48 protein-coding genes and 1 riboswitch (1 of these 49 cut by a window edge) are annotated in these 56944 nt (G+C 73.5%); of the genes, 23 read left to right on the forward strand and 25 right to left on the reverse strand.

All coding sequences use genetic code 11. The features are described 5' to 3' along the window. Positions 1-49 precede the first annotated feature (49 nt). Both NHG27_RS13610 and hrpA read right to left on the reverse strand, forming a co-directional pair. A complete protein-coding gene (locus tag NHG27_RS13610) occupies positions 50-823 on the reverse strand; it encodes an SDR family oxidoreductase (RefSeq protein WP_193719846.1) in 774 nt (257 codons plus the stop codon). 293 nt (positions 824-1116) lie between these two features. Beyond that, entirely contained in the window at positions 1117-6036 is a 4920-nt protein-coding gene (gene hrpA / locus NHG27_RS13615; protein ID WP_497016639.1) for an ATP-dependent RNA helicase HrpA, read from the reverse strand. Between the two features lie 94 nt (positions 6037-6130). On the opposite strand from hrpA, the gene NHG27_RS13620 reads away from it, so the two are divergent. Further along, a complete protein-coding gene (locus NHG27_RS13620) occupies positions 6131-6991 on the forward strand; it encodes a DUF427 domain-containing protein (protein WP_497016640.1) in 861 nt (286 codons plus the stop codon). An 11-nt stretch (positions 6992-7002) separates the two neighbouring features. On the opposite strand, the gene NHG27_RS13625 is transcribed toward NHG27_RS13620, so the two are convergent. From NHG27_RS13625 to NHG27_RS13640, 4 genes are all read right to left on the reverse strand, one after another. Next, the gene (locus tag NHG27_RS13625) at positions 7003-7878 is read right to left on the reverse strand and encodes a hypothetical protein (protein ID WP_497016641.1); all 876 of its coding nucleotides are present in this window, start codon (positions 7876-7878) and stop codon (positions 7003-7005) included. 117 nt (positions 7879-7995) lie between these two features. Beyond that, positions 7996-8970, reverse strand: coding sequence for a cyclase family protein (locus NHG27_RS13630; RefSeq protein ID WP_497016642.1), 975 nt, complete (start codon positions 8968-8970; stop codon positions 7996-7998). 92 nt (positions 8971-9062) lie between these two features. Then, positions 9063-9365 (reverse strand): hypothetical protein, encoded by a 303-nt coding sequence (locus NHG27_RS13635; RefSeq protein ID WP_497016643.1) that lies wholly within the window; start codon positions 9363-9365, stop codon positions 9063-9065. 200 nt (positions 9366-9565) lie between these two features. Next, positions 9566-10042: a hypothetical protein gene (locus NHG27_RS13640; RefSeq protein WP_497016644.1), complete on the reverse strand. Its 477-nt coding sequence runs from the start codon at positions 10040-10042 to the stop codon at positions 9566-9568. A 182-nt stretch (positions 10043-10224) separates the two neighbouring features. On the opposite strand from NHG27_RS13640, the gene NHG27_RS13645 reads away from it, so the two are divergent. Continuing rightward, positions 10225-10842 carry a 1-acyl-sn-glycerol-3-phosphate acyltransferase gene (locus NHG27_RS13645; RefSeq protein ID WP_497016645.1) on the forward strand — a complete coding sequence of 206 codons (618 nt, stop codon included), beginning with the start codon at positions 10225-10227 and terminating at the stop codon, positions 10840-10842. A gap of 83 nt (positions 10843-10925) precedes the next feature. Here the strand turns inward: NHG27_RS13645 and NHG27_RS13650 are convergent, their stop codons facing one another. Then, positions 10926-12572 carry a bifunctional phosphatase PAP2/diacylglycerol kinase family protein gene (locus tag NHG27_RS13650; protein WP_497016646.1) on the reverse strand — a complete coding sequence of 549 codons (1647 nt, stop codon included), beginning with the start codon at positions 12570-12572 and terminating at the stop codon, positions 10926-10928. Positions 12573-12737: 165 nt separating this feature from the next. Between NHG27_RS13650 and NHG27_RS13655 the strand changes: the two genes are divergently transcribed. The 3 genes from NHG27_RS13655 (at position 12738) to NHG27_RS13665 (ending at position 14034) form a co-directional block, all read left to right on the forward strand. After that, entirely contained in the window at positions 12738-13406 is a 669-nt protein-coding gene (locus NHG27_RS13655; RefSeq protein WP_193719839.1) for a response regulator, read from the forward strand. A gap of 110 nt (positions 13407-13516) precedes the next feature. Next, on the forward strand, positions 13517-13720 hold the full coding sequence (locus NHG27_RS13660; RefSeq protein ID WP_497016647.1) for a ribbon-helix-helix domain-containing protein: 204 nt from the start codon (positions 13517-13519) through the stop codon (positions 13718-13720). Continuing rightward, positions 13717-14034 (forward strand): type II toxin-antitoxin system PemK/MazF family toxin, encoded by a 318-nt coding sequence (locus NHG27_RS13665; protein WP_497016648.1) that lies wholly within the window; start codon positions 13717-13719, stop codon positions 14032-14034. The genes NHG27_RS13660 and NHG27_RS13665 overlap by 4 nt, the downstream gene beginning before the upstream one ends. A gap of 38 nt (positions 14035-14072) precedes the next feature. On the opposite strand, the gene NHG27_RS13670 is transcribed toward NHG27_RS13665, so the two are convergent. From NHG27_RS13670 to NHG27_RS13685, 4 genes are all read right to left on the reverse strand, one after another. Continuing rightward, a complete protein-coding gene (locus NHG27_RS13670) occupies positions 14073-15284 on the reverse strand; it encodes a GAF domain-containing sensor histidine kinase (RefSeq protein ID WP_497016649.1) in 1212 nt (403 codons plus the stop codon). Between the two features lie 298 nt (positions 15285-15582). After that, the gene (locus NHG27_RS13675; RefSeq protein WP_497016650.1) at positions 15583-16179 is read right to left on the reverse strand and encodes a hypothetical protein; all 597 of its coding nucleotides are present in this window, start codon (positions 16177-16179) and stop codon (positions 15583-15585) included. Positions 16180-16358: 179 nt separating this feature from the next. Next, positions 16359-17633 (reverse strand): hypothetical protein, encoded by a 1275-nt coding sequence (locus tag NHG27_RS13680; RefSeq protein ID WP_497016651.1) that lies wholly within the window; start codon positions 17631-17633, stop codon positions 16359-16361. A gap of 60 nt (positions 17634-17693) precedes the next feature. After that, positions 17694-18224 carry a hypothetical protein gene (locus NHG27_RS13685; RefSeq protein WP_497016652.1) on the reverse strand — a complete coding sequence of 177 codons (531 nt, stop codon included), beginning with the start codon at positions 18222-18224 and terminating at the stop codon, positions 17694-17696. 319 nt (positions 18225-18543) lie between these two features. Between NHG27_RS13685 and NHG27_RS13690 the strand changes: the two genes are divergently transcribed. The 3 genes from NHG27_RS13690 to NHG27_RS13700 all read left to right on the forward strand — a co-directional run bounded on the left by NHG27_RS13690 (position 18544) and on the right by NHG27_RS13700 (position 22982). Next, on the forward strand, positions 18544-20451 hold the full coding sequence (locus NHG27_RS13690; RefSeq protein ID WP_497016653.1) for a M15 family metallopeptidase: 1908 nt from the start codon (positions 18544-18546) through the stop codon (positions 20449-20451). After that, entirely contained in the window at positions 20448-20954 is a 507-nt protein-coding gene (locus NHG27_RS13695; RefSeq protein WP_193719831.1) for a nucleoside deaminase, read from the forward strand. The genes NHG27_RS13690 and NHG27_RS13695 overlap by 4 nt, the downstream gene beginning before the upstream one ends. A 243-nt stretch (positions 20955-21197) precedes the next feature. Then, positions 21198-22982, forward strand: coding sequence for an ABC-F family ATP-binding cassette domain-containing protein (locus NHG27_RS13700; RefSeq protein WP_497016654.1), 1785 nt, complete (start codon positions 21198-21200; stop codon positions 22980-22982). A 25-nt stretch (positions 22983-23007) separates the two neighbouring features. Here the strand turns inward: NHG27_RS13700 and NHG27_RS13705 are convergent, their stop codons facing one another. Further along, positions 23008-24168, reverse strand: coding sequence for a PrsW family intramembrane metalloprotease (locus NHG27_RS13705; protein ID WP_497016655.1), 1161 nt, complete (start codon positions 24166-24168; stop codon positions 23008-23010). Further along, entirely contained in the window at positions 24165-24788 is a 624-nt protein-coding gene (locus NHG27_RS13710) for a hypothetical protein (RefSeq protein ID WP_497016656.1), read from the reverse strand. Before NHG27_RS13710 ends, NHG27_RS13705 begins: the two co-directional genes overlap by 4 nt. Before the next feature lie 166 nt (positions 24789-24954). Between NHG27_RS13710 and NHG27_RS13715 the strand changes: the two genes are divergently transcribed. From NHG27_RS13715 to NHG27_RS13735, 5 genes are all read left to right on the forward strand, one after another. Beyond that, on the forward strand, positions 24955-25449 hold the full coding sequence (locus NHG27_RS13715; RefSeq protein WP_497016657.1) for an aminoacyl-tRNA deacylase: 495 nt from the start codon (positions 24955-24957) through the stop codon (positions 25447-25449). A gap of 119 nt (positions 25450-25568) precedes the next feature. Further along, on the forward strand, positions 25569-25913 hold the full coding sequence (locus NHG27_RS13720) for an STAS domain-containing protein (protein ID WP_193719826.1): 345 nt from the start codon (positions 25569-25571) through the stop codon (positions 25911-25913). Positions 25914-25980: 67 nt separating this feature from the next. Further along, a complete protein-coding gene (locus tag NHG27_RS13725; protein ID WP_497016658.1) occupies positions 25981-27285 on the forward strand; it encodes an exonuclease SbcCD subunit D in 1305 nt (434 codons plus the stop codon). Then, positions 27285-30530, forward strand: coding sequence for an AAA family ATPase (locus NHG27_RS13730; protein ID WP_497016659.1), 3246 nt, complete (start codon positions 27285-27287; stop codon positions 30528-30530). Before NHG27_RS13725 ends, NHG27_RS13730 begins: the two co-directional genes overlap by 1 nt. Positions 30531-30636: 106 nt before the next feature. Next, entirely contained in the window at positions 30637-30795 is a 159-nt protein-coding gene (locus tag NHG27_RS13735) for a hypothetical protein (protein ID WP_497016660.1), read from the forward strand. Positions 30796-30813: 18 nt separating this feature from the next. Here the strand turns inward: NHG27_RS13735 and NHG27_RS13740 are convergent, their stop codons facing one another. From NHG27_RS13740 to NHG27_RS13755, 4 genes are all read right to left on the reverse strand, one after another. Beyond that, positions 30814-31590: a uracil-DNA glycosylase gene (locus tag NHG27_RS13740; protein WP_497016661.1), complete on the reverse strand. Its 777-nt coding sequence runs from the start codon at positions 31588-31590 to the stop codon at positions 30814-30816. A 19-nt stretch (positions 31591-31609) separates the two neighbouring features. Then, the gene (locus tag NHG27_RS13745; protein ID WP_497016662.1) at positions 31610-31981 is read right to left on the reverse strand and encodes a VOC family protein; all 372 of its coding nucleotides are present in this window, start codon (positions 31979-31981) and stop codon (positions 31610-31612) included. 83 nt (positions 31982-32064) lie between these two features. After that, complete coding sequence (locus tag NHG27_RS13750) at positions 32065-33306, reverse strand: multidrug effflux MFS transporter (protein ID WP_497016663.1); 1242 nt, start codon at positions 33304-33306, stop codon at positions 32065-32067. Between the two features lie 138 nt (positions 33307-33444). Then, a complete protein-coding gene (locus NHG27_RS13755; RefSeq protein WP_193719820.1) occupies positions 33445-34227 on the reverse strand; it encodes an LLM class F420-dependent oxidoreductase in 783 nt (260 codons plus the stop codon). Between the two features lie 125 nt (positions 34228-34352). Here NHG27_RS13755 and NHG27_RS13760 point away from each other — a divergent pair, with 125 nt between their 5' ends. Together NHG27_RS13760 and NHG27_RS13765 are read left to right on the forward strand one after the other, a co-directional pair. Continuing rightward, a complete protein-coding gene (locus NHG27_RS13760; RefSeq protein WP_193719819.1) occupies positions 34353-35039 on the forward strand; it encodes an LmeA family phospholipid-binding protein in 687 nt (228 codons plus the stop codon). Continuing rightward, a complete protein-coding gene (locus NHG27_RS13765; protein WP_497016664.1) occupies positions 35036-36208 on the forward strand; it encodes a winged helix DNA-binding domain-containing protein in 1173 nt (390 codons plus the stop codon). Before NHG27_RS13760 ends, NHG27_RS13765 begins: the two co-directional genes overlap by 4 nt. Positions 36209-36286: 78 nt before the next feature. On the opposite strand, the gene NHG27_RS13770 is transcribed toward NHG27_RS13765, so the two are convergent. After that, positions 36287-38230, reverse strand: a complete 1944-nt coding sequence (locus NHG27_RS13770; RefSeq protein ID WP_497016665.1) for an ABC transporter ATP-binding protein — start codon at positions 38228-38230, stop codon at positions 36287-36289. Next, entirely contained in the window at positions 38227-40245 is a 2019-nt protein-coding gene (locus NHG27_RS13775) for an ABC transporter ATP-binding protein (protein WP_497016666.1), read from the reverse strand. The genes NHG27_RS13770 and NHG27_RS13775 overlap by 4 nt, the downstream gene beginning before the upstream one ends. A 542-nt stretch (positions 40246-40787) precedes the next feature. Between NHG27_RS13775 and NHG27_RS13780 the strand changes: the two genes are divergently transcribed. The 5 genes from NHG27_RS13780 to NHG27_RS13800 all read left to right on the forward strand — a co-directional run bounded on the left by NHG27_RS13780 (position 40788) and on the right by NHG27_RS13800 (position 45636). After that, positions 40788-41717: an ABC transporter substrate-binding protein gene (locus tag NHG27_RS13780; protein WP_193719816.1), complete on the forward strand. Its 930-nt coding sequence runs from the start codon at positions 40788-40790 to the stop codon at positions 41715-41717. A gap of 264 nt (positions 41718-41981) precedes the next feature. Further along, positions 41982-42905 (forward strand): ABC transporter substrate-binding protein, encoded by a 924-nt coding sequence (locus tag NHG27_RS13785; protein WP_193719815.1) that lies wholly within the window; start codon positions 41982-41984, stop codon positions 42903-42905. A 29-nt stretch (positions 42906-42934) separates the two neighbouring features. Then, positions 42935-43978: an amino acid ABC transporter permease gene (locus tag NHG27_RS13790; protein ID WP_193719814.1), complete on the forward strand. Its 1044-nt coding sequence runs from the start codon at positions 42935-42937 to the stop codon at positions 43976-43978. Between the two features lie 92 nt (positions 43979-44070). Then, positions 44071-44835: an amino acid ABC transporter ATP-binding protein gene (locus NHG27_RS13795; RefSeq protein ID WP_193719859.1), complete on the forward strand. Its 765-nt coding sequence runs from the start codon at positions 44071-44073 to the stop codon at positions 44833-44835. A 285-nt stretch (positions 44836-45120) separates the two neighbouring features. Continuing rightward, a complete protein-coding gene (locus tag NHG27_RS13800; protein WP_193719813.1) occupies positions 45121-45636 on the forward strand; it encodes a VanZ family protein in 516 nt (171 codons plus the stop codon). Positions 45637-45693: 57 nt separating this feature from the next. On the opposite strand, the gene NHG27_RS13805 is transcribed toward NHG27_RS13800, so the two are convergent. Next, positions 45694-46743: a PDDEXK nuclease domain-containing protein gene (locus NHG27_RS13805; RefSeq protein ID WP_497016667.1), complete on the reverse strand. Its 1050-nt coding sequence runs from the start codon at positions 46741-46743 to the stop codon at positions 45694-45696. 458 nt (positions 46744-47201) lie between these two features. On the opposite strand from NHG27_RS13805, the gene NHG27_RS13810 reads away from it, so the two are divergent. Continuing rightward, on the forward strand, positions 47202-47729 hold the full coding sequence (locus NHG27_RS13810) for a TetR-like C-terminal domain-containing protein (RefSeq protein WP_321575367.1): 528 nt from the start codon (positions 47202-47204) through the stop codon (positions 47727-47729). Positions 47730-47871: 142 nt separating this feature from the next. Here the strand turns inward: NHG27_RS13810 and NHG27_RS13815 are convergent, their stop codons facing one another. Beyond that, positions 47872-48930, reverse strand: coding sequence for an excalibur calcium-binding domain-containing protein (locus tag NHG27_RS13815; protein WP_497016668.1), 1059 nt, complete (start codon positions 48928-48930; stop codon positions 47872-47874). A 251-nt stretch (positions 48931-49181) separates the two neighbouring features. On the opposite strand from NHG27_RS13815, the gene NHG27_RS13820 reads away from it, so the two are divergent. Beyond that, positions 49182-53093, forward strand: coding sequence for a TM0106 family RecB-like putative nuclease (locus NHG27_RS13820; RefSeq protein ID WP_497016669.1), 3912 nt, complete (start codon positions 49182-49184; stop codon positions 53091-53093). 52 nt (positions 53094-53145) lie between these two features. On the opposite strand, the gene NHG27_RS13825 is transcribed toward NHG27_RS13820, so the two are convergent. The 4 genes from NHG27_RS13825 to NHG27_RS13840 all read right to left on the reverse strand — a co-directional run bounded on the left by NHG27_RS13825 (position 53146) and on the right by NHG27_RS13840 (position 56032). Further along, on the reverse strand, positions 53146-54135 hold the full coding sequence (locus tag NHG27_RS13825) for a transglutaminase-like domain-containing protein (RefSeq protein ID WP_497016670.1): 990 nt from the start codon (positions 54133-54135) through the stop codon (positions 53146-53148). 135 nt (positions 54136-54270) lie between these two features. Further along, a complete protein-coding gene (locus NHG27_RS13830) occupies positions 54271-54975 on the reverse strand; it encodes a hypothetical protein (RefSeq protein WP_497016671.1) in 705 nt (234 codons plus the stop codon). Positions 54976-55107: 132 nt separating this feature from the next. Then, the gene (locus tag NHG27_RS13835; protein ID WP_497016672.1) at positions 55108-55479 is read right to left on the reverse strand and encodes a hypothetical protein; all 372 of its coding nucleotides are present in this window, start codon (positions 55477-55479) and stop codon (positions 55108-55110) included. 105 nt (positions 55480-55584) lie between these two features. Then, positions 55585-55697: riboswitch (SAM riboswitch) on the reverse strand. A 131-nt stretch (positions 55698-55828) separates the two neighbouring features. Next, complete coding sequence (locus tag NHG27_RS13840; RefSeq protein WP_030152390.1) at positions 55829-56032, reverse strand: cold-shock protein; 204 nt, start codon at positions 56030-56032, stop codon at positions 55829-55831. Between the two features lie 573 nt (positions 56033-56605). On the opposite strand from NHG27_RS13840, the gene NHG27_RS13845 reads away from it, so the two are divergent. Then, positions 56606-56944, forward strand: partial view of an aldo/keto reductase gene (locus NHG27_RS13845; protein ID WP_497016673.1) — the 5' portion only. 513 nt of this gene lie beyond the right edge of the window; only the first 339 of its 852 coding nucleotides appear in the window; it begins with the start codon at positions 56606-56608; the stop codon falls past the right edge of the window.

Here is a 56944-nt window from a genome sequence, read left to right on the forward strand (position 1 = left end):
TCACGCACGTGACGCCGTCGGGCCGCCTTCCCGAGGTGAGCCGGTCAGGTCACCAGACCCTGTCGCCCCGGAAGACCACGTCGGAGCCGCCGTCGACGAAGACGACCTGTCCGCACATGTGGCTGTTCTCCGGGGAGACGAGGAAGCGCAGGAGGTTCGCGGGGACCTCGGGGCCCATGATCCCGCCCAGGGGCATGGGGACCACGGACTCGACGGCCTTGGTCGACTCCTCGGTCGAGAGCATCTCCGCGGTCATGCCGGTCTGGACGATGCCCGGGCCGATCGCGTTGAGGGGGATGTTCGCCCCTGCCCAGTCGGCGGTGGGGGCGACGCGGCGCAGCCAGTGGGCGATCGCGGCCTTGCTGCTGCCGTAGATGATGTCGCCCGTCCCGGCGGCGGTGAGCTCGGCCGCGCGGGCGAGCGCGGCGGCCTCGTCGCCTGCGAGGGTCAGCTCGACGAGCTGGTCGTCGACGGGCAGGAGGCTCGCCATGGAGCAGGTCACGGCGGCGCGCGGGGCGTCCGAGCCGGCGAGCAGCGGGCGCAGGCCCTCGAGCGTCGCGAGGGCGCCGAAGTAGTTGACCGCGAGGGTCGCCGGGCTGCCGTTCGACAGGCCGGCGTTGGCGACGATAGCGTCGATCGTGCCGCCGCTGAGCTCGGTGACCTTCTCGACGAGGTCCGTGCGACCCGCGTCGGTCGTGAGGTCGACCGCGACGTCGGCGTCGCGCAGGTCCACGCCGATGACGCGGTGGCCGTCGGCCTCCAGCATGCCCTTGAGGGCCTTGCCGATGCCCGAGGCGGTTCCGGTGACGACGACGGTGCGCATGATGCCCTCCAGAGCAGCTAGTGCGGCCAGACCTTCCTGGCCGTTCCTCCTCAGCGTAGGCATCGAATCCCGGCCGTCCGGTCGAAAATGACCTCTGCCCGGAAGATCGTGACCAAGGTCCCACGGCTGCCGGGACCCGCGGCGGGCGGTTAGCACATGCGCGCCGGTGCGGGAGCCACGATCGCGTCACGTCCGGGGCGCGGCAGGGGTCCCGCACGGGTCGTGACAGCGCCGGTCCGGCCTCGTGACCGCCGGGTCCTCGCCACGCTTCGCCAGTGCCTGGCGAGACGCCTCTACCAGCCGCCCGGCGCGAGCACCTTCCGGATCCGCTTCTCGCTGACCGGCCCGTCGGTCCCGAGCTGCTGCGCGAACAGGGACACCCGGAACTCCTCGATGAGCCAGCGCGCCTCGTCGAGCTCGGCGAGGCGCGCAGGGTCGCCGGGGCCCGCCGCCCAGGCGGCGCGGGCCTTGCCGTACGCCTCCTCGACGTCGTGCACGCGCCAGGCGAGCTCGGCGTCCCGGTGCGGGTTGGTCGCGGCCTTCTCGATCCGGTACGACGCCGCCCGCAGGTAGCGGGTCAGGTGCGGCAGCCGGTGGGCCGGGGTCCGCGACACGAAGCCTGCGTAGACGAGGCCCGCGACCTGGTCGCGCACGTCCTGGAGCGTGCTGAGCAGCGCGAGGCTGTTGGCCGAGCGGATCTCGCCGTCCAGGTTCCGTGCGGCCGTGAGCGCGGCGACGACGTGCCCGACGATCTGGTGCACCTCGGCCTCGAGGTGACGCTTCACGAGGTCCCGCGCTGCCGTGTACGAGGCGGCGCTCCTGATCTGTACAGCGTCCGGCAGCGGCCCGTACTGGGAGGACTTGGCGCCGGAGGTCAGTGCCGTGACGGCCGCGAGCTGGAGGTCGGCGACGAGGTCCTCGGTGTTCCGGTACGGGCTCGCGGCCATGGTCAGGGACTGCGTCCCGGTCCAGCGGCTCGTGACGCGCGCCGTCTGGAGCGCGGTCTCGCCCAGCAGGAGGCGCCGGACACCGCGTGCGTGCTCGCGGTCCTGCGCCGACCGGTCGGCGAGCACGCGGAGCGCGACGCTGGGCCGGCCCTTGGCGTCGAGCTCCTCGACGAGCGCGGGGTACCCGCGCACGACCATGCCGCCTCCGGCGGGCGTCGACACGACCTCGGGCAGCACGCCGTCCGGGAGCCCCGTGGGCCACGTGGTGAGCCCGGTCGCCTCGGCGACGACGACGGAGGGAGCGCCGCCGTCGGGCGGACTCGTCTCACCAGTACCTTCCGAGCCCTCACCAGGTCGCCCTGCGGAAGGTGCTCCGGAAGCGGACGCGGTGAGGGGGGCGGAGGGATCGAAGGGCGTGGCGGGGCTGGCGGGAGCGGCGCGAGGGACGAGCGACGCGGATGGTAGCCCGAGGCCCTCCGCCCCCCTCACCGCTTCCCCAGCACCAGCCCCAGCACCAGCCCCAGCACCAGCCCCAGCCCCAGCAGCAGCCTCACGCAGCGCCGCGCCGACCGCCCCCTTGACGGTCGCCCGCACCGCCGCCTGCGCCTGGGGCGCGAGGCGTCGTTGGAGCGAGACGAGGTCCTTGGACTCGTCGAGCACGACCTCGCCGCCGCGGCGTTCCTCGATGACGCGGAAGGTCATGCGCAGGTGGGCGGGGAGGCGTTCGGTGCGGGCGTCGTCCCAGGCGTCGTCGGGGATGACGACGTCGCGCAGGGCGCGGACGGCTCGGGTGAACGCGACGTGGAAGGGCTCGGCCATGTCGCCTGCGCGGGTGATGTCCTCCCAGGCGGGGGTGTTCTCGCGGAGCCAGCCGACGACGTCGCGGGCGACGTCGGGGGCGGGGACGAGCTGGACGCGCACGGGCTTGGGCAGCGAGCGGATGGTCGCGGTCGCGAGCTCGTCGAGGAGGCCGGGGACCATCCAGTCGAACCCGTCGGGGACGACGCGGTTCAGGACGCTGATGGGGATGTGCACGGTCACGCCGTCGGCGTCGGTCCCGGGCTGGAACTGGTAGGTGAGGGGCAGCGTGAGGTCGCCCTGGACCCAGGTCTCGGGGAAGAGCGAGGTGTCGACGGACTCGGCGTCGGGCACGAGCTGTTCGAGCGTGAACGTGAGCAGGTCGGGGTCGCGACGCCTGGCGGACTTCCACCAGGTGTCGAAGTGGCGCGCGGACACGACGTCGTCGGGGATGCGTTCGTCGTAGAACGCGAAGAGGACGTCGTCGTCGACCACGAGGCCGCGCTGGCGCGATCGGGCCTCGAGCTCCTCGGCCTCCTCGAGCAGGCGGCGGTTCTCGTGGAAGAACTGGTGGTGCGTGGTCCACTCGCCCTGGACGAGGGCGTGGCGGATGAACATCTCGCGTGCGGCCTCGGGGTCGACCTTGCCGTAGAGGACGGTGCGGTCGGCGACGATGGGCACGCCGTAGAGGAGGACCTTCTCCTTGGCCTGCGCGGCGCCCTGCTTGGTGGACCAGTGCGGCTCGGAGTAGGTGCGCTTGACGAGGTGACCGGCGAGCTCCTCGGCCCACTCGGGCTGGATCTTGGCGACGTCGCGGCCCCACAGGCGGCTGGTCTCGACGAGCTCGCCCGCCATGACCCACACGGGCGGTTTCTTGGACAGGGGGGAGCCGGGGAAGATCGCGAACCGGGCGCCGCGCGCACCGAGGTACTCGTTGCGGGCCTGCTTCTTGGCCCGCTTCATGGCGAGCTCCTTCTGCGGGCCGCGCAGGTGCGCGACGGACGACGCCTTGACCTCGGTCGCCTCCTGCATGCCGATCTGCGAGAGCAGCCCGGCGAGGAGGGCCTGGTGGATGGTGTCGTCGTCCCACGTGAGGCGGCGTTCGACGGGTTGGTCGGTGGCCTCCGCGACCGTGGTGCCCGACGCCGGGGCGCCCTTCCCGGAGCCGGCGTCGCCCCGGGTGCGGGGCGTGTAGGACATGTCGATGCCGAGCGGCTTGCTCATCTCGCGGAGCTGCGCGACGACGTCCTGCCACTCGCGCACGCGCAGGAAGTTGATGTACTCGGCCTTGCACAGGCGCCGGAACGCCGACGACGACAGCTCGTGCTGCTGCTCGCGCACGTACTCCCAGAGGTTCAGGTACGTGAGGAAGTCGGAGCGGGGGTCGGCGAAGCGGGCGTGGAGCTGGTCGGCCTGGGCGCGGTACTCGGCGGGGCGTTCGCGCGGGTCCTGGATGGACATGACCGCAGCGATGATCGCGACCTCGCGAGCCACGCCGCGGCGCGAGCCCTCCCAGATCATGCGGGCCAGGCGCGGGTCCATGGGGAGCTGGGCGAGGACGCGCCCGATCTCGGTGAGGCGGGTGACGGTGCGCTCGTCCTCGGACACGGTCTCGAGCGCCCCGAGCTCGGTCAGGAGCTGCACGCCGTCGCGGATCGAGCGGGTGTCCGGGGGCTCGACGAACGGGAAGCGCGCGACGTCGTCGGGCGAGGAGACGACGCCCACCGAGATCATCTGCAGCAGGACCGACGCGAGCGACGTGCGCAGGATCTCCGGCTCGGTGAACTCGGGACGGGAGAGGAAGTCCTCCTCGGAGTACAGGCGGATCGCGATACCGTCCGCGACGCGCCCCGAGCGACCCGACCTCTGGTTGGCGCTGGCCTGCGCGATCGGCTCGATCGGCAGGCGTTGCACCTTGGTCGCCTTGGAGTAGCGCGAGATGCGGGCCGTGCCGGGGTCGACGACGTAATGGATGCCGGGGACCGTCAGCGACGTCTCGGCGACGTTGGTCGCGAGCACGACGCGGCGCGAGGAGTGCGCCTGGAACACGCGGTGCTGCTCGGCCGAGGACAGGCGCGCGTAGAGCGGCAGGATCTCGACGAAGTCGGGACGCTTGGCGTCGCGCGTGCGCTCGCCCAGGCGCGACTCGAGGGCGTCGGCCGTGTCGTGGATCTCGCGCTCGCCGGACAGGAACACCAGGACGTCGCCCGGTCCCTCGGCCATGAGCTCTTCGACCGCGTCGACGATGCCCGTGACGAGGTCCTTCTCCTGGGCGCCCTTCGCGGGGGAGCGCTTGGCCTTGCCCGACTCCGGGTCGACGTCGGGCGACAGCGGCCGGTACCGGATCTCCACGGGGTACGTGCGACCCGTGACCTCGATGACGGGAGCCGTCTCGGGGAGGTGAGCGGCGCCGTCGGGCACCTCGTCCGTGCCTGCCGACTCGGCCGCGGCCAGCTCGTCCGCCGTGAGCGGGGGCAGCGGGCCGCCCGGCGCGAAGTGCCGCGCGAACCTCTGCGAGTCGATCGTCGCCGACGTGATGATGACCTTGAGGTCGGGGCGCTGCGGCAGGAGCCGCGTCAGGTACCCGAGCAGGAAGTCGATGTTGAGCGACCGCTCGTGCGCCTCGTCGATGATGAGCGTGTCGTACGCGAGGAGCTGCGGGTCGCGCTGGATCTGCGCGAGCAGGATGCCGTCCGTCATGACCTTGACGAGGGTCTGGTCGCTCGACTGGTCCGTGAACCGGACCTGGTAGCCGACGATCTCGCCGAGGACGAGGGGCCGATCTCCCCTGAGCTCTTCGTTAATACGCTCCGCGACCGTGCGCGCCGCGATCCGTCGGGGTTGCGTGTGCCCGATCTGGCCCTTCCGACCCCGCCCGAGCTCGAGCGCGATCTTGGGGAGCTGCGTCGTCTTGCCCGAGCCCGTCTCGCCCGCGACGATCACGACCTGGTTCTCCGCGATGGCTCGTGCGATGTCCTCGCGCCGCGCCGAGACGGGCAGCTGCTCGGGATAGGTGATGGGCGGCACGACGACAGCGGCGCGCCGTTCGGCGGCCTTGGCGAGCCGGGCCGGGTCGACCTGCTGCGGGCGTCCGCCGCGGCGGTCGCCCCGCTTCGAGGAGCGCTGCTCCCGGCCCGACGGCGGACGCTCGCCCTTCGACGTCCTCTCACGTTCGGGTGCCGTCGCGCCCTGGGTGCGGGGCCGGTCCGTGCTCGGTGCGGAGCCCTCCGGGCGGTCGGTGGCGGGCGCCTTCTCGGCGGCGGCGTCCTGGTCGGTGACCTGGGACTTCGCCCGTCCCCGACCACCGCGTCGGCGGCGCTGCCCCGAGCGCTCCCGCTGCGCACCCCCGGGCTCGCGACCGGGCTCGCCGGCCCGCTTGCCGGAGGGGGCGCTCGCAGGGCCGTCCGCGGTCCTGGCCTGGGTCTCGTCCAGGGCGGGCCGTGCGGGGCCGTGCGGTTCGGTGCTCACGACCAACCATTCTCTCAAGGGGTCGCAACCTCAATTGACGCGGGGCGACCCGTGCGCGATTGCGGCCACCTTCCACCCGGCGCACCCTGGGATCATGGCCACGTCCTGGGTCGAGCGATGGCAGCTGGATCTCGATCAGCTGCGGTGGTACCCCGCGGCCCAGACGATCCGGGCGGCCCGCCGCGACGACCCGCGCGACGTCGTGCTCTCCTCGACCGCGGCGCGCCTCGTCTGGGAGCCCGGTCGGGTCCTTCCCGTGTACGCCGTGCCGGAGTCCGACGTGCGGGTGCCCCTCGTCGAGGGCGAGTTCAAGAACGGCTCGCACGAAGGCCTGATCCCGCACCCCTTGTTCTTCGACCGGCACACGTGCCCCGGCACCGAGCTGTGGCTCGACGGCGCGCCCGTCCCGGCGGACCCCCCGCCCGCCGGACCTCCCGGCACCGCGTGGCCCGCCCCGTTCTTCCGGCTCGACGACGAGGACCTCGCGGGGTACGTCGCGGTCGACTTCCAGGCGTTCGACTGGTTCGCCGAGGACCAGCCCCTGGCCGCGCACCCGCGCGACCCGTTCAAGCGGGTCGACGTCGTCCCCAGCTCGCGGCACGTCGTCGTGTCCCTCGACGGCGTGGTCCTCGCGGACAGCACGCGCCCCATGGCGCTGACCGAGACCTACCTGCCGTTGCGCTGGTACGTCCCGCGCGACGACGTGCACTGGGAGGCGCTGACGCCGAGCGACACGACGAGCGCGTGCGCGTACAAGGGCCTGGCCCGGTACTGGTCCACGGTGTCGGGGGACCCCGAGGGGGTGGACATCGGCTGGAGCTACGAGGACCCGCTGTCCGATGCCGTGCGGGTCCGCGACCACGTGGCGTTCTGGTGCGAGCTCACCGACCTCACGCTCGACGGCGTCGACGTCCCTCGACCCGAGAGCCTGTTCTTCCCGCGCGGGAGGCGTTGAGCCCGGGGCCCTCAGCCCACCCGGACGCTGAGCACGAGCTGCTCGCCCACCTCGAGCCGGACGTCCGAGAGCGTGACGCCGGGCGGCAGGGACGACGCGAGGTCGACGCGCTTGCCGTCGAGCTGGTCGAGCTTTCCGCGGACGGCCAGCAGGAGTGCGGCCACGACCGGGTTGCGGCTCGTCGCCCCCAGGTCGCTCAGCGTGAGGACCATGGCCTGGTCGATCGACGCGGTCGCCGTGATCTGGGCGCTCGCGGACAGGAACCCCTTGCGGATCTTCGCGGACGCCACGATCGACGCGGCGCGCGGTCCGCGTGACGCGAGGTCCACGTCGAGCGACGTGAGGGTGAACCCCTGGTCCGCGAGGGCCTTCGTCGCGAGCTCACGGACGGTGCTCACGAGCGCGTCACGGCTCGCCGCGGCGCGCAGGTGGCCGTTCACGGGGGCCTCGGTGCTCTGCCCGGACTCCTCGATCGAGAGCGACCCGTCGGCGCCCTCGACCCAGGTGAAGCGCAGGTCGCGGATCTCGACGTCGAGGTCGACCGCGACGCCCGCGACCGTGACGGGGTGCCCCTGGGCGCTGATCGCCCGGGCCACGGCCTGGTCGCGTGCGGTGACGTGCTCGACGGTCTCGGCAGGGTCGGGAGCGTCGGCGGGGGTCATCGCGCGGACGACGAGCCCGGTCACGTCGACGTCGATCCGCGCGACGTCCGGGCTGCCGGGGACGGTCTCGGCGTCGATGCGGACGCGGTCCAGGCCCGTGGCGTGGTCGCCCAGGTTCGTGGTCATGACCTCGCGCAGGCGGGCGGTCAGCGCGGGGCCGGTGTCCGGGCGCGGGGCGCGGCCGAACGGGAGGACGTCGTGGGCGGGGCGCAGCTCGTCGGACATGCGCCGAGCCTACGACGGGCATCGTGCCCCGTGGGAGGTGGGACGGGTGGTTGCGCACGAGACAGGTGCTCCGGGCACGGGCGCGACCACCCGTCTCGGGCGCGGCCACCCGTCTCGTCACGTCGTCCCCTCGGGGACCTCCGCGAACGCGCGCACGGGGAACGTCCCGAACCCCTCGACCTTGGGCGGCACGGCCGTGAACCGCGCCCCGCGCGGCGGCACCCCACCCAGGTTCGTCAGGTGCTCGACGACGTGGATCCCCGCCGCGAGGAGCAGCGAGTGGGCCGGGCGCGCGCCGCCGGACGTCGCCGGGTCGGTGTCGTCGATGTTCAACGAGTCGATCCCGACGAGCGCCACGCCCGCGTCCACGAGGTGCTGCGCACCGGCCTCGGTGAGGTACGGCGCCGGCTCGCCGTAGGCGGGCGTACCGAAGTGACGGTCCCACCCGGTCTGCAGCAGCACGGCGCTCCCGGCCAGCTCGCGGTCGAGGAAGACCTCGGCCCCGATCCCGCGCCGTCCGCCGCGGGACGGGTCGACGGCCTCGGTCAGCCGGAACACCTCGGCGGGCAGGCCGACGAGCGTCTCCAGGTCGAGGCCCGCGAGGTCGGTCCCGCCCTCGTACCGGTGGAAGGGGCTGTCGAGGTACGTCCCCGTGTTGCCGATCATGGTCAGCACGTCCATCGCGAACTGCGTGCCCGGCGCGTACCTCGCGACGGAGTCGGCCCGCGTGAGGAACGGGGTGATCGTGGGGGCGGGCAGGCCCGGGTACGTCACGAGCCCCTCGCGGAGCGTGTGGCTCAGGTCGACGAGCCCCGACGTGCGACCGGCCGGGGCGGCCCCGTCGCCGAGGACCGGCCCGGCGTCGGCCGCTCCCCGGCTCCCCACGTGGGGCTCCTCGACGATCGTCAGCGCCGTGATCTCGACCGAGCCGACCAGCGCGAGGCCCAGGTGCCGGACGAGGAGGAGAGCGACGTCGTCGGGCTGGAGGTCGCCCGACGGGACGTCGAGCCGGAAGCCCTCGGTGCGGAGGCTGCCGCCGTTGGCGAACGTCACGTGGGCGTCGAGGTGCGCGCGGTGCTGGGGCGTGGTCATCGTCGGAGTCTCGCACCGACGACGACCCGCCGGGAAGATGCGACGAGGCCGCCGCCCCGGACGGGGACGGCGGCCTCGTGGGCGTGCTGGGGTCAGTACGAGCTGACGTCACCCGTGGAGATGGCCGCGATGGCCACGAGGATCACGAAGACGACGTAGAGCGTGCCCACAGCCGTGAAGATGATGCTGAGGATCAGGCCCCACTTGGCGAGCTGGTTGTCGAACCCGGCCTCGCGGGACTTCTTGCGGGCGATCGCGCTGACGATGATGCCGGCGACCGAGACGACGAACGCCAGGATGAAACCGACGATGCCGAGCGTCTTGCCCGGGTCCTCGACGGGGGCGCCGTAGTACTGGGGAGCCGGGGCCTGCGGGGCGCCGTGGGGAGCGGTCATGGGGTTTCTCGTTTCTCTCGCGCGCCCAGGCCCGATCCGGGCCGGGGAGCGTGGGGATCGTGACGGTGGTCGCCACGGAGTGCGGTGCCCATTCTGGAGCAGATCGGGACGACTCGACAGGGAGATTCCGCCGTCAGCGGGTGAAAACCCGGCCCGGGTCCGCGCCCGGGCAGGTCCGCCCCGCTCCGAGGCACGCCCCGTCAGGACGCCGCGCGGCTCGTCTCGCCCCGCAGGCGGTCGATGGTGTCCTGGACGTGGCGCAGCGTCGGTCCGACGTCCGCGCCCTGGGCCACGGTCTTGTCGGCGACGTGGCGGACCTGGGCGGAGGCCGCGTCGAGCGCGACCTGGGCGTCGGTCAGGGCGACGGCTGCACGGCCGTCGCCGTACTCGTCGGCAGCGGCCTGTGCGAGTGCGGCGTTGGCCTCGTCGGTCGCGGCCTGGGCGTTCCCGACGGCGTCCTCGACCTCGGCGCGCAGGCCGGCGGGGAGGGACGCGAGCTGGGTGGCGGCCTTCTCGAGGTCCTCGCCGATCAGGTCGACCTGACACTGGGTGTCCTCGATGAGGCGGGAGACCTCGGCGGCCGTGGCGGTCGCGCTCAGCGGCAGCATCATCGCGAGGGCGAGGAAGCTGGCGGCGGCGAGCCGTGCGGCTGGTCGTGATGTCTTCGGCGACGTCATGCCGAGAAGTCTGCACGGCGAACCTGGGAAAAGACAGGGAGGACATGGACAGTTCGTGGAGATTTCGCCCACACTTCTCGAGCGGGCCGGCCGGCGTCCCGCGCGGCGGCAGGGCACCCCGTGAGCGCAGGTAGCGTTGCTGCCGTGCCCCACCCCGAACCCTGCGCCCCCGAGGCCGCCCGATGATCGTCCGTCGCGCCCTGGCGCGCGCCTACTGGGCCGTGAGCCGGTGGACCCTGCGCACCGAGCAGCCACCGACCGACCGTCCCGGCATCCTCATCGGCGCCCCGCACACGTCCAACTGGGACTTCGTGCTCATGCTCGCGATCTCCGCGAGCGTCGGCGTCAGGGTGCGCTGGCTCGGCAAGCACACCCTGTTCAAGGGCGTCATGGGGCCGTTCGCGCGAGCGCTCGGCGGGATCCCCGTGGACCGGAGCGACCCGAGCCGGGTCGTCGACGACATCGTGTCGCGGGTCCGTGCGGGCGAGGTGTTCTCGCTCGTCATCACGCCCGAGGGCACGCGCAGCAAGGGCGAGTACTGGAAGTCGGGGTTCTACCGGATCGCGCGGGAGACCGGCATGCCCGTGACCCTGGGGTACGTGGACCGCACGACCATGACCGCGGGCCTCGGCCCGACGCTCGAGCTCACGGGCGACGTGCGCGCCGACATGGACCTCGTCCGCGCGTTCTACGCCGACAAGGCCGGGTTCGACCCGGCGCGCCGCACCGAGCCGCGCCTGCGCGAGGAGGAACGCCCGGCGCCGGACGTGTCCGACGCGCCGGTCGACCCGACCGCCTGACGGGAGCGGCGGCGTCGGGCCCCGTCGTCACGGCCGCCCGACGACGCAGCGCACCCCGGTGCATCGGCGCGCCACCCGGGTGCTCACCCCGCCGCGGGGTCCGTGGGGGCGTAGACCCGCAGCGCTCCGCGCACCATGGTGAGCGTCGCGTCCGTGACCCGGTCGCCGTCGATCTCGAGCGTCTCGCCGTCGTGCGCGAGGATCACGGGATCGTGCGGTGCGCCGTCCCCGAGGCGCAGCACGAGGCCCGGGGCCGTCCAGGAGTCGACCGCCAGGTGGCGCCCGAGCGGCCGGACCCGCTGCGCGAGCGACGACGCGGCGCCACCCGCGACGGTCTCCAGGAACAGGCGCACCCGGCTGTACCGCTTCTCGGCGCGGCCCGTGCGGACGTCGAGCACGCCGTCGTCGAGCCGGACCCTCTCGACGGGCGCGAGGTTCTGCGGGACGTACCTGTTGACGCCCGCGAAGAACGACCAGTAGTGGCCGACCGCCCCGTCGACCGACACCCGCAGCGGGGCGGCCGAGCGCAGGACGCGCGAGGTGGCCCACACCGTCGCGGGCCACTTCCCGAGCCGCTTCTCGGCGCGCTCGCGCTGGGACACGAGCTCGGGGTAGATGCCGAGCGAGAACGTGTTGAGGACCGTCATCGGGTCGTGCCCCTCGACGCGGAGCTCGGCGACGTCGACGCTCACCCCGGTCCCGTCCCGGACCGCGGCGACCGTCGCCGACATCGAGGTGAGGTCGGCCGCCTTGGCGAAGTGGTTGAGCGTCCCGCCGGGGAGGACCACGAGGGGCAGACCGTGCTCACGGGCGGCCGCAGCGGCGGTCGCGACCGTCCCGTCGCCCCCGCTGATCCCGAGCGCGAGCGCGGGGCGTGCCCCGTCGCCACCGTCGGACCCGCCACCGCGCGCCGCCTCCTCGAACAGCGCGGGCAGGTCGTCGCCCTCGCGGAGGACGTGCACCCGGGCCTTCGGGAGGTCACGGCGGAGGACCTCGAGAGGGTCCTCCTTGAGGATCCGCCCGGACCCGGCCGACGTGTTGACGACCACGAACAGGCCCTCGCCGTCGGGGAGAGCGGGGACGTCCGCGGGCGGCCCGGCGGGCACGTCCGGTTCCGGACCGGGCGGCGACGGCACGAGCCACCGGCCCAGCACCGCGAGCCCGACACCCAGCGCCGCACCACCGATCACGTCCGAGAACCAGTGGGCGCCCACGTGCAGGCGCGAGTACATGACGGCTCCCGCGACCGGCGCGACGACCAGCCCGGCCGCCGGCCACTCCAGGGCGACTCCCGCCGCGAACGCCCCCGCGGTGGCCGAGTGCCCCGACGGGAAGGACGGCGTCGTGGGGTAGCGGCGCAGCCGACGCACGAGGGGCAGCGGCGCGGCCGAGGGGCGGTCGCCGCCGAACACCACCTTGCCGAGCAGGTTCGCGGCCGCGCTCGCGGCAGCGACGTTGCACAGTCCGCGCACCGCGGCCCGGCGCCCCCGCGCCCCGGTCGCGGCCAGTCCCGCGCCCAGCCCCATCCACAGGACGCTGTGGTTCGCGGCCGTCGTGAGCCGCACCAGGGCTGCGTCGGTGCGCGGCCCGAGCTGCCGCCGGTTCGTCCGGTCGTTCATGCGACGGTCGAGGCGAGCGTTCGCAGGGAAGGCCTCGTGCGGCTTGACGAGGCCCGTGAAGCGGGGCACGTGCGGGCGGTTCACGGACGGTTCGGTGGGAACGGGTGGCATCCCGCCACGGTAGGACGGTCCCGGCGCACCTGCCCACCCGCGCTCCCGGCCCGGGGCACCGTGCCGCGCCCGGGCGGCGCCGGCGCACCCGGGCGAGCGACGCCGTCGGGCGCGTGCGCGCCACCCGGCACCCCTGTTCTGACACAACTCCGATAAGTTCTCCCTATGGGCACCACCCCCCACCCGATCCGGGTCTTCCTGCTCGACGACCACGAGGTCGTCCGCCGCGGCGTCGCCGCCCTCCTCGAGGCCGAGGACGACATCACGGTCGTCGGCGAGGCGGGCACGGCCGCGTCCGCGCTGACGCGCATCCGTGCCGTCCGCCCCGACGTCGCTGTGCTCGACGTGCGCCTGCCCGACGGCTCGGGCGTCGAGGTCTGCCGCGACGTGCGCTCCGAGATGCCGGAGATCGGCTGCCTCATGCTCACGTCCTTCGCGGACGACGAGGCGCTGTTCCAGGCGGTCCTCGCGGGCGCGTCGGGCTACGTCCTCAAGCAGATCCACGGCTCCGACCTCGTGGGTGCCGTGCGGACCATCGCGGGCGGCGGCTCGCTGCTCGACCCGGTCAGCACCGCGCGCATCCTCGACCGTCTGCGCACGCCGCAGGCCAAGGAGGTCGACCGCCTCGAAGGACTGTCGCCGCAGGAGCGCCAGATCGTCGACCTCATCGGCGAGGGCATGACGAACCGGCAGATCGGCGAGCGCCTGTTCCTCGCGGAGAAGACCGTCAAGAACTACGTGTCGCACATCCTGTCGACGCTCGGTCTCCAGCGCCGCACGCAGGTCGCGGTCCTCGCGACCGAGATGCGCACCGAGGACCGCCCGCGCGGCTGAGCCGCACGTGCCGCAGGGCATCGCCCGACGGCGGGGCGTGCGCGGGCGCGCGGGTCACGCAGCGCTCGTGGGTGTTCGACAGATGTTCAACAGGCGCCTAGGGTAGAAGCATGTCGCAGAGCACCATCGGTTTCCGACCGACCGCCGAGGACCGTCGCCTCCTCGAGGAAATCGCCCGCAAGGGCATGTCCACGAGCGATGCCCTGCGCCGCGGCCTGCACCTCGTGGCCCACGAGCAGTGGCTCGACCAGGCCCGTGCCGACGCTGAGATGCTGCGTGGGGAGAACCTGAACGACGAGCCGGACGCCTGGTGATCCGCGGCGCCGTCTATCGGGTCGACCTCGGCGCTCCGCGAGGGCACGAACAGGGCGGTCGCCGGTACGGGCTCGTCCTCTCGCCCTCGGAGATGAGCTGGTCCGTGGCGACGATCGTGCCCACCTCGACCAGCGCCCGACCGGCGACGTTCCGTCCCGAGCTCGTGATCGACGGGCAGCAGACGCTGCTCCTCGTCGACCAGATCCGGACCGTGGACACCGCCTACCTCGTAGGAGATCCCGTCGACTACCTCAACCACGACGAGCTCACGACGGTGGAGCAGGCCGTCATCCACTACCTCGGACTGGTGTGACCGAGTTCCGCAGCCGGTCGGGCGCTCCTGGCTGACCGTCAGGCGTTCGGGATCCGCCACACGAGCGCGGTCCCGCGGCCCGTCGGGACCGCGGGCGACGAGCCGTCGCCTGTCGTCGCGGCGTCGGCCCCGGCCCCACGGGCACCCACGACCTCCCGCGCCACGGCCTCGGCCGGTCCGACGGCGAGGGTCCCGTGCAGCGCCTCGGCGCGCGTCGCGAGGTTGTGCAGCCCACCGCGGTGGTCGCCCGCGTCGATGCCCGAGCAGCCGATCCCGTCGTCGACCACGGTCAGGGTGATGGCGTCGTCGGTCACGCGCAGGCGCACGTCGGCGCGCGACGCCCGCGCGTGCCGGGCCACGTTGGTCAGGGCCTCGCCCGTGACGACCACGAGCTGGTCGGCCACCTCGGCGGGGACGAGCGACGAGTCGTCGCTCTCGATCACGACGGACGGCGCGAACCCGAGCGCGGACGCCACGGCATCGGCCGCCGCGGTCAGGCGCTCCTGGAGGCTGGCCTCGGGTGGCGTCGTGGCCTGGAGCGCGAAGATCGTCGAGCGGATCTCGCGGATCGTGTCGTCGAGGTCGTTGACGGCCTCCTCGACGCGCGAGCGCACGAGCTCGTTCTCGATGTGCTTGGTCGTGCTCATGAGGGTCATCGCGGACGCGAAGATGCGCTGGATGACGACGTCGTGCAGGTCGCGCGCGATGCGTTCGCGGTCCTCGAGCACGGCGACGCGGCGCCCGTCCTCGTACAGGCGGGCGTTGTCCACGGCCACGCCCGCGGCGGCGGCGAGGGCCCGGACGGCGGCCTCGTCGTCGCGCGTGAACGGCGAACCGTCGCGCTTGTCGGTCAGGTACAGGTTGCCGTAGACGGAGTCGCGGACCTGGATCGGGACCCCGAGGAACGTGTGCATGGGTGGGTGGCCGGCGGGGTAGCCGGACGCGGCCGGGTAGCCCTCGATCTTGTCGACGCGCAGCGGGTGCGGGTTGCGGATGACCTCGCCCAGCAGGCCGTGCCCGTGGGGCCAGTGGTCGATCGCCTCGACCTCGGAGTCCTCCATGCCCACGGGCACGAACCGGCCCAGGCGTTCCCCGTCGCGCACACCGAGCGCACCGTACTTGGCTCCGGTGAGGTCCATCGCGGCCTCGACGATGCGGCGGAGCACGGTGTCGAGGTCGAGGTTGCTCGTGATGGCGACGACGGCGTCGAGCACGCGGTGCGCGACGGCAGAGGGAAGAGACTCGGTCACCCACGTGAGTCTGTCAGAAGTTCGGGCCGGGACGGGCCTCGGCAGGACCGGGACGGCGCTCTGGTGTGCGTGGTAGGTCTTCAGGTAATCCATCACTACCCCCTCGATCTCCGTGAGCTCCGACGGTGCGTCCTCGGTCGGGCGGCGGGTGGCCGCCCGACCGAGGAAAGAGGGACGGCCCTCCGGGAGGTGACCGGGAGGGCCGTCGGGCGGGGACAGGGTCTCGCGTTCCCTGCGGTTCCCCGCGTCTTCCTGGGTGTATCGCCGTGGCGAGCGGATCGCGTCGCCGAACCGGGGATCAGACCAACCAGGAGTTCTTGCGGACGAGCGGCAGGCTCTTCCACTGTCGGCCGAGGCCGAGGGTGTCACCGGCGCCGATCATGGCCAGCGAGATGATCGCGAGGGCCTCGACGACGTGGCTGTCGATGATCGGGTTGGTGACGAGGGGCAGGGAGGCCAGGTACATGAAGCCGAGGAGGACGGTCCCGGCGATGGCCGCGATCCGCATCCCGATCCCCAGCATCAGGGCGAGCCCGATGCCGAGGAGGCCTGCCATGAAGAGCCAGTCGGCCCAGGCGGCACCGGCCATCCCGTTGAAGAATCCGGCGAACGGTCCCTGGACGCCGCCGAGGAAGCCTGCCGTGGGGCTGCCTCCGTTGATCCAGGCGCGCTCCGAGGGGGTCGAGAAGCCGAGGCCGAAGGTCTTGTCGAGGAAGGCCCACACGAAGTAGAAGCCCATGACGATCCGGAAGATCCCCAGGACGATCTGCGTGGGGAGGGTTCCGCGGACCGCGAGGCTCGCGGTGGTGGTCGCCCCCGTGACGTCGTGAGGGACGGCACGTGCTGCTCGGGCCGAGCGGGCCGAGCTGGCCGGACGTTCGATCGTTGCACTCATGTCGTCTGTCTTCCTCTCCAGGACCGGATCCCCATCCGGTGCGTTGACACCATTCCATCCGAGCGCGGGGGCCCGGACCTGGGTAGAAGGTCGAGGAACGCGGGGGACCTAGGTCCTCTCGTGGTGGGACCAGCGGGACCAGCGGGACCCGCCGGGCCGCCGGAGCGGCCGCGCGGAGGTCAGGAGAACGCGGGATACCCGCCCGACGGCGTGGGTCCCCACTCGCGCTCGGCCCACGCGACGCCGTCGGACAGGACGGCGGCGATGCTCGGGGTGGCCTCTCGGAGGTGCTCGGCGCCCCAGCGCCAGCGGGACAGGACGAGCTGCCGGTACGAGGGCGAGCGGCCCTCGGGCCCGACGCGCGGGCGGTCCTCGACCGCTCCCTCGAGCAGCCACCCGGTCATGGCGAGGATCCAGCCCGCGCTCGCGACCAGGACGTCGCGGGTCCAGGCCGGCTCGGCGACGGCGTCGGGCAGGTGCTTGCCGAGCCCGGCGCTGAACGCGGCGAGGAGCGCGTCGGTCAGGCCGGGGGGCGGGTCGAACACGCACCAGCACGTCGAGAACGGCATGAGCGTGTAGGCGGCGTCGAGCGCAGGGTGGTGCACGCTCGTGTCCTCGAGGTCGAGGAAGACCCAGCCGGTGGGGGTGCGGACGGCGTTGTCGGGGCACGTGTCCCCGGGGGAGACGACGACGGTGCTCCCCGGTGCGCGCAGGCGCGCGAGCGCGTCGAGGTCGTCGTGCAGGAACGCGAGGGTCGCGGCGAGCGGGTCGCGCGCGAGGCCCGTGGGCGTGGGCAGGGCCTCGACGAGCCGGTGCACCCCGGCGCGTGCGTACGCGTCGAGGTCCCAGCCGCGCACGACGCCGCGGGCCGCGAGCTCGGCCGAGAAGCGCTCGACGTGCGGCCCGGAGGCGCCCGCGAGCTCGCCGAGCGCGGCCGCCCAGTCGAGCGCGCCCTGCCAGGCGGCGTCGCGGTCGGTGCCGAGCAGCAGGTCGGCGAGCGTGGGGCCGTCGCCGACGTCGCTCATGACGAGCAGGCGGTGCGCCTCGTCCACCGCCAGGAGCACGGGCGTGCGGTCGAGGGTCAGGAGACCCGCGACCTCGTGCTCGAACGGCAGCCCGGCCGCGGAGGGGCCGTCGAGGAAGCGCTTGACGACGACCGTGCTGCCTCGGGCGTGCGCGGTGGCACAGGTCGGGTCGAGGCGGTCGGTCGTGAGTCCCGCGACGACGCGGGCGCGGACCACGAGCGACCTCGTGGAACCGCCGAGGGGCTCGGGTTCGGCCAGCGCAGCGCCGAGGGCCATGCCGGCGAGCGCCAGGGTCTCGTCGAGGTCGAGGTCGGGTGCTGAGGCGCTCGCGGCCTCCGACGCCGGTGCGTCCGGTGCGTCCGGTGCGGACGGGCCGGGGACACGCTGGTCGGTGGGGCCGGGGCTCGGCGTCGGGGCGGCGGACGGCATGCCTCAGTCTGCCCGTCGGTCGCCGTGCGGTCCATGGCTCGGCGCCCGCACCTCAGCCCGTCAGGACGTGGCGCCCTCGACGTCCTGCGAGAACTTCTCGACCTGCTGGCGGAGCTCGTCGAGCGAGCTGCTCACGGTCTCGTCGGCCGACCTGACGGCCTCGGACGCCGACTGGAGCTGGGCCGACGCCTCGTCGAGCCGCGCCCGCGCGTCCGTGACGCGCTGCTCGGCCTGCGCCTTGGTGTCCTCGCTCGCGGTCGCGGCCTCGTCGAGGGCGGCCTCGAGGTCCTGCGACGCGGTCTCGGCCGCTGCCACCGCCTCCTCGACCTGCGCGCGCTGGTCCGCGGGGAGCGAGCCCAGGGAGTCGACCAGGGACCGGACGTCTCCACCGATGGCCTCGGCCTGCGCCTTCGCGTCGTCGAGGAGCTGGTCGAGCTGGTCCGTCGAGATCGTCATCTCCGGGATCGTGATGCTCCCGTCGTCGCTGCACGCACCGAGCGCGGACGCGGACAGGACGAGCGCGAGCCCGACGGCGGCGCTCCGGCGGGTGCGTCGGCCGCGGGCAGGAATCTGCGTTGCGTGGGTGTCCATCCGTCCATTGTGCCGACGGAACATGAGAATTCACCCGCCGACCCCCGGGGGACCGGGGTGGCGCGGACCGTGAAACTCCCTCAGGCTGGAATCTGGCCATGTTCGCCGATACCCTCGCACGGTCGAACGTCGCAGAACGGACAATGGGAGTCTCGTGGTGACCTTGCCGACGCACCGTGTGCGTGCCAGCCGCCCGGCGGGTCGAGCTGGAGCGCGTCATGACGCAGCCGGCACGGAGGATCCGTCGGCGCCCGCGCCGGCCCCCGAGACCCTCCCCGAGAGCCTTCCCGCGCCGCCGCCCGCCCCACCGCGCCACCGGGTGTCCCGGTCGGCCCGGGCGGTCCCCCTGATCCTCTCGTCGACCCTCGTCCTGGGGTCGGTCATGACGGTCGGCTTCGTCGGTTCGTCCTTGACGCACCGCGAGGCGTGGTCGGTGCAGTACGTCGCGGAGGAGCCCGTCGCGGGCGCAGCGTTCGGGCTGCGTGCCCCGGCCTACGAGCCCCCCAGCGAGGAGGTCCAGCTCGACCGCGTGGTCCGGATGCTCGACCAGTCGGACGAGGTGCTCGGGAGCGACCTGGCGGTCTCGGAGGTCGTCCTGCAGGCGAGGTCCGAGCTCGGGATGCTGCTCGCCACCTACCAGGCCCAGCAGGTCGTGGCGTCCGGCGAGACGCCCGCGGCGCCGGGAGCGCCCCTGACGCCGGGCGCTCCGGGGGGCGACGACCTCTCCGGGCTTCCCGACGACGGCCTCGCCGAGACCCCTCCGGTCCCCGCGCCCCTCGCGCCGCAGGCGCCGTCCGTCCCCGGAGGGTCGGGGGCCGTCGATCCCGGTGCCGCCGGGGGAGCCGTTCCACCGACGACCGGTACGGCGCCCACGTCTCCCGGGACGGACGACCTCGCGGCCGCGGAACCCGCAGCGCACCCGGTCGACGTCACCACGGGAGCGGGTGGCGGGGCAGCCGATGCCCTGGCCACCGACCCCGAGCCGGGCGCCGCGACGGGCCCGGCCGGCGTCCCGCCGTCGGGCGCGGCCGATCAGGCCCCCGCAGCGGGGGCCGCCGACGGGTACGACCCCGAGTCCGGCCTCCCCGGCGCCCCCGCCGACCCGGCTGCGCCTCTCGACCCCGGCGTCGACCCGGCTGCGCCCGTCGACCCCGAGGCCCCCGTCGACGACGAGGCCCCGACCGACGACGAGTCCGCGGACCATGCCGGCGTGGTGACGATCGACGACGTCGTCGCCGCGGCGACCCAGCTCGCCGAGCTCATGGGCCCCGCCTACGCGCTCGCTGCCGTGGGCGTGGTCCCGGCCGACGGCGTCGTCCCCGCAGGCGGGACCCTCGCCGACCAGCTCGCGGCAGCGGTCGCGCGGTACGCCGGCAGCACGGCGCAGTACGCCAACGGCCAGCTCCCGGACTCGGTGCTCTGCCCGCTCGCGTTCGCTCCCGCGCACAGCCTCCGGTGCGACGCGGCCGAGCAGCTCGACGCGCTCGCGGTCGAGTACCAGAAGGCGTTCGGCAAGCCGCTGCGCATCACCGACTCGTACCGCAGCTACGGGGCGCAGGTCGCGGTCAAGGCCGCCAAGCCGTTCCTCGCGGCCGTGCCCGGCACGTCGCAGCACGGGTGGGGCCTCGCGATCGACGTCGGGTCGCCGGTGTCGAACGGGACGAGCGCCGAGTACCGGTGGATGCGTCTGCACGCCCCGGAGTACGGCTGGGACAACCCCTCGTGGGCCCGCCCGGACGGTCGCAAGCCCGAGCCGTGGCACTTCGAGTTCTACGCGGCGGGGGCCATGCCGGACCGGTACACGCCGGGAGCCGAGGAGACCCCGACGGCGCCGCCCGTCCCGGACACGCCTGCCGTCCCGTCCACACCCGTCGCCCCGGCGGTGCCGCCGAGCCCCGTGCCGACCCCGACGCCGACCACGCCGGTGCCGACCGAGCCGCCGCCGACGACCCCTCCGCCGACGACGCCGCCGCCGACGACACCGCCTCCGACGACACCGCCTCCGACCACGACGCCGCCTCCGACCACGCCACCGCCGACGACCACCCCGACGACGCCACCGCCGACCACGCCACCGCCGACGACAACCCCGACGACCCCACCCCCGACGACGACCCCCGACCCGACCCCGACCGGGTCGGACGGGTCGGACGGGTCGACAGAGCCACCGACGGACCTGGGGACGTCCACCACCGACCTCACGACAGGATCGACGCCGCAGCCATGACGACCCCGACCGTCGAGCGCCCTGGCGCCGACGACCACGCCTTCCTCCGCACCTGTGTCGACCTGGCACGCGAGGCGCTCGACGCGGGCGACGAGCCGTTCGGCTCGCTCCTCGTCGACCCCGGCGGGGTCGTCCTGCGCGCCGACCGCAACCGGGTGGCCGGCGGGGACGCGACCCAGCACCCGGAGTTCGCCCTCGCCCGGTGGGCCGCCGAGCACCTCGACCCGGAGCAGCGACGGGCGTCCACCGTCTACACGTCGGGCGAGCACTGCCCCATGTGCAGCGCGGCGCACGCCTGGGTCGGGCTGGGCCGGATCGTGTACGCGGCGAGCAGCGAGCAGCTCGCGGGCTGGAGGAAGGAGTGGGGCTTCCTGCCGGGCCCGGTCGCGCCGCTGCCTGTCCACGTGGTGGCCCCCGGCATCCCCGTGTCGGGGCCCGAGCCGACGCTCACCGACGAGGTCCGGGCGCTCCACGCCCGCCTGCTGGGCGTGACCGAGGCCTAGCCCGCCACCAGGCGTGCGCGGAGGCCGCGCGGTGGGGGCCTCGGGGCGGATATCTGCTCGCGACCAGGGTCCGCGACCCGTAGGCTGGCGACCATGTGGATCTGAGCCTGCCCGCGAGCCCCCCTTCTTCTCGCGCCCCGACGCCGCCCCGCGGCATGACGGCCTGCCGTCGTGCCTCGACGGCACCCGACGTCGGCCGGCAGCCTCCGTGCCGCCACGGCGCCCTCTTCGTCAGGTGATCCCATGCCCCACGCCTCCCCAGCCCTCCTCACCGCCACCGACCTGACCCGGTCGTACGGCGACCGCACGGTCCTCGCGGGGGTGAGCCTCGCCGTCGACCCCGGTCACCGGACCGGACTGGTGGGCGAGAACGGCGTCGGCAAGTCGACGCTGCTGCGCCTGCTCGCGGGGGTCGAGGACCCCGACTCCGGGGTGGTCACGCGCCCGCCGGACCTCGGCTACCTGCACCAGGAGTTCCCCTACGGCCCGACGACGACCGTCGGCCAGGTCGTCGAGGACGCCCTCGCGGGGGTCCGGAAGATCGAGCGCGAGCTCGAGTCGGCCGCCGCGGCGCTCGCCGGACCGTCGGCACCGGCGAGCGGCACGGACCCGGCCGGTCCCGACGCCGTCGACGCCCTCACCGCGGCCTACGACCTGGCCCTCGCGCGCGCCGAGCAGTCGGACGTGTGGGGGGCCGACGCCCGCGCCGCCCGGGCGCTCGCGGGCCTGGGGCTCGACGTGATCCACCGCGACCGGCTGGTCTCCCGGCTCTCGGGCGGGCAGCGCACGCGCCTGGGCCTCGCGGCGCTCCTGATCCGCCAGCCCGGCGCGCTCCTGCTCGACGAGCCGACCAACCACCTGGACGACGAGGCCGCCGAGTTCCTCGCGTCCGCGCTGCGCGCCCTTCCGGGGGCGGTGCTCCTCGCGAGCCACGACCGGGTGTTCCTCGACGAGGTCTGCACCGAGATCCTCGACCTGGACCCCTCGCAGGAGGCCAGCTCCGCGGGCCGTACGGGCGGCACGCTGTACGCGGGCAGCTACCGCGACTACCTGCGGGCCAAGCGGGTCGAGCGCGCCCGCTGGGAGCAGCAGTTCGCGGCCGAGCAGGACGAGCTCAAGGCGCTGCGCCGGTCGGTCGCGACCACGGCCCGCAACGTCTCGCACGACCGCGAGCGCGGCAACCAGTCCAAGCTGCTCTACGACGCCAAGGGCGAGCGCGTGCAGTCGCAGGTCTCGCGGCGCGTGCGCAACGCCCAGCAGCGCCTCGACACGTTGCAGGCCGAGCAGGTGCGCAAGCCGCCGGAGCCGTTGCGGTTCGCGCCACCGCACCTGGTGCGCGAGCGGGCCACGAGCTCGTCCCCCGGCCGCTCGGGCGGGCGGCGGGGATCCCGGGGCGCGGCGAACGGGACCGACGGCCTCGCGCTGTGGGCGCGCGACGTCGTCGTGCAGGGAGGGGCGACCGCGCCCGACGACGCGTCGCCCGGCCGACCTCGCCTCGACCTGCGGGCCGCCGGGGTGCCGTCGATCGACCTCGCGCCCGGCGCCAAGATGCTCGTGACCGGGGCCAACGGGTCCGGCAAGTCCACGCTGCTGCACGTGCTCGCGGGGGACCTGCTGCCGTCGTCGGGCACGGTGGGGCGTGCGCGGGGCGTGGAGGTCGCCCTCCTGGAGCAGGACGTCCGCCTGCACGACGACGCACGCACCCCGCGCGACCTGCTCGCCCTCGTGACGGGACAGGACCCCGCGGACCGGCCGTTCGTGAACGCGCACGGGCTCGTCGCGCCGCGCGACCTGGACCGGCCCCTGGGGATGCTGAGCGTGGGCCAGCGGCGGCGGGTGGTGCTCGCGATGCTCGTCACGCAGGCCCCCGACGTGCTGCTGCTCGACGAGCCGACCAACCACGTGTCGCTCGCGCTCGCCGAGGAGCTCATGGCCGCGGTCGAGACGTGGCCGGGAGCGGTGGTCGTCGCGTCGCACGACCGGTGGTTGCGGCGGGGCTGGAAGGGTGACGTGGTGCACCTCGGCTGACGAGCCGGTCGGGCTGCCGGTGCGGCTACACCGGCACCAGGAGCTGCGCGCGGATCTCCCGCACGACCTCCTTCTGGACCTCCACGGGCGGCGACCCGTCCGGGTGGAGGCCCAGCAGCGTCGCGAGCCGGAGCTGCGCCTCCTGGAGGTCCGCGAGGCGTCGGCCCTCGGCCCGTCCGCCCGCACGGCGAGCGGCCTTGCGGGCCGCCCGTCGCGCGTGGAGGGACCGGAGCGCCACCATCTCGCCGGGGGTGACGACGTCGTCGGGCTGGTCGGCGAGGACTGCCTCGAACCAGCGGTGGTCGATGCGCCGGGCGTACCGGACGACGAGGACGAACGCGAGGACCAGGACCACGTACTTGAGGACGACCGCCGCGAAGGCGCCGGCCTCCGACGACGGGAAGAAGACCTCGGGGGCGTTCCACGCGAAGTGCAGGGCCCACGCGAGCAGGTACGCCCCGAGCGCCACGGTGACGCGCCGGGCCGCGGAGGCACGGAACGCCGTGAGCGCGTAGGCGATGCCGAACCCGGCGATCGCGCTGAACATCACGTGCGCACCGAACCCGACCAGGACCCGGCTCAGCCCCACCTGGAGCGCGCCCACGACGTCCGAGCTCGGGTCCATGATCGCGCCCTGCACGACGTAGCTGACGTTCTCGCTGACCTCGAACCCCAGCCCGACCATCGCTCCGTAGACGAGACCGTTGAGCGGCCTGGTCACGTGCGCGCGTCCCGCGTACAGGACCAGGACGACGCCGAGGACCTTGACGAGCTCCTCGTCCGTCGGGCCGACGAGGGCCGCCGACCAGGAGGCCAGGCCCACGCGCTCGAGGGCGGCGATCAGGTGGTCGTTCGCGACCGCGACGATCGTCGGGGCGACCACGAATCCCCACGCGTACGCCGCGAGCAGCAGGGGCCCGGGCTCGTCCTCGAACAGGTCGAGCCGTCGGACGATCGCCGTGAGCAGCAGCGTGACGAGGGCCGCGAGCAGGAGCCCGATCCCCAGCCCTTCGGGGGTCAGGTACAGGTCCCCACGGGCGGTCCGGAGCATCGAGAAGCCGGTCACGACCAGGCACACCCCGTAGAGCCACGTCGCCCACTGGTAGCGGGGGAACAGGCCGCGGCTGCGTCGTGCGGCTCCTGCGGCGGGCAGGACCACGGGGACGTTGCGGACCGGGTCGGTCATGAGATCGTCACCGCCTCGACCAGGGCCGCCACGGCCTCGGCCTGGGCCTGCAGGTCCGACGACGTCCCGGACGCGAGGATCGACACGCCACCCTGGGCATGCTGCGGGGTGGCCTTCACCGTGAGCGACGCGGCGGCCGGACCGTCCGACCGGAACACGCCGGAGACCTCCGCGGGGTCGCCCTCGGAGACGATCCGCGCGTCGTACAAGGTCGTGCCCGTGGTCAGCTCGGCGAGCCGGGCCCGCCGCGTGAAGAAGACGTTCGGGTTCTCGACGCCCGAGACGACCTCGATCTGGACCTCCACGCCCCGGCGCTCGACCGTGAGGCTGCCGCCCTCGAACGTCGACTCGCTCGCGTCCCCGGACGTGATGTCGGCAGCGGTGGACCAGCCGGCGGGGAACCGGACGGTCGCGGTCGAGGCGCCGTCGGAGACCGTCACGACCCTGCCCGCCGCGATCTCCGTCGTGGTCGCGGGGGTGCCCTCGTCGACGGCCGTCGGGACGAGCCACAGGGCGACCAGGGCGAGGAGCACGACGGCGGTCGCGACCGAGCCCACCCGGTCCATGCCCGATCGCCCACGGCGCTCGGGCCGCAGCAGCGGGGGCGGTTCGGGCTGCATCGCTCTCCTTCGCACGGGTCTGCTCGACGTCCCTCGATGCAAGCACCGGGCCGGGCCGTGCGCGACCGGGGCCGGGCGGGGACGTCGGGAGGAGGTGACGTGGACGACACGTGGCGGTCGCGCGTCTCGCGAGGTGAGAGTCGACGAGGAGACCTAGGGTCGGGGCATGAGCGAAGAGCGGGCACGCGCCGCGCTGGAAGCCTCCGGGCTCGAGTTCACGATCACCCGGCACGGACCGGTGGGGTCGCTCGAGGAGGCCGCCCGGGCACGTGGCATCGAACCGGCGAACATCGTCAAGACCCTCGTGGTGCGCCGCGGCGACGACGACTACCTGTTCGTCCTGGTCCCGGGCGACCGGACCATCTCCTGGCCCAAGCTGAGGGCTCTGCTGGGGGTCTCGCGCCTGTCCATGCCGGACAAGGACGTGGCTCGCGACGTCACGGGCTACGAGCGCGGCACCATCACGCCGTTCGGTGCGACGACGGCCTGGCCCGTCGTCGCCGACGCGTTGGTGGTCCACCGCGAGCAGGAGGGCGGGCGAAGCGTGTCCCCGCTCGTGTCGATCGGAGCGGGTGCGCACGGGGTCGCGGCGACCGTGGACGGTGCGAGTCTCGCCACAGCACTGGCCGCGCAGGTCGCGGACGTGACCGAGCCGGTCTAACCTCACAGGGTTTGACCCCCACGGATCCCGGTCCCGGGAACACCTTTCATTGCCCGATCGTTGACCAGGAGGACGGTCCGCGAGGCCACCCTCACCGACTGACGGAGCACGAGAAGAGCATGACCATCCCCAGTACGTACGACGCCGGCATCAGCTTCGAGGCGACCCCCGAGGGGTCCCTCATCACCCTGTGGGGAGAGATCGACGCCGCGCTGCGGGACCGTGCGAGCGACGCCATGGCGCAGGTCCTGACGCACCCCGGGCCGGTGACGATCGACGTCGGGCGGGTGACGTTCATCGACTCGTCCGGTATCGCCTTCATCCTCCAGGTCTACATGCTGGGGACGGAGGACGGGCGCGCCGTCGTGCTCCAGGACCCGACCAGCTCGCTCGAGGACCTGCTCGAGATGATCGGCATGAGCGGGACCATCCCCGTCGTGCGGACGGCCGCAGCGGGGTCGTAGCGCTCAGGCGTCATCGCTGCGGTCCTCGATCGCACGACGTGTGGGTGCCTCCCGTTACCGTTCGGGCATGCGCATCCTGCACACCTCGGACTGGCACCTCGGTCGCTCGCTGCACGGCGTCGACCTGCTGGACCACCAGGCTGCGTACCTCGACCACCTCGTGGACGTCGTCCGCTCGGAGGGGGTCGGGGCGGTCGTCGTCGCGGGCGACGTGTACGACCGCGCGATCCCGCCCGTGGACGCGGTCACCCTGCTCTCGGAGACCGTCGCGCGGCTCGCCGAGCACGCGGACGTGGTGCTGACGCCGGGCAACCACGACTCGGCGATCCGGCTGGGCTTCGGTGCCTCGCTCATGCGGGCGGGCGTCCACTTCCGCACCCGTGTGCCAGACGTCGGCACGCCCGTCGTCCTGGACCCCGCGTCGCGCGGTGGTCCGGGTGGGCGCGTGGCGGTCTACGCCTTGCCCTACCTCGACCCGGACGCCGTCCGGTGGGACCTCGCGGACGGGTGCGGGTGCGGTGACGCGTCCGCCGGGCACGCGGGCCCCGGCGCGGAGACGGTGGACGGGGCGCCTCCGGGGCACGGCCCGTTGCCGAGATCGCACGAGGCCGTGACGGCCGCCGCGATGCGGCGGGTCTCGGCGGACGTCGCGCGACGTCGTGAGGTGGGCGGGGAGCGGCTGCGCAACGTGGTCGTGGCGCACTCGTTCGTCGTGGGCGGGCTGGCCTCGGAGTCCGAGCGGGACATCCGGGTGGGCGGTGTCGACTCGGTCCCTGCCGGGGTGTTCGCGGGAGCGGGCGTGGACTACGTCGCCCTCGGTCACCTGCACGGCCCGCAGACCGTCACGGTTCCGAGCCGTGTTCCACGTGAAACCACTGGTCAGGGTGACGGCGCAGCGACCGTGGCCCGCTACTCCGGCTCGCCCCTCGCGTACTCGTTCTCGGAGATGCACCAGAAGAAGTCGACCGTGCTGGTCGACCTCGACGCGACCGGGGACGCCCGGACGCAGCTCCTCGCGGCGCCGGTCCCGCGTCGTCTCGCGGAGGTGAGCGGGACGCTCGACGAGCTGCTCGGTGCCGCGGGCGAGGCGCACACCGACGACTGGCTGCGCGTGCTCGTCACCGACCCGGCCCGGCCCACCGAGATGTACGCGCGCGTCCGCGCCCGGTTCCCGCACGCGCTCCAGGTCCAGCACCGCCCCCCGGTGACGGCCGAGCGCGAGGTGATCTCCGTCGTCGGGCAGGGGCGGGACCCGCTCGAGGTGACCCACGAGTTCGTCCAGCACGTCACGGGGGCGGGCCCCGACCAGGCCGAGCGAGCCGCGCTGCGCACCGCGCTCGAACGGGCCCTCGCGAGCGAGCGGAGCGCCTGATGCACCTGCACACCCTGACCCTCCAGGCGATCGGGCCGTTCGCCGGTCGGCACGTGATCGACTTCGCCGAGCTCGCGACCTCGGGCATCTTCCTGCTCGAAGGCCCCACGGGGGCCGGGAAGTCGACCATCATCGACGCCGTCGTGTTCGCGCTGTACGGCAAGGTCGCGTCCGAGGCCGCGAGCGAGGACCGGCTGCGCTCGGCGTACGCCGGCCCCGACGTCGAGTCCTTCGTGGACCTCGTCTTCGAGACCGGCTCCGGGGTCTACCGCGTGCGCCGGACCCCCGAGTTCCAGCGTGCCAAGAAGCGCGGCACGGGCACCACGACGCAGCAGGCCGGGGTCAGGCTCTGGCGGCTCGCGGGCGCTGACCTGGCGGCGCTCGCGGCAGCAGGGGGCAGCGCGGAGGACGTGCCCGGCGAACTCCTCTCGACGCGCCTCGACGAGGCCGGGCTGGAGATCCAGCGGGCCGTCGGCCTCGACCGTCGGCAGTTCGTCCAGACCATCGTGCTGCCGCAGGGAGAGTTCGCGAGCTTCCTGCGCGCGGACCCCGAGCACCGTCGCAGCCTGCTCCAGAAGGTGTTCGGCACCGAGGTCTACGACCGCGTGCAGAGCGAGCTCGCCGCGCTCAACCGCGAGGCCCAGGGGTCCGTGTCCGCCGCGAGGGCGGCCGCGACCGGGGCCGTCGAGAACTTCGTCGGTGCTGCTGGGCTCACGAGCGAGGCCGCGGCCACGCTGCGCGACGCGGCGCGCGAGGACGCCCGCCTCGCCGGGCCGCTCGACACGTCGGACGGGCCGGAGGTCGCGGTTCCCGACGCCTCCCACGGGCTGCCGACGGACGGCCTCGGCGACCTCTTCGCGGCGGCTGGGCCCGGCGCGGCCGTGGCGGTCGGCGAGGACCAGGCCGCGGGTGCGCCGTCCGTCCGCACGCTCGTCCACCGTCACGTCACCGCCATGCGACGGACCGCCGACGAGTTCGGTGCCCGCGAGATCTCGGCCAACGCCGCACTCGTCGCGGCCCGCGACGCCTTCGAGGCCGCACGCACGCTCGGCGCCGCGATCGCGCGCCGCGACGCCCTGCTCGCCGAGCAGGCCGCGCTGAACGCCGCAGCGGACCAGGTGGAGACCGACCGGCAGGTCCTCGCGGCCGCGCAGCGCGCGGCGGTCGTGGCGCCCGTGCTCGACGGCGCCCGACGCGCCGCCCAGGAGCGCACCGCGGCGCACGAACGCCTCCTGCTCGCGCGCACCGACGTACCGGAGGCGCTCGCGACGGCCGAGGTCTCGGCGCTCGAGGTCCTGCGGTCGAGCCTCGCGGCCGCGAGCACGCGTCTGGCCCGGCTGCTGCCCGTCGGGGAGTCGCTGCCGGTCCGGGAGCGAGAGCTCGTCGACGGTCGCAAGGACGTCGAGCGTGACCGCGAGGAGCGCGGTCGGGTGCTCGCCGACCTCGAGACGCGCCCCGTGCAGCGGGCCGAGCGGGAGTCCCGGCGCGACGCGCTCGCCGACGTCGCAGGACGCCTCGGCGAACGGCAGGAGAAGGTCCTCGCGGCGGAGTCCGTCCAGCGGGCCGCTCGCCAGGCCGCCGAGACGGCCACGGCCCTCGGCGCCGCGCAGGCCCGCCAGGAGGCCGCTGTCGCGGCAGCGCGCGACGCGTCCGACACCGAGCACGCGCTGCGCACGGCCTGGCTCGGGGGGATCGCGGGCGAGCTCGCCGCGGACCTCGCACCGGGGGACCCGTGCCCGGTCTGCGGGGCTCACGAGCACCCGGCTCCCGCCCGCACGAGCGACGCGCACGTCGGCAGGGACGCAGTCCAGGCCGCCGAGGCCACGCGCCGGACGGCCGAACGACTCGTCGCCGAGGTGTCGGCCGAGGTCGCGACGCTCAGCGAACGACGGGACGGGTTCCTGCGCACGGCCGGTGGCGTCGGCATCGAGCAGGCCCAGGAGCGGCTCGCGGAAGCAGCGGAGCTCGTGGCGGAGTCGTCCGCCGCGGTCGCCGAACGCTCCGAGGCCGCCGCCGACCTCGCGGCCTTCGACACCGAGACCACGGCCCTGACCGCGCTCGCCTCGACCCTCGCCGAGCGGATCGCGGGAGAGAGCGCCCGGCTCGACGCCCTCGCGGAGGGGATCGAGCAGGACCGCCAGGACATCGCCGCCGAGGTCGACGCGACCGGCCCGCTCCTCGCCGACGCCGACCTCCCCGACGCGCTGGCCGACGACGGAGCACCTGCGAACCCCGTCGCGGTCATCGACGCCGCGCTCCGCGACCGCGTGCTCGCCGTGGGCGCTCTGCTCGACGCCGAGGCCGCGGTGGCCCGTGCGTCGGACGCCGTGGCGGCGCGCGCCGCGGAGGTCGCGACGGTCGTCGCCGAGGCCGGGTTCGACGACGAGCAGGAGGCCCTCGACGCCCTGCTGCCCGCCGACGAGCGCGAGGCCCTCGAACGCACGCTCCGCACGGTCGACGCCGACGCCGAGCGCATCCGGCACGGGCTGGCCGAGGACGCCGTCGCCGCCCTGCCGGCGGACGTGGAGGTCGACCTCGCCGGGGCGCGCGACGCCGTCGGGCAGGCCGAGGCCGCCGAGCGCATGGTGGCCCTCCAGGCCAACGGGGCCGCACGCCGCGCCGCCGCTGCCGCGACCGCCGCCGTAGAGATCGAGACCACCCTGACGGCCTGGGTCCATGCCCGCGAGGAGGCCGCGCCCGTCGCCCGCATGGCCGCGCTCGCCGCCGGGTCCGGCACCGACAACGCCAAGGCCCTGTCCCTCGCGACGTTCGTGCTGGTCAGGCGCTTCGAGGACGTCGTCGCGGCGGCCAACGAGCGGCTGCGGGAGATGTCCGACGGGCGCTACGAGCTCGAACGCTCCGACGAGAAGGAGGACGTCCGGACGCGCCGGACCGGCCTCGCGATGAAGGTCCTCGACCACCGCACCGAGCAGGCGCGCGACCCGCGCACGCTCTCGGGCGGCGAGACGTTCTACGTGTCGCTGTGCCTCGCGCTCGGCATGGCCGACGTCGTGACGGCCGAGGCCGGCGGCGTGGACCTCGGGACGCTGTTCGTCGACGAGGGGTTCGGGACGCTCGACCCCGAGACCCTCGAAGCGGTGCTCGGCGAGCTCGGTAGGCTCCGCGCGGGCGGCCGCGTCGTCGGCGTCGTGTCCCACGTCGACGCGCTCAAGCAGTCCATCGCGGAACGCATCGAGGTGCGCCGGCTCGCGAACGGGGCGAGCACGCTCACGGTGCGAGCCTGACGGCGCGGGAGCGGGTCGGTGGCAGCGTTGTCACAGGACGCTCTCCCGCCGCTCCCTCCAGGGGCAGGCACGCGCAGGGGCGCCGCCGGCGCGGAGGGAGAACACCGTGGAGGACCGACGACTGGACCGTGAGCTGCGCCGGATGGCGATCATCGCGCGCCGCGAGGCCCTGAGGATCGTGGGCGGCGAACGCCTGCAGGTCGTGCAGCAGCGTCGGCTCGCCGTCTCGGTGCGTGCTCACGAGATGCGCCCGCGCCTGCCGTGACCCCGTGACCCCGTGACGTCAGGAGCTCAGCTCGCGCGCGCGCAGCAGCACGGCGTCGAGCATCTCCGGCGTCAGGCGACCCGTGAACGTGTTCTGCTGGCTCACGTGGAAGCAGCCCAGCAGGGTCAGGCGGCGACCGTCGGGGTGGAGGACCCGCACCTCGACCCCGTGACCGAACGTCGGCCGGGGACGCGGCACCACCCACCCCTGGTCGTCGAGCGTCGCGAGCAGCGCCTGCCACCCGAAAGCGCCCAGCACCACGGCGACCCGTGGCCCGACGAGCTCGAGCTCGCGCCCCAGGTACGGTGCGCACGTCCGGCGCTCGGTCGGGGTCGGCTTGTTCGCGGGCGGGGCGCAGCGCACGGGAGCCGTGACGCGGATGCCGGTCAGCACGAGCCCGTCGTCGGCGCTCACCGACGTCGGCTGGTTCGCGAACCCCGTGCGGAACATCGACGCGAACAGGAAGTCGCCCGACCGGTCGCCCGTGAACATGCGCCCCGTGCGGTTCGCGCCGTGCGCCGCCGGTGCCAGCCCGACCACCAGGACCCCCGCCCGCTCGTCGCCGAACCCGGGCACGGGCCGCGCCCAGTAGGTGTCGTCGCGGAACGACGCCCGCTTCACGGTCGCGACCTCCTCGCGCCACGCGACCAGGCGTGGGCACGCCCGGCACGCCACGAGCACCTGGTCGAGGGCCGCGATGCTCCCGGCGGAGCGGACCCGGAGGGGGTACGTGCCGTCGTCGGGCCCGACGGCGCCGCCCAGCTCGCGAGGCGCGTCGCGTCGCGTGGGGCTCACCGGGCGCGAGCAGCCCGCGTCATGCCTGCGGGACGAGCTGCTGCAGAGCCCAGGTGTTGCCGTCGGGGTCCTCGAAGTACGTGAACCTGCCCCACGGCAGGTCCTCGACCGGCGGGGCGTCGATCCCGCGGTCGAGGAGGTGCCGGCGGGCCTCGTCGGCGTCGGGCACCACGATCTGCAGGCCGCGCTGCGCGCCCGCCGGCATGTCGGTCATGTTCACGTCGAGGACGATCGAGCAGGCCGAGCCCGGTGGGGTGAGCTGGACGAACCGCAGCTCGTCGTTGACGGGGATGTCGTGGTCGGCGTGGAAACCTACCTGGTCGACGTAGAACGCCTTGGCCCGGTCGATGTCCGACACGGGTACGGGGACGAGCTCGAGCTTCCAGTCCATGGTCGTCGCTCCTGCTGATCGGTCGTTGACCTGCGGTGCCCCGCGGGGGACGGGGCACCTCTCCACGGTACGAAGAGAAGCGGTCACCCGCTGGCCGGGACCGCGACCTTCGCGTCCGCCGGGGAGTCGTCGGTCGCGGGGAGGGCGTGGACCGTCGTGTCGACCGGCGCAGCCCGCAGCGAGCGCGTCAGGCTCAGGAGCAGCAGGCCCGCGACCGAGATGACGCCCAACATGACCGCCGCCATGGTGATCGTGACGTCGCCCCCGATCAGGCCGGTCAGGGGCGCGATGCCCGCGCCCACCCCGAACTGCATGGCCCCGAGCAGGGCAGCGGCGCTGCCGGCCCGGTGCGCGTTGCGCTCGAGGGCGACGGCCGGGACCGAGGGCATGACGAACCCGGCCGTGCCGAGCGTCAGGACGATCAGGGCGACGAGGACGGGGAGCCCGGCACCGCTCAGGGTCGCGGCGAGCAGCGCGGCCGACAGGACCATGCCGACCGGCACGATCACGCGCAGGATCTGCTCGGGCGTGACGCGCCCCACGAGCGCTCCGTTGACCTGGCTGCCGATCGTCACGGACACCGCGCCGGCGCCGAAGATGATGGCGTACTGCTGCGCGCTCAGGCCGAACTGCTCCTGGAACACGAACGTCGAGGCCGAGATGTACGTGAACATCGCGGCCATGTAGAAGCCGCCGAGCAGCGCGAGCCCGAAGAACGACCAGTCGCGCACGAGCGAGCCGTAGGAGCGCAGGGCGGCGACGGTCCCTCCCGTGCGTCGCATCGACGGCGGCAGCGACTCCTTGAGGCGGAGCGCCGCGAGGACGAGCAGCAGCACGCCGAACACCGCGAGGGCCACGAACATCAGACGCCACGAGCCCATGCGCAGGAACTGGGCGCCGATCGTCGGGGCCAGGATCGGGGCGACGCCCACGACGAGCATGAGGCGGGCGATGACCTTGCCGACCTGGAAGCCCTCGAAGTTGTCGCGCACGATCGCCATCGACAGGACCATGCCCGCCGCGGCCGTGAGGCCCTGGACGAACCGCAGCACGGTCAGCATCTCGATCGACTGGACGAACACGATCCCGACCGAGGCCAGGACGTAGAGCGAGAGCGCGGTCAGCAGCGGGAGCCGCCTCCCGATCGCGTCCGAGAGCGAACCGATGAGGAGCTGGCCGAGCGCGAGACCCGCGAGCGTCGCGGTCAGGGTCAGCTGGATGCGGGACTCGGTCGTGCCGAGGTCGGTGACGATCTGCGGGAAGGCCGAGAGGTACAGGTCGATCGTGAGCGGGCCGATCGCGGTGAGTGCCGACAGGAGCAGCACGAAGCCGACGGTGATCCGGGTGGCGCGCGGGGGCGCGGAGGGCGACGACGCTGGTGGTGGGGTGGCCATGACTGCGGCAACCGCGACCACCAGGTCGTTGTTCCCGGACGCCGTACGGCATCCGAGGGGTGAGACGGGTCAGCCGCGGGCTCGCGCGTCGCGCCACGCGACCCACTGCTGCACGAGCGACAGGTCGTACTCGGGCCCGCTCACCCCGACCGTGAGGAGCGTCGCGCCGAGGCCCACGAGCTCGTCGCCGACCTCGGCGGGCGGGCGGTTGACCGCGACCGACCGCTCGACGAGCGAGGCGGTGTCCCGCCCGACGGCCGCGCCGTGCTCGTCGAGGATCGCGCTCTTGCGGGCGAGCGTCGGGGCGTCGCCGAACGAGTGCCACGCCGTCGCGTGCTCGGCGACGACGCGGAGCGTCTTGCGCTCGCCGCCGCCCCCGACGAGGATCGGGATCTCGCGGGTCGGCGCCGGGTTCGAGGCGGCCCAGCGGGCCTTGATGCGGGGGAGGGCGTCCGCGAGGTCCGCGATGCGGGAGCCCGCGGTGCCGAACTCGTAGCCGAACCGGTCGTAGTCCTTCTCGAACCAGCCCGCGCCGATCCCGAGGATCAGGCGCCCGCCCGAGATGTGGTCGACCGTCCGGGCCATGTCCGCCAGGAGGTCGGGGTTGCGGTAGCTGTTGCACGAGACGAGCGCCCCGATCTCGACGCGGCTCGTCTGCTCGGCCCACGCGCCGAGCATGGTCCAGCACTCGAAGTGCTTGCCGTCGGGGTCGCCCGTGAGCGGGAAGAAGTGGTCCCAGTTGAAGATGACGTCGACCCCGGCGTCCTCGGCGCGGGCGACCGCGTCCCGGATCTGCCGGTAGTCGGCGTGCTGGGGCTGGAGCTGGACACCGATGCGTACGGGGCGGGTCATGGGCTCACCCTAGGCGGGCGCCGACCCTGGTCGCCCGGTGATCTCCCCGGCCGGGGCCGCTACCCCGCAGGTCACGGATGCGCAACGCCCAGGCGGCGCCCAGCGCGGGCACCTACTGTGGGCGGATGAAGCGATGGTGGTGGGTGGTCGGCGGGGTCGTCGCCCTGGTGCTCGTGCTCGTGGTGGTCGACCGGGTCACGGTCCGCATCGCCGAGGGGACCGCGGTGCGGTCCATGGAGCAGGGGGACGTCGAGCTGACGGACGCGAACCTCGACATCCTGGGCTTCCCGTTCCTGACGCAGGTCGCGGCGGGCGAGCTGGGGCACGTCACGGGGTCGGCGGCCACGGCGACGTTCGGCGGGTACACCGTGACGGACCTGCGCCTCGACGCCCGTGACGTCGGGACGAGCGACCCGTACGTCGTGCAGTCCGGGACGGCGACAGGTCTGCTCGCGCCGTCGTCGCTCGACGCGGTCGTGAGCGAGGCGGTCGGCGAACCGGTCGCGTTCAGCACCGACGGGGACCTGCTCGTCGCGAGCATGGAGGTCCTGGGCGTGCCCCTCTCGGCGAAGCTCACGCCGCGCGTGGACGGGAACACGATCGCCGTCGACGTCTCCGCGCTCACGCTCGGCCCGGCGACCGTCACCGTCTCCGACCTGCCGCCCTCGATCGCGCGCCTCGTGACCAACCTGACCGTCCCGCTCGACCTCCCCGAGGGCGTGACGCTGACCTCGGTCGGCGTCACCGACGGCGCGATCCGGGTCGAGCTGGCCGGGAAGGACGTCGCGCTCGCGGACCTCGCGGTGTCGTGAGCCCGGCGGGCGGCGTGACCGGGCCCGGGGCGCCCGACGCGGCGACGGTCGTCGCGACCCGCCTGGCCGCGCACCGCCTGCGGGGCGACGGCCTGCCGGGCGTGCGCGACGTCGTCGGGCACCTGGGGGCCGTCCAGTCGCAGGAGTTCCACCCGTCGCTGTGGGGGCTCGCGCAGCGGACGGACGGCACGCCGTCCGCGGCGTCCGTGCGGGACGCGTTCTCCGCGGGGGACGTCCTGCGCACGCACGTCCTGCGCCCCACGTGGCACCACGTCCTGCCCGACGACGCCCGCTGGCTCCTGCGCCTCACCGCACCCCGGGTGCACCGCCTCAACCGTCCGTACTACCCGGACCTGGGGGGCCCGGCGCAGGACGCCGCGGCGTCCGACGTCCTCGCGGGGGCCGTCGTCGACGGGAACCACCGCACGCGTGCCGAGCTCGCGGCGTTGCTCGCGGAGCGCGGCCTGCCGTCGACCGGCCTCGCGTTCACGTACGTGCTGATGCGGGCCGAGCTCGACGGGGTCCTGGTCAGCGGTGCGCTGCGCGGCAGGCAGCAGACGTACGCGGCGTTCGACGAGCGCGTGCCGGCCGGGTACGGGCCCCTGGGCGCGACGTACGACGACGACGCGGCCCTGGTCGAGCTGCTGCGCCGCTACCTGCGCAGCCGGGGTCTCGCGACGGTCAAGGACTTCGCGGGCTGGTCGGGGCTCACGCTCACGCGCACGCGTGAGGGGCTGGCGCTGCTCGGCACCGAGGTCGATCAGGCCGCGGGCGCGGGGGACGCCGAGGGGTTGACGTTCTGGCGGCTCGTCGACGGACCACCGATCACGGCGCCCGACGGCCGTGTTGTCCAGGTCGACCTGCTCCAGGGGTACGACGAGTACCTCGTCTCCTACAAGGACAGCCGCGACCTGGTGCGCGACCCGTTCTCGGCCGGGGCCCCCGCGGTGCTCCCGCTGCGCCTGCCCGGTGCGGAGGAGTCGCCCTTCCTGCACGTGATCGCGGTCGACGGCCGGGTCGTCGGGCGCTGGCGCCACGCCCTCACGGCGCGGACGCTGCGCCTCGACACCCAGATCTTCCGGCCGCTGACCGCCGCCGAGCAGCGCGGGTTCGACGAGCAGGCGCGCCGGCTCGCGGCCCACTGGGGCGTGGAGCACGAGCCGTCCTGACGCCACGGCGCCGAACCCGAGGTTCGTCGGGCAACCAGGGTGAGCTGCCTGACGAACCTCGGGTTCGGCACCGCGGGGCTACGCGTACGCGCCGGCCTGCAGGCCGAACAGCTCGGCGTACAGGTCGCCACGCGCCATGAGCGTCGCGTGGTCGCCGTGCTCGCGGACCTTCCCGGCGTGGAGGACCACGATCTGGTCCGCGTCGCGCACGGTCGAGAACCGGTGCGACACGAAGCACGTGATCGCGCCCCCGGCCCGCCCGGCCTCGTCGGCCGTCGCGACGAACCGCTCGAACAGCGCGTGCTCGGCCGCCGCGTCCAGGGCCGCGGCAGGCTCGTCGAGGACGAGCAGCAACGGGTCGCGGCGCAGCAGCGTGCGCGCGAGCCCGAGGGTCTGCCACTGGCCGCCCGACAGCTCGACGCCGTTCCCGTACCCGTGCCCCAGGAGCTGGTCGAGGCCGCCCGACTGCTTCTCGACGATGCTCCGGGCGCGGGCCCGGTCGAGCGCGCCCCACAGGTCCTCGTCGACGTCGAGCGACTCGAGCCGCCCCACGCCCACGTTCTCGCGGATCGTGAGCTCGAACCGCGCGAAGTCCTGGAACAGGGTCGCGGTCCGCGCCTGCCACTCGGCGTCGTCGACGTCCCGCAGGTCGACGCCGTCGACCAGGATCCGTCCCGACGTCGGCCGGTACAGCCCGCACAGCAGCTTGACGAGGGTGCTCTTGCCCGCGCCGTTGTCGCCCACGACCGCGAGCGTCGACCCCGCGGGCACGTCCAGGCTCACGCCGTCGAGGATCACGCGGTCCGTGTCCGGGTACGTGAACGTCACGTCCTCGAACCGGATGCCGCGCGTGAGCCGCACGGGCACACCGCTCGCCGGGGCAGCACCGGCCGCGGGGGCCGCGACCGTGCCCGACGACGCCGTCACCGGGGCGCCGTCCACCGGGGCGCCGTCCACCGGGGCGCCGGGCGCACCCGGGGCCGTGGCGCCGTCGGGCACCTCGCCGGTCGCCGGGACGGCCTCGGACGCGTCCGCCGACGACGACCGCGCGGGACGGGCGACCGCCACGCGCAGCTCCTCGACGTGCGAGACCGTGCGCCCCACGCCCTGCAGCGTGCCCAGCAGCGCGAGCGCCCCCGAGACCTGCACGCTGACCTGGACCGCGAGCGTGATGACCAGGACGACCTGACCCACGTTCGCCGACCCCGTCACGGCCTGGCGCACGACCAGGAACACCGCGACGCCGTACGCGCACGCGAACCACGCCTGCCCGGCCGCACGCAGCAGCGCGCTGCGACGGTGCACCGACCAGAGGCGGGCCGTCGTCGCCGACCACGCCGCACGCTGCCGTGCGACGAGCGGGGCCTGCGCGTTGAACAGGCGCACCTCCTTGGCCGAGCTGCCCGTGGTCGCGAGCGAGACGAGGTGCGTCGAGAGCTGGATCTCGTGCGCCGACTCGTCCCGCGCGGCGTCGAGCAGCTTCTGCGCCCGGTTGTTGACGAGCACGGGCGGGACCGCCGCGAGCGGCAGGAGCAGCAGCCACGGCTCGACCATCGCGAGGATGACCGTCGTGATGGTGACCTGGAGCAGCAGCCCCGAGAGCTGGAGCGTCGCCTCGAGCGCCGACCGCACGCGCTGCAGCCCCTCGGTGACCAGGGTCAGGAGCTCGGCGAACCGCGGTCGGTCGAACTGGTCGATCTGCGGGTTGGAGTGCGCGAGCGTCGCGACCTCGTCGGTCAGCTCGAGCTGCTGCAGGTCCGCGAGCTCGAAGTAGTACAGGTGCGCGAAGTGCCCCATCATGAGCTCGAAGATCAGGAGCGTCGCGATGACCGCGCCCAGCGTGACCGCCAGGCTGGTCTGCTGGTCCAGGGCGGCGTTGGTCAGGGCTCCCAGCGCGACGCCGACGAGCGGCGCGGCGAGGTAGCCGATGGTCATGAGCACCGCGGCCGTCAGCAGGCGGCGCCTGTCGGTGCGGTAGCCCAGGACGAGGAAGAAGCGCGCGGCGCTCCACAGCGTCTTCACGAGGCGTTCTCCTTCTGCGTGGCGGGGACGGGCTCCGCGGCGTCGGCCGCGGGATCGGGTTCGCCCTGGGGCGCGGCGTGCGGACCGGGCACGGCGCCCATGGCGGCCGTGTCGCGGAAGCGCTGCGCCTGGAGCTCGAACAGGTCGGCGTACCGGCCCCCGAGCGCCACGAGCTCGACGTGGTCGCCGCACTCGATCACACGACCGTGCTCGATCACCGCGATCCGGTCCGCGTGGCGGACCGTCGAGAAGCGGTGCGAGATGACCACGCTCGTGATGTTCTCCGTGGTCGCGAGGAACCGGTCGAAGAACTCGGCCTCGGCGCGCACGTCGAGCTGCGCCGTCGGCTCGTCGAGCACCAGGACGGACGAGCCGCCCCGGATCGCGAGGAGCGCCCGGGCGAGCGCGACCCGCTGCCACTGACCGCCCGACAGGTCACGCCCGCCGGGGTAGCGGCGGGACAGCGTGGTGTCGAGACCCTGCGGCAGGCCGCTCAGCACGTCGAGCGCCCCGGCCTTGCGGGCCGCGGCCTCGATGGCCTCACGGTCGTCGAGCAGCGCGGGCGCGCCCAGGCCGATGTTCTCGGCGGCCGAGAGCTCGTAGCGCACGTAGTCCTGGAAGATCAGCGCGAGCTGACGCTGCCAGTCCTGCGTGTCGAGCTCGCGCAGGTCGACGCCGTCGACCAGGATCCTGCCCTCGGTCGGCTCGTAGAGCCGGGCCAGGAGCTTGACGAGCGTGGTCTTGCCCGCGCCGTTGAGGCCCACGATCGCCGTGGACTGCCCGGCGCCGAGCTCGAGGTCGAGGCCGTCGAGCACCCACGGGGTGTCGTCGGAGTAGCGGAAGCGCACGCCCTCGAAGCGGATGCCCTGCTCAGGTCGCCGCACGGGGACGGGGGCGGCGGACCGCACGGGCCGGGCCGACGCGATCTGCCGCTCGAACGTGCGCAGCGCGTGGTACGAGTGCAGACCGAACTGGGTCTGCACGTCGGCCTCGGGGAAGTACACGCCGAACCGCATGGGGATGAGCACGGCCTGGAGCGCGACGCCCAGCTCGAACAGGTTCAGGCGGCCCGACGCCGCGGCGTCGGCGACGAGCACGAGGACGACCGCGCCACCCACGAGGCCCACGCCGGACAGGCCGATCATGGGCCAGAACTGGAGCTTGCGGCTCCCGGCCCACGCGGGCTCGTAGGCCGCCATCGTGTCGGAGCGCAGGCGCGCACGGACCCAGGGGAGCAGACCCAGGAGGCGGATCTCCTTGGCGGCGCGCGAGCCCGTGGCGAGGTCCCGCAGGTAGAAGACCTTGCGACGCGACCCTGCCAGCGAGTCCCACATGTCCGCGAACTTCCCGAGCGTCCCGCGGACCCCGAACCGGATCGCGAGCGCGGTCGCACCGATCACGATGCCTGCGAGCGGCGACACCACGATGCCCACGAGCACGACCGCGCCGACGAGCTGGACGTAGCGCGCCAGGAGCGACAGCAGTGCCGCGGCCGCGTCGCCCGGCGGGCGGGCCTGGCGTGCGAAGGCGGCGCGCGCCTCGGCCAGCAGGTCGAGGGCCTCGGGCTGCTCGAGCGCGTCGAGCGGGGCGTCGTGCAGCGCGGCCGTCATGAGCCGGTCGATGCAGTGCTCGTCGACGCGGCGCGCGATGACCTCGGTCACGCCCGCCTGGAACGGGGCGAGGACCTGCTGGACGACGAACACGCCGACGGCGAGGCCGAGGGCGGTCAGCAGGTCCGACCAGCCCGCCTGCCCGCTGCCGCCGTCGGCCCCGGGGGAGGCCGCGACCTGCGGGACGAGGTACAGGACGTAGCCCACCAGGACGATGAACGCGAGCGGCAGCAGCCCCAGCAGGACGTTGAGCAGCGCGGCCGCGGCGACGAGCGGCCTGCCCGCCTGCGGCAGGAGCTGCGCGAGGTCGGTCCAGCGCGAGGCGCGGGCCGCGAGCACGGCCCGGAGGGCGGACGTGCGGCGGGGGCCGGCCGTGGGCGGGTGCACGGGTGGGTCGTCGGTCATCGGGTTCCTCCGGTGGGTGGGACGGGACGGTCGGTGGGCGCCTCGTACCGCGGCGGACGGCGCGGCGGGCGGCAGGGCAGCCCGACGGCGCCGCTCACGTCGAGGGGGCGGGCGCGGCTGCGGGTGGGGTGGGGCGGGCGCTGGTCGGCTCCGGTGAGCCTGCCGAGCGAGCACTGCGCGCCCCGTCATCCGGGGAGGTCCGTCCGGGGGTGGGAGGGCGACGGGATCCGACGGTGGCACAGGGGTGTTCGTGGCACGGGCGGCTCCCTCCGGATCGGTGCGGCCGCCGCCGGTGGCGGCCGTCTGTCGGTGCGCGCCGACAGTAGCGCAACCGATAGGTAAGGGGCGCTCTCTTTTTACAGGATGGCTCTCCGGGGGCGGTCCGGAGGGGGCGAGCGACGCCGTCGGGTTCCCTGCCGGGCCACGGGGGACGCCGGTGCCGGGCCCCGTCCGGTGTCGAACCGAAACCCCTCCGTGACGCGGGCGAGACGTATGCGCCCTAGAGTGACGCGCCACGACGTACCCACCCGATCGGAGCCCTCATGCGCAAGATGCCTCTCCTCGTCGCCGTCACGGCCGCGGCGACCCTGGCCCTCACGGCCTGCACCGACGCCTCGCAGCCCTCCGACTCCCCGTCGACCGGGACCTCCGCGGAGACCGCGACGGAAGCACCCTTCGACCTCACGTCGGTGCAGAAGGACGACGCCGCAGCAGCGCTGCTGCCGGCGGACGTCGCGAGCGCCGGACAGCTCGTCGTCGCGTCGAACACCGAGTACGCGCCGGCCGAGTTCATCGCGTCGGACGGCTCCACGCCCGTCGGCTACGACATCGACATCATCTCGGCCGTCGGTGCCGTCCTGGGGCTCGAGGTCGTGATCGAGTCGGCCGACTTCCCGGGCATCATCCCGGCCCTGGGCTCCAAGTACGACGTCGGGATCTCGTCGTTCACGATCACGGCCGAGCGCATGGCCGAGGCCAACATGATCAGCTACTTCAACGCGGGCGAGGCGTTCTCCGTCCAGAAGGGCAACCCCAAGGACGTCGACCCGGCGAACATCTGCGGCCTGACCGTCGCGGTCCAGACGGGCACGGTCGAGGAGGAGGGCGCGGCCGAGATCAGCACGACGTGCGAGGAGGACGGCGAGCAGCCGCTCCAGATCCTGCGCTACGACAACCAGGCGGACGCCACCACCAACCTCGTGGGCGGCAAGGCCGACATCATGTACGCGGACTCGCCCATCGTGTCGTACGCGGTCGAGCAGACCAAGGGAGAGATCGAGCAGATCGGCGAGGTGTTCGACTCGGCTCCGCAGGGCATCGTGACCGCGAAGGCCGACACCGAGCTCGCGGCCGCGATCCAGGCCGCGCTCACGGTCCTCATGGAGGACGGCACGTTCACCGACATCCTGGCCTCGTGGGGCAACGCGGACGGTGCTCTGGACGAGGCCGTGGTCAACCCGCCGGTGTCCTGAGCCGTTCCTCGGGTGCACCGAGCCCGAGGTCGGTCAGGCGGCTGTGCCCAGCTCCCTGACCGACCTCGTGCGCGGGTGACCGGACCTCGGTGCGGGGCCCGGACGGACCCGGTGGGAGGCGCCGTTTTGCCAGTCCGGGCGCCCGCGCGGGAAACTGGGTGGGCAACGGTGCGGCGCCGCTCCGTGCTGCCCGCGTTGCGCGGCGTGTGACCCACCCCCCTGAGGTCGGCGCCGGAGCTCACCACCATGAAACGAGAGACCCCCATGCGCAGGCTGCCCGTCCTCACCGCCCTCACCGCCCTCGCCGCGACGTTCGCGCTCACGGCGTGCACCGACGCCTCGACCGGCTCGGGCACCTCGCCCACCGACGGCGGCTCGGCCGCGGCGTCGTTCGACCCGTCGAGCATCGCCAAGGACGACGCGATCGCCGCGATGCTCCCCGCCGACGTCGTTGAGGCCGGCACCCTGACGGTGGGCACCAACGCGACGTACGCCCCGGCCGAGTTCATCGGCGAGGACGGCAAGACGATCGTGGGCTATGACGTCGACCTGGCGAAGGCCGTCGGAGCGGTGCTCGGCCTCGACGTCGAGGTGTCCAACGCCGACTTCTCCGCGATCATCCCGGCGATCGGCTCGAAGTACGACATCGGCGTCTCGGGCTTCACCATCACCCCGGAGCGCCTGGCCGAGGTCAACATGGTCAGCTACTTCCGCGCGGGCGAGGCGTACGCCGTGGCCGCGGGCAACCCCAAGGACGTCGACCCGTCCGACGTGTGCGGCCTGAGCATCGCGGTCCAGACGGGGACGGTCGAGGACGACGCGCTCGACGAGCTGATGGCGGAGTGCGAGGCGGCCGGCAAGCCCGAGATCACGCCGCTGCGCTACGCGAGCCAGGCCGACGTCACGACCAACCTGGTGGGTGGCAAGGCCGACGTCATGTACGCGGACTCGCAGGTCGTGGCGTACGCCGTGACCCAGACCGACGGCCAGATCGAGCAGCTCGGCGACATCTTCGCCGACTCGCTGCACGGCATCGCGATCGCCAAGGACGACACCGCGCTCGCGCAGGCCGTGCAGGCCGCGGTGCAGAAGCTCATCGACGACAGCGACTACACGACGATCCTCGACGCCTGGGGCAACACCTCGGGCGCGGTCACCACGGCCGAGCTCAACCCCGTGGTCTCCTGAGCTGATCCCCTGACAGAACAGAGGTAGCCATGGCCCAGCCGCCCAGCACCCCGACCCCCGACGGTTCCCCGAGCCGTGGCTCCACGAGCCACGGCACGGCGACCGTGCCCGCCGACCGGATACCGGACCGCATCCACGCGGTCCCGGTGCCCCGGCCGGGGCGCTGGGCGGCGGCCGTGGTCCTCCTGGTCCTCGCGGCCATGGCCGTGCACGGCCTGGTCACGAACGACAAGTTCCGGTGGGACGTCGTCTGGCTCTACCTGCGGGACGTGCAGATCATGCGCGGCGTGGGCTGGACCCTGATCCTGACGTTCTCCTCGATGGCCATCGCGGTCGTGCTCGCGGTGATCCTGGCGGTCATGCGCCGCTCGGACAACCCGGTCATGCGCGCGACGAGCTGGTTCTACATCTGGTTCTTCCGGGGCACCCCCATCTACACGCAGCTCGTGTTCTGGGGTCTCATCTCGGTGCTGTACCCGAAGCTCAGCCTGGGCATCCCGTTCGGGCCGGAGTGGTTCGTGTTCGACACCGCGGACCTCTTCACGGCCGCGCGCGCCGCGATCCTGGGCCTGGCGCTCAACGAGGCCGCGTACCTCGCGGAGATCGTCCGCGCAGGCCTGGGCTCGGTGGACCCGGGCCAGGCCGAGGCCGCGAAGGCCCTGGGCATGAAGGACGGCAAGATCCTGCGGCGCATCATCCTGCCGCAGGCCATGCGCGTGATCGTCCCCCCGACGGGCAACGAGACCATCTCGATGCTCAAGACCACGTCGCTGGTCCTCGCGGTGCCGTTCAGCCTCGACCTGACGTTTGCGTCGAGCGCGATCGCGAACCGCATCTTCCTCCCGATCCCGCTCCTCATGGTCGCGGCGATCTGGTACCTGCTGATCACGAGCATCCTCATGGTCGGCCAGCACTACATCGAGCAGTACTACGGGCGCGGTTTCGGCTCGTCGACGGGGTCGTCGCGTCGTCGCAAGCCGGGCAAGGGCCCCAAGAAGCCGAGCAAGCAGGAGGCGATAGCGGCGTCGGGCACGACCGCGAACGCCGACCCCTTCCTGGAGGTGACCCCGTGACCGCGGACGCTCTCGACCGCCCCTCCGGCGCAGCGGCCGCAGCAGCGGCAGCAGGCCCGACGGCGTCGCGCGCCGACGTGGACGCCGCACCCATGGTGGAGATCGTCGGGGTGCACAAGATGTTCGGCGACCTGCACGTCCTCAAGGGCGTGGACCTGGAGGTGCCGCGCGGCTCGGTGTGCGTCGTGCTGGGGCCGTCCGGCTCGGGCAAGTCCACGCTGCTGCGCTGCATCAACGAGCTCGAGGACCTCACGGCCGGCCGCATCTACGTCGACGGCGACCTGATCGGGTACCGCGAGGTCGAGAAGAACGGGACCAAGCGCCTGCACCGGCTGCACCCCAAGGTCATCGCGGAGCAGCGCTCACGCATCGGCATGGTGTTCCAGCGCTTCAACCTGTTCCCCCACATGACGGCGCTCCAGAACGTCATGGAGGCCCCGGTCCAGGTGCGGGGGCTCTCCCGCGCGAAGGCCAAGGAGCGGGCCGAGGAGCTGCTCGCCCGCGTCGGCCTGGCGGACCGCATGGACCACTACCCGGCGCAGCTCTCGGGCGGTCAGCAGCAGCGTGTCGCGATCGCGCGCGCTCTCGCGATGGACCCTGAGCTCATGCTGTTCGACGAGCCGACGTCCGCGCTCGACCCCGAGCTCGTGGGCGAGGTCCTCGCGGTCATGCGCGACCTCGCGGAGAGCGGCATGACGATGATCGTCGTGACCCACGAGATCGGCTTCGCGCGCGAGGTCGGTGACCACGTGGTGTTCATGGACGACGGCGCGATCGTCGAGCAGGGCGACCCCCGCGAGGTCCTGACGAACCCGCGCGAGGAGCGCACCCGGGAGTTCCTGGCGCACGTGCTGTAGTCGCGACGGTGGACGCGGTCGCAGCGGCGACCGAGGAGTGAGCAGCGGCCCCTGGACCGGAAGGTCCCGGGGCCGCTGCCGTCTCCCGGGGGGGCTGCCGTCTCCCGGGGGGCTGCCGTCTCCCGGGGCGGCGGCGACGCCCGGCGCGTGGATGTGCGTAGCGCCAGGGCGCCTCACCATCGACAGCCGATGCGTGGCGGCGGCCACCACCGTTCGCGTCGGGATGCATGATGACGGCTACTCTTGGGTGCTCGTGCCCGATTCGAGCCGGAGCGTCCTCGCACCATGATCTCTACCCTCCTGGTCCAGTACCCGTGGTTCTCCCCGGCGGTCCTCGCTCTGCTTCTGATCACCGGCCCCCTCGCAGGAGCGTGGCTCTACGGGCGTCCACGCATCACCTGGGCGCTGTTCTGGATCTCGCTCGTGCCGACCCTGCTGCTCGCGCTCGTCCCAACCAGCCGTGAGGTCGTCGAAAGGTGCACCGTCGGGTGGACTCTGCCGACGTTCGGCCGCGTCGAGCTCATGGCCAACGTGATCCTCTTCGTGCCGCCCGTCCTGCTCGCCGCGATCGCGAGCCGCCGCCCGCTGGTCGCGTTCCTCGGTGGCGTCGCGGGTTCCGCCGCAGTTGAGCTCGTGCAGGCGCTGACTCCCGCACTCGGTCGCTCGTGCGACACGAACGACTGGCTCACCAACTCGATCGGTGCCGCGATCGGTGCTCTCCTCGCCGGTGCCGCGATCTGGGCCGCACACCGTCGGCCAGCACGGATGGCCGAATCAGCTGACCAGCCAGCCCTCCCCTGATCCCGGCCCCGACGCGGACGTCGGGGTTCGAGGGTGCGACGGGTGTCGAGCGAGTCTTCAGCTGTCGTGCGGCGCGGTGGTGTCGAGGTCGAGGATCGCCTGGAGCTGGTCGGCGCGGGGGAGGGCGGCTTGTTCTGCGGGTGGGAGGTTGTCGTAGGTGTAGTTCGCGACGGCCAGCGGTGCGCTGGCGCCGGCGAGGGCGTAGCGGACGATGGCTTCGTTGCGGCCGGCGACGAGCAGGATCCCGACGGTGGGGGAGTGGCGGTCGGGTTTGCGGAGACGGTCGTCGACGAGGGCGACGTAGGTGCCGAGCTGGCCGACGTACGCGGGCTCGAACTGGCCGATCTTGAGCTCGACGACGACGTAGCGCAGCTGCTCGACGTGAAACAGCAGCAGGTCGACGATGAGCTCGTCGCCGTCGACGGTGAACCGGACCTGGCGGCCGACGAACGCCATGCCGTGCCCGAACTCCAGCAGCGTCTCCTGGAGCTTGTCCATGAGGCCCTGCTCGACGTCGCGTTCGTGGACGCGGCCGCTGAGGCCCAGGTGGTCGAAGACGTAGGGGTCACGGACCAGCTGCTGCGCGAGCTCGGAGTCGGTCGGCACGAGGAGCTCAGGGAAGTTCGAGGGAGCGGCGCCGATGCGCTGGTGGACCTTCGAGGCGATCTGGTTCTCCAGGACGGCGCGGGACCAGCCGTGTCCGGCCGCCTGGGCTGCGTACCAGTCCCGCTCGGTCGCGTCGTCGAGGCGGGAGAGCAGGACTGTCACGTGGCCCCAGGGCAGTTGTGCAACAGCCTGTTGCACGAATGCCTCTCCGTCAGGCCAGGCCTGGGCGACCGAGCGCATGTAGAGCAGGTTCCGCCGGGACCAGCCCCGCTGGTCCGGGAACTCCGCCCGCAGGTCCGCCGCGAGCCGGTCGACGACCTTCGTGCCCCAGCCCGCGGCCTCCTGGCGGTCCAAGACGTCCCTGCCGATCGACCAGTACAGGCGCAACAGCTCGGTGTTCGCCGACCGGGCCGCGCGCACCCGGCTCGCCCGTACCCGCTCCTTGAGCCGTGACAGCAGCTCGCCGTACCCGTCCGGACCGACCTCGTACGCGCTCACCACGCCATCATCACAGGTCGCAACAACACTCCGTCCAGGTCGTGCCCGGGCAAAGCTGGCGTCGACGAGGAGCCACCCAAGATGTAGACAGGTTGTCTATATCGATGTACCTTCGAAATGAACAATCCGTTCACATCTGGAGGATCCTCATGACCACCGCCCCTCGTGTCGCGATCGTCACCGGCGGATCCGGCGGCATCGGGAAGACCATGCCGTAGAGCATCATCCTCATCAGCGGCGCAAGCAGCGGACCTCGCCGACGACATCGACGTCAACGCACACCTCGAGCCGATCACCATCGACCCCGGCCCCACGATCACCGACCCCGACGAGCGGATCGACGATCCGCCCTCCTCAGGGACCACCGTCAGGAGTACGTCACCACCATGACAAGAACACCGCCAGAACGACCTGGACGCGGCCGCCGACCGGCCGCGGAGGTCCGAAGAGGAATCCTCGCCGTGACCGCCGACATCCTCCTCACCGACGGCGTCGCTGGCGTGACGTTCGACAAGATCGCAGCAGCCGCACCGGCGAGCAAGGCGACGCTCTACAAGTGGTGGCCCTCTCCAGGAGCCCTCGCCGCAGAGGCGTACTTCACCCACGTCGAAGAACAGCTTCAGTTCGACGACACCGGCAACATCGAGCACGACCTACGCACCCAGCTTCACGCCCACGTCGCCCTCCTGAACCGACCCGACGTGGGGCCCGTGATCGCCAAGCTCATCGGCGCAGCCCAGAGTGACACAGAGCTCGCTGAGGCCTGGTCGCGCAACTACTCCACCATCCGACGACGCACCGCGGTCGAACGCCTCCAACGGGCCAAGGAGCAGGGACAGATCCACCCCGACGTCGACGTCCAGGTCGTCGTCGACCAGCTCTGGGGAGCCTGCTACCACCGCCTCCTCATTCCCGACGAACCCCTCTCGATCGAGTTCGCCGACTCCCTGATCAACAACATGAGCCGAGGCATCCTGGTCCAGGCCTAGCCTCTCGCTCACCACGCGAGACCTCGTGGCAAGCATGCGGCGATGTCATCAGTTCCGATACTGATGTCGGAGGTTTGCTGGTGACTTGCCCCGCGTGCAGCACTGTCGACCGCCGCACACGCCGCCGCCGGCATCGCGGCCGTCAGCGCTCGCAGGCCACCCCGTTGCCGTCTCGGTCGAGCATCGGGTTGAACCCGTCGTCGCCCTGCTTGAGCGGCGCCTTGCCGTCGCGCTTCGCGGCCTCGCACGTCAGGTAGATCCCGTTGACCTTGCCCGACTCCCAGCTGCCGTCGTCCTGGTTGTCGTTGGACTCCTTCTCGCTCTCCTCGAGCTTCTTCTCGCGCTCGTCGAGGGCCTTGTCCCGGTCGGCGAGCTCGGTCTCCTTGGTCGTGACCGCGGCCTCCCGGGCCGCGACGGCCTCGGTCGTCTCGGCGATACCGGCGAGCTGGGCCTCCAGGTCGGCCCGTTCGGCGTCGAGCTTGGTCCGCTCGGCGGCCGTCTGCTCGGTCGTGAGCGCGGCGGCTGCGGTGGCGTCCCCCGCCTCCGACTGCGCCTTGAGGGTCACGCCCAGGCCGAGCATGAGCCCGATGGCGATGCCGCCCACGCCCACGCCGACGGGAAGGAGCCAGCGCATGTACCGGCGTTCCTCGCGGGGCTCGTCGTCGCCGGAGAAGATCGCGAGCGGGCCGTGCGCCGAGGTGCCGGAGGGCGCAGGGGCGGGTGCGGCGGCCGGAGCCGGGAGCGGGACCGCGGGTCGGGACGGCGCGGGCGGGGCTGCTCCCGGACCGCCGCCGGGCGCCCCCGCGCCGACGACCGGCAGGATCATGGTCGAGGACGGGGAGTCGGTCAGGGCGCCGCCGCTGCCGCCGCTGCTGCCGACGTCGCGCAGGGAACGGCGCGTGGGCGCGGACGGAGGGCCCGTGAGGGAGGGAGGCGTGGGTGCTCCACCGGGGGTCAGCGGCACCACCGCGGTCGGGAAGTGGACGGGGATGCCGCCACCGGGCGTCTCGCGCGACCAGGCCTCGGCGCCCGACGTCGGCGGTGCGGGAGCGGGTGCGGGCGGCGGTGCCGGGGCTGCTTCGACCCAGAAGACCCAGCCCGTGGGGGCGGCCGGCCAGGCCGGATCCGGGTGCCATTCGGACGAAGGGGAGAAACCGGGAGGTACCAACCAGCCGGGCGGCGGGTTGAAATGTACGGCCATGGGAGATCTCCTTCGACAGTTCCTGCGCGCTCACTATGCTGCAGAACCGCCCGGATGTGCCAATTCCGGCGTGCTGGCCCCGGGTGCTGCGGCGGGGACGGCGGCCGTCGGGCGGTGGCTCCGGTCCGCGTGTCGGCGGCGCCCGGTAGAAAGGAACCGGGTCGGGCGAGCGTCGCGACCTCGACAGGCCGTGGTCGGCGTCGGCCGGCCGTGGACCGCCGCGGGAAGTACGAGGAGTCACCGTGTTCCTGATGGACCAGCAGGACCCGTCCGCCGAGCCTCTGCTCGTGTTCTCGGCGAGCGACCTGGTCGCGGCCAGCGAGTGCGAGTACCGCCTGCTGCGCACGCTCGACGAGAAGGTGGGGCGTGCCGCGCACCCCGCGCTCGACGTCGACGACATGCTCGAGCGCACCGCGACCCTCGGCGACGTGCACGAGCAGCAGGTCCTCGAGGGCCTCGTGGAGCTCGTGGGCCGGGACGGCGTCCGGGAGATCCCGGTGCCGCGCTCGATGCGCCGCGAGCACCTCGACGCGGCCCACGCCGCGACGCTCGACGCCCTGCGGGACGGTGTCGACGTCGTCTACCAGGGGTCGTTCTTCGACGGTCGCTTCCACGGGCGCGCGGACTTCCTGATCCGTACGGACAGCCGGGCGGCCCAGGTCTCCCCGCACGCGGGCGGCCCGACGGCGTCGGGCACCGCGGGCGTGCCCGGCACCGGCGGCGCGGAGTACGCCGTGCACGACGCCAAGCTCGCGCGCCGTGCGAAGGTCCCCGCCCTGCTCCAGCTCGCGGCCTACGCCGACCAGCTCCTCGCCGCCGGCGTCCGCACCTCGCCCACGCTCCACCTGATCCTCGGGACCCGGGCCGTGACCGACCACCGGCTCGCGGACGTCCTGCCCGTCTTCCGCGAGCGGCGCACCGAGCTGCTGCGCCTCCTGGACACGCATCGCGCGGGCGGCGAACCCGTCCGCTGGGACGCCCCCGGCCTGCGGCAGTGCGGCACGTGCGCCTACTGCGCGCAGCAGGTCACCGAGCACGACGACGTGCTGCGGGTCGCGGGCCTGCGCAGCACCCAGCGGGTCCGGCTCCGCGCCGCCGGGATCACGACCATGACGCAGCTCGCGTCCGCGACCACCCCGCCCCCGGGGCTCGCGGCACGCACGTTCGAGACGCTGCGCGTCCAGGCGAGGCTCCAGGCCGGCCTGGTCGACGTGCCGGGCGACGGGGGAGGGGTGCCCGACGTCGGGCCCGGCCCCAGCGGGTCGGTCACGTGGAGCACGCCGGGGGCCGAGGACGTGGAGGGCACAGGGGTGGCAGCCCGGCCCGAGCAGCACACGCTGTCCTACGTCGTCGTGGACCCGGCCCCGCTGCGCGACCTGCCGCGCCCCGACCCCGGGGACGTCTTCTTCGACTTCGAGGGCGACCCGCTGTGGTCCGTCACGGACCCCGCCACGCGGGACATCACGTGGAACATCGACTACCTGTTCGGGCTCGTCGAGCGGCCGGGCAGCCCTGACGAGAAGCCCCCGTTCCGGGCGTTCTGGGCGCACGACCTGGAGCAGGAGAAGCAGGCCCTGATCGACTTCGTCGACTACCTGGCCAAGCGCCGCGCCCAGTACCCGGGGCTGCACGTCTACCACTACGCGTCGTACGAGAAGACGCACCTGCTGTCGATCGCGGCCCGCCACGGCGTGTACGAGCAGGAGGTCGACGACCTCCTGCGGCAGGGCGTCCTCGTGGACCTCTACGCGACCGTGCGGCACTCGCTCAAGGTGTCGGCGCCGTCGTACTCGATCAAGAAGCTCGAGCCGCTCTACATGGGCGACCAGCTCCGCGGCGGCGACGTCACGGACGCGGCGGCGTCCGTCGTGGCGTACGCGACGTACTGCGCGGCACGCGACGCGGGACGCACCGAGGAGGCCGAGCACCTGCTGCGCGGCATCGCGGACTACAACGAGTACGACTGCCTCTCGACGCTGCGCCTGCACGAGTTCCTGCTGGGGCTCGCGGGACGCTCGGCCCCCGCGACGAGCGACGTGACCGGCTCCCCGGCGGGCACGGGCTGGGAGGACGACCTGCCTCCCGCCCTCGAGCTCTCCGACGCGGAGGTCGCCCGTCGCGCCAAGCGCGCGGAGGCCGAGCAGGTCGAGCTCGACGTACGGGCTCTCGCGGGTGGCGTCGACGGCCGCTCGGGCGAGGGGCGGACCGACGACGAGGAGGCCGTCGCCCTGCTGGGTGCCGGCGTCGGGTACTACTGGCGCGAGGCCAAGCCGTTCTGGCAGGAGTACTTCGCGCGGCTCAAGGACCCCGTCGACCAGTGGCAGACCCCGCGCGCGTACTTCCTCGTGGAGCGCGCCGAGGTGATCGAGGACTGGGCGAGGGCCACACCGCGCAGCAACCCGTCGCGCCGCCTGCGCCTGTACGGCGAGCTGCCCGACGGCTCGGAGCTCAAGGCCGGGTACGACGGCGCCACGGCCCTCTTCGAGGGACCGGCACCCGACGGGATCGAGCCCGCGCACGGAGCCGTCCGCTGGTCCACCGGGAGCGTGCGGGTCCACGGCGTCGAGCGCGGACGCCTCGGCACCGGCCGTGAGGTCGACGTGCTCGACGTGCGGATGCCCGTGCCCAAGGGCGTCGCACCGCACGACGCGCTGCCCATGGCGCTCACGGTGGGGCAGGTGCTGCCCACTCCCCAGCAGGAGGCGTCGGTCCGGGCGCTCGCGGCCACCGTGCAGGCCCTCAACCCCGCCGGGTCGCGGTCGCCCCTGGTGCTCCCGGACCACCCCGCGCTCGACCTGCTGCGCCGGCGCCCGCCGCGCACGGTGTCCGGCGCCCCGCTCCCGACGCTGGGCGACGGCCCCGAGCGCTACATCGACGCCGTGACCGACGCCGTGCGTGACCTCGACGGCTCCTACCTGGGCGTCCAGGGCCCCCCGGGCACGGGCAAGACGCACCTCGCCTCGAAGGTCGTCGGGCGGCTCGTCGCGGAGGGGTGGCGCGTGGGCGTCGTCGCGCAGTCGCACGACGTCGTGGAGAACGTCCTCGCGGGTGTCATCGCCAAGGGCGGCGTGCCCGCGGACCGCGTGGGCAAGAAGGCGTCGGGCCCCAAGGGGCGGGACGTGTCGGCCGTCGGCCGCGAGGCGGGCGCAGGCCTGCCCGACGACGTCGCGGCCGCGGCCCTGCCCGACGGCTCACGGCTCGTCCCCTGGCGGCTCGTGGACTCCGCGCAGACCGCGGCCTTCGTCGCCGAGGGGCCTTGCGTCGTCGGCGGGACGGCCTGGGACCTCGCGCACGCCGAGCGCTTCGGGGACGGCGAGCTCGACCTGCTCGTGATCGACGAGGCCGGTCAGTTCTCGCTCGCCAACACGATCGCCGTCTCGCGCGCCGCGCAGCGGCTCCTTCTGCTGGGCGACCCGCAGCAGCTCCCGCAGGTCTCGCAGGGCCAGCACCCCGAGCCCGTGGACCAGTCGGCGCTCGGGTGGCTGACCCGCGCGGGCGGCGGGCACGACGTGCTGCCGCCCGAGTTCGGGTACTTCCTGGCCCGTTCGTGGCGCATGCATCCTGCGCTGTGCGACGCCGTGTCGGACCTCGCGTACGAGGGCCTGCTGCACGCGGAGGCCGCGGCCGGGGAGCGGCTGCTCGTGGGGGTCGAGCCCGGCGTGCACGTCGTCGAGGTCGAGCACGCGGGCAACGCGGTCTCCTCGGTCGAGGAGGCGCAGGAGATCGTGCGCCAGGTCAAGGCGCTGCTCGGGACGGCGTGGTACCCGCACGGACCGGCGGCCGGGGGGTCCCGGCCGCTCGGCCCGGAGGACTTCGTGGTCGTGGCCCCCTACAACGCGCAGGTGTGGACCGTGCGGCACGCGCTCCAGGCCGCGGGGCTCGGCGACGTGCGCGTGGGCACGGTCGACAAGTTCCAGGGCAAGGAGGCGCCCGTCGCGATCGTCTCCATGACGGCCTCGGCGCGCGAGGACGTGCCGCGCGGCATGGAGTTCCTGCTCTCGCGCAACCGGGTCAACGTCGCGGTCTCGCGCGGTCAGTGGTGTGCCGTCGTGGTCCGCTCGCCCCGGCTCACCGACTACCTGCCGAACCACCCCGAGGAGCTCGCCGAGCTGGGCGCGTTCATCGGGCTGTGCGGCGCGGGGACTCGTTCGCCGCTCCGCTGATCGCACCGCTGAGTGCGGAGCAGCTGTCGTCGCATGGGCCGTCTGGCGACAACTACTCCGCACTCAGGCGATCGGTCTCGAGGGGGCGGCTGGTGAGGTCGGTCCACCTGCTGGGTCCCGTGAGGGAGAGGGTGCGCACCCGAGGCCCCGGATGCAGGCGGTCGTCGGCGGCATAGCGCGCGGTGAGCTCGTCCTCCGCCTCCCGGTCGCCCTGGTCGGCACGGGCGAGCAGGGTCGCGATCTCGTCGACCAGCGTGAGGTCGGCGCCTTCGAGCGTGTCGTCCGTGCTCATCGCCCCCCACGTGTCCCACAGCAGCAGCTCGTCCCCCTGACGGTGGGCCAGCTCGAACAGGACGTAGTCGTGGACGAACCAGTCGCCGCGGACCGGCAGCCCGGGGTCGAGCCCGAACAGGTCCGCGTCCGCCAGCCCCGCACGGAGCGCGAGCCACGCGGTGGCCGCGGGCACGAAGGGCAGTGTCAGGTCCTCGCCGGTCACCCCCTTCTCGAGCGGGAGGTCGAGCGGGTCGAACGAGAAGGCCGGGTCACCAGCGGTGAGCTCGGGGTCCCAGCGCACCCAGCGGCCGTCTGCCCAGTGCTCGACGACGACGTGGTCGTGGTGGAAGCCGGGCGTGAAGTACGCCGCGAACCCCACACGGGTCCTGGCCGGGATGCCGTGCTCGCGCAGCACCCCGACCGCGAGCAGCGCGTGGTCCCGGCAGCAGCCTCCCACCCGGTCGCAGACCGCACGAGGCTCGGTGAGCGCGGTCCCGTGCCGGGAGTGGTCGAGGTCGAGGATCGTCGCGAGCCACCGGCTGTCGACGTCCGTGGCACGCTCGGCCGGCATCATGGCGGCCTCCGCGCGATAGTGCGCGATCACGTTGCGTGCCACCTGCCCCAGGGCGTCCGGGTCGGTGGGCACCGCCCGCAGGAGCCGGGCATGCTCCCCGGGTGAGGAGTACGGCGTGTGGGCCGCCCAGCGGGCGACCGACCGAGGGACGGCGGTGGTGCCGCTCGGCGCGAGGCGGCTGGACGGGTCGTTCATCGGATCCTCCGAGGTCGCGGTCACGAGCGGCGCGCGGCAGGGCACCAGTGTCGACCGTGGCGCGCGGCAGGGCAACGCGTCGGTCCGGTGGACCGTCGGCCACCCCCCCCGGCAAGGACCGGGCGAGCCAGGGCCTCAGAAGTCTCCGAAGCCGCCGAGGTCGCCGCCGCCGAAGTCCCCGAAGCCCCCACCCAGGTCGCCCGCGCCTCCGGCCTCGGTGAAGCCGGGCTCGCCGCCCGCCGTCTCGGCCCCGGCCTCGGTCGCCCCGGGGTCACCCTCGGTCGCGCCCGGGTCGCCGGCGCCAGAGGTGCCGCCGTCGCCCGCGAAGTCCGCCGTCGGGTCGCCGAACATCGGCCCGAACATCATGTTCGCGACCGCCGAGCCGATCACGACGCCCGCGATGGTGCCGAGCATGCTCGAGCCGATCATCGAGCCCATGCCCGGCGCGCCCTGCCGACCCCCGAACGACCGCTCGAGGGTCCCGGGGTTGCGCATCTCGGCGCGGGTCGCCATGCGGGCGAGCGACTGCGGGTCGTCGGAGGTCGCACGCTCCGCGGGCGGCACCTGCTGGCCGAGGTCGGTCAGGACGCGCCGGCGCTGCTCGGGGGTCAGCCTCTCGAACGCCTCGGCGTGCGCCTGCTCGACGGCCTCCGGGGGAGCGGTGCGCAGCAGGTACCGGTAGCGGTCGATCGCGACGTCGTCCTCGCTGCGCGCAGGCCCGGTGGGTGCGAGGGGTGGTGTGCCGTACGCGGGGGACTCGTGGCCGTCGTAGGTCGCGTGGCGGCGCGGCATCCCGTCGTCCTGCGGGGCGCGGCCGAGGAGGCGGTCGAGGAATCCCATGAGCGTGTCCTTTGGTCGAACCGGGCGCGGGCGGGTGCCCACACGGGTTCAACGCGGTGCCTGGCCCGTGCGTTCCGTCGAGGGCGCGATCCGGCCGCGACCCGCCCGGCGAGCCAGGGCGGGACCACGCGCTCAGCGCGGGGCGGGTTCCGGCACGTGGCCCACCCCGCCGAGCAGCCGGACGTTGAGCGTGCTGAAGCCGACCTCGAGCGCGTGGTACTGCTCGTGCACGCGCACGCCCTGCCCGGCAGCGAGGTCGAGCGCGGTGTGGTGCCACACCCGGCACGCCCCCTCGCCGGTCGTGTACTCCACGACGACCTCGGCACCGGCGTCGACCGACCGCACCGCGAGCACGACCCCGTCGCGCCAGCCCCAGGGCCGGTTGCGGAGCATGCGGCCGTGGAGGGCGTGCAGGAGGTGCCCGGGGCCGAACTGGCGGCACACGACGGACGGGGGGCAGGCGGCAGCGGAGGCTGCCTCACGGTCCACGACGCGCTCGGCCATGGTGCTCCTTCTCTCCGTGCCCGACGGCGGAGCTCCCCCGCGTGCGGAGACCTCGCCCGGGACAGCCCCGGGTGAGGGGCACGAGGAGGTGCGCTGCGGCGTCGGGCCTCGCTCTTCCCCCACGGACGCGGGGGCGGGTCTTCCTCCGGGAGCACCGTGCGCGATCACGCGGTTGCCGGACCAGCACGCCGGAGGGCGGTTCGCTGGTCCTCTGGACCGTTCTCAGTTCTACCACGGCGTCACGGACCGAGCACGGGGGCTCCTGGTCCTGGACGCACGAGTGCCCCCGACCGGCGAACCGGTCGGGGGCACTCGATCAATGATCAGGTTCGCCCGGAGGCGAGTGAGATCAGAGCGGGCGGATGTTCTCCGCCTGCGGGCCCTTGGGGCCCTGCGTCACGTCGAACTCGACGCGCTGGTTCTCCTCGAGCGAGCGGAAGCCCTGCGTCTGGATGGCGGAGTAGTGCGCGAACACGTCGGCGCTGCCGTCCTCAGGTGCGATGAAGCCGTAGCCCTTTTCGCCGTTGAACCACTTCACGGTTCCCAATGCCATGGGGATCTCCTTCTAGAGTTTCAAACAGCTCCATGATCTGGAGCCGAACATCACGGTGTTCGTCGTCAACTCTTGGGTAACAAGGTTCGCGGTGGCATGGGGCCGTTGCGCAAGGACAAGCGAGGCACTGCAATCTCACCGGCTACGGTACAGGGGGAAGTGCGACTGTGCTAGCCCTGGGAGGTAACGAGTCAAGCACGCGTGTCGCCCAACAGGGTCAGGGGCCTGCAAAACGGGCACCGGCACGAGCACCGGACCCGGACCCCGCGTGGCGTCCGCGACGCCCCGCCGAGCGTCCGCCACCGAGGTGAGCACGCCGTCGAACCGGGGGATCACCCCAGGTCCGACGCCTGCGAGAGGCCCGACCCGCCGTCGGGGACGGTTCTGCGAGGCGCCGGCTCACGGCACGCAGGGTCGACGACCCGTTGCGCCAGGAGAGGACACTGGTCACAGCATCGCGCATCCGGCGCCCCGCGGGCACGGCGACCACCGGTCCGGGCACGGCCGGTCGTGCCCCGGCGAGCCCTGCCGCGTCGGGTGGAAGCCCCCGCGGGCGCCCGGTAGAACTGGAGGATGGTGTCTCCCACGCAGGTCCCCGACGTCCTCCTGAACAACGGTGTCGCCGTCCCGCAGGTCGGGCTCGGTGTCTTCAAGGTCCCCGAGGACGCCACGCAGCGCACCGTCGAGCTGGCCCTCGAGGCCGGGTACCGGCACATCGACACCGCAGCCGGCTACTACAACGAGGCCGGTGTCGGGGCCGCGCTGCGCGCGACCGGGCTGCACCGCCGCGAGATCTTCGTGACGACCAAGCTCCGCAACGGCGACCAGGGCTTCGAGTCCGCGCTGCAGGCGTTCGAGGACTCGCGCGAGGCGCTCGACGTCGAGGTCGTCGACCTCTACCTCGTCCACTGG

Source organism: Oerskovia sp. 140933 (genome assembly GCF_059651515.1).

What these genes read in the sequence shown, in the direction of transcription:
- NHG27_RS13610 (WP_193719846.1), bottom strand. Translation starts at nt 823, where the DNA reads ATGCGCACCGTCGTCGTCACCGGAACCGCCTCGGGCATCGGCAAGGCC.
- NHG27_RS13620 (WP_497016640.1), top strand. Translation starts at nt 6,131, where the DNA reads ATGGCCACGTCCTGGGTCGAGCGATGGCAGCTGGATCTCGATCAGCTG.
- NHG27_RS13625 (WP_497016641.1), bottom strand. Translation starts at nt 7,878, where the DNA reads ATGTCCGACGAGCTGCGCCCCGCCCACGACGTCCTCCCGTTCGGCCGC.
- NHG27_RS13630 (WP_497016642.1), bottom strand. Translation starts at nt 8,970, where the DNA reads ATGACCACGCCCCAGCACCGCGCGCACCTCGACGCCCACGTGACGTTC.
- NHG27_RS13635 (WP_497016643.1), bottom strand. Translation starts at nt 9,365, where the DNA reads ATGACCGCTCCCCACGGCGCCCCGCAGGCCCCGGCTCCCCAGTACTAC.
- NHG27_RS13640 (WP_497016644.1), bottom strand. Translation starts at nt 10,042, where the DNA reads ATGACGTCGCCGAAGACATCACGACCAGCCGCACGGCTCGCCGCCGCC.
- NHG27_RS13645 (WP_497016645.1), top strand. Translation starts at nt 10,225, where the DNA reads ATGATCGTCCGTCGCGCCCTGGCGCGCGCCTACTGGGCCGTGAGCCGG.
- NHG27_RS13650 (WP_497016646.1), bottom strand. Translation starts at nt 12,572, where the DNA reads ATGCCACCCGTTCCCACCGAACCGTCCGTGAACCGCCCGCACGTGCCC.
- NHG27_RS13655 (WP_193719839.1), top strand. Translation starts at nt 12,738, where the DNA reads ATGGGCACCACCCCCCACCCGATCCGGGTCTTCCTGCTCGACGACCAC.
- NHG27_RS13660 (WP_497016647.1), top strand. Translation starts at nt 13,517, where the DNA reads ATGTCGCAGAGCACCATCGGTTTCCGACCGACCGCCGAGGACCGTCGC.
- NHG27_RS13675 (WP_497016650.1), bottom strand. Translation starts at nt 16,179, where the DNA reads ATGAGTGCAACGATCGAACGTCCGGCCAGCTCGGCCCGCTCGGCCCGA.
- NHG27_RS13680 (WP_497016651.1), bottom strand. Translation starts at nt 17,633, where the DNA reads ATGCCGTCCGCCGCCCCGACGCCGAGCCCCGGCCCCACCGACCAGCGT.
- NHG27_RS13685 (WP_497016652.1), bottom strand. Translation starts at nt 18,224, where the DNA reads ATGGACACCCACGCAACGCAGATTCCTGCCCGCGGCCGACGCACCCGC.
- NHG27_RS13695 (WP_193719831.1), top strand. Translation starts at nt 20,448, where the DNA reads ATGACGACCCCGACCGTCGAGCGCCCTGGCGCCGACGACCACGCCTTC.
- NHG27_RS13700 (WP_497016654.1), top strand. Translation starts at nt 21,198, where the DNA reads ATGCCCCACGCCTCCCCAGCCCTCCTCACCGCCACCGACCTGACCCGG.
- NHG27_RS13705 (WP_497016655.1), bottom strand. Translation starts at nt 24,168, where the DNA reads ATGACCGACCCGGTCCGCAACGTCCCCGTGGTCCTGCCCGCCGCAGGA.
- NHG27_RS13710 (WP_497016656.1), bottom strand. Translation starts at nt 24,788, where the DNA reads ATGCAGCCCGAACCGCCCCCGCTGCTGCGGCCCGAGCGCCGTGGGCGA.
- NHG27_RS13715 (WP_497016657.1), top strand. Translation starts at nt 24,955, where the DNA reads ATGAGCGAAGAGCGGGCACGCGCCGCGCTGGAAGCCTCCGGGCTCGAG.
- NHG27_RS13720 (WP_193719826.1), top strand. Translation starts at nt 25,569, where the DNA reads ATGACCATCCCCAGTACGTACGACGCCGGCATCAGCTTCGAGGCGACC.
- NHG27_RS13725 (WP_497016658.1), top strand. Translation starts at nt 25,981, where the DNA reads ATGCGCATCCTGCACACCTCGGACTGGCACCTCGGTCGCTCGCTGCAC.
- NHG27_RS13730 (WP_497016659.1), top strand. Translation starts at nt 27,285, where the DNA reads ATGCACCTGCACACCCTGACCCTCCAGGCGATCGGGCCGTTCGCCGGT.
- NHG27_RS13745 (WP_497016662.1), bottom strand. Translation starts at nt 31,981, where the DNA reads ATGGACTGGAAGCTCGAGCTCGTCCCCGTACCCGTGTCGGACATCGAC.
- NHG27_RS13755 (WP_193719820.1), bottom strand. Translation starts at nt 34,227, where the DNA reads ATGACCCGCCCCGTACGCATCGGTGTCCAGCTCCAGCCCCAGCACGCC.
- NHG27_RS13760 (WP_193719819.1), top strand. Translation starts at nt 34,353, where the DNA reads ATGAAGCGATGGTGGTGGGTGGTCGGCGGGGTCGTCGCCCTGGTGCTC.
- NHG27_RS13775 (WP_497016666.1), bottom strand. Translation starts at nt 40,245, where the DNA reads ATGACCGACGACCCACCCGTGCACCCGCCCACGGCCGGCCCCCGCCGC.
- NHG27_RS13780 (WP_193719816.1), top strand. Translation starts at nt 40,788, where the DNA reads ATGCGCAAGATGCCTCTCCTCGTCGCCGTCACGGCCGCGGCGACCCTG.
- NHG27_RS13785 (WP_193719815.1), top strand. Translation starts at nt 41,982, where the DNA reads ATGCGCAGGCTGCCCGTCCTCACCGCCCTCACCGCCCTCGCCGCGACG.
- NHG27_RS13790 (WP_193719814.1), top strand. Translation starts at nt 42,935, where the DNA reads ATGGCCCAGCCGCCCAGCACCCCGACCCCCGACGGTTCCCCGAGCCGT.
- NHG27_RS13795 (WP_193719859.1), top strand. Translation starts at nt 44,071, where the DNA reads ATGGTGGAGATCGTCGGGGTGCACAAGATGTTCGGCGACCTGCACGTC.
- NHG27_RS13800 (WP_193719813.1), top strand. Translation starts at nt 45,121, where the DNA reads ATGATCTCTACCCTCCTGGTCCAGTACCCGTGGTTCTCCCCGGCGGTC.
- NHG27_RS13815 (WP_497016668.1), bottom strand. Translation starts at nt 48,930, where the DNA reads ATGGCCGTACATTTCAACCCGCCGCCCGGCTGGTTGGTACCTCCCGGT.
- NHG27_RS13820 (WP_497016669.1), top strand. Translation starts at nt 49,182, where the DNA reads ATGGACCAGCAGGACCCGTCCGCCGAGCCTCTGCTCGTGTTCTCGGCG.
- NHG27_RS13825 (WP_497016670.1), bottom strand. Translation starts at nt 54,135, where the DNA reads ATGAACGACCCGTCCAGCCGCCTCGCGCCGAGCGGCACCACCGCCGTC.
- NHG27_RS13830 (WP_497016671.1), bottom strand. Translation starts at nt 54,975, where the DNA reads ATGGGATTCCTCGACCGCCTCCTCGGCCGCGCCCCGCAGGACGACGGG.
- NHG27_RS13835 (WP_497016672.1), bottom strand. Translation starts at nt 55,479, where the DNA reads ATGGCCGAGCGCGTCGTGGACCGTGAGGCAGCCTCCGCTGCCGCCTGC.
- NHG27_RS13840 (WP_030152390.1), bottom strand. Translation starts at nt 56,032, where the DNA reads ATGGCATTGGGAACCGTGAAGTGGTTCAACGGCGAAAAGGGCTACGGC.